Genomic DNA, 54,675 nt, shown 5'->3' on the forward strand with positions numbered 1-54,675 from the left:
CAACGTGCGTCAGCTGGAAAACACCTGCCGCTGGATCACGGTGATGGCGTCCGGGCGCGAGGTGCATATCAGCGACCTGCCGCCGGAACTGTTGAGCCTGCCGCAAGACTCGGCGCCGGTGACCAACTGGGAACAGGCGCTGCGCCAGTGGGCCGATCAGGCCCTGGCTCGCGGTCAGTCGAGCCTGCTCGACAGCGCGGTGCCGGCGTTCGAGCGGATCATGATCGAGACCGCACTCAAGCACACCGCCGGGCGTCGTCGTGACGCTGCGGTGCTGCTGGGCTGGGGCCGCAACACCTTGACCCGCAAGATCAAGGAGCTCGGCATGAAGGTCGATGGCGGGGATGACGATGAGGGTGATGAAGGCTGAGATTGAGCGCCAGTCTGCACCGCCGCAAGGCACCGTGACCCGTAATCGGGCACGGCCAATGGCTCAGGCTTGCACTGAAAACCGCTGAAAATCCCATCCTGTGAAAAGACGAAGGCCCCGTATTACGGGGCCTTCGTCATTGTGTCGGGCTTTTTTGTTTCAAAACGAGAAAACCTGGCACGCCCCCTGCAATAACTCCATCAGGTGATTCGATTCACCCACCCTTTCGGGGGCCTTGGTACAGGCAGGCCGGGGATTCCCCTCTTTACACCGGACTCATCGAGTCCACCCTTTTGGGGCCCTTGATACAGGCAGGTCAGGGGTTCCTTCTTTACACCGGCTCAGAACGCGATGCGATGAGCCCGCCCGTTTCGGGAACCTTGGTACAGGCAGGCCGGGGATTCCCTCTTTTATTGCTCCCGGAGATGGATCTCCAGCCGCCAGCGGTCATCGACCGCCTGGCCGGCCCAGTCGCCCTGCAGCGGCCGCGCCGCCACCAGCGTCAGCAACAATCCCCCGTCACTCAAGCGCGTCCGCCAGTTCACGTCCCTGCCGTTGAACTTGAGCTGTCCTTTCTGCACCCTGCCTTCGGCCTCGAACAGCAACGCAACGCTGCCATCGACGATCTCGCCGTGCAGCTTCGGCTCGTTGTTGAACCAGACCGCCAGCCCCCCATCGATCACCTCGACCTGCTGTAAAACGGTCGGGTCAGGCGTGGTCAAACGGCCGATCATCATCCCGACCATCACACCGACGATCGCCAGCGAAGCCATCACCCGCGGGAATAGTTTCGAACGCGGATCCGCTTGCGGCGTAGAATGCGCGTCATCTTTACCTTCGGAGCCGTGCATGTTTCACGTCATCCTTTTTCAACCGGAAATTCCACCGAACACCGGCAACGTTATCAGGCTGTGCGCCAACAGCGGCTGCCACCTGCATTTGATCGAACCGCTGGGCTTCGAGATGGACGACAAGCGCCTGCGTCGTGCCGGTCTCGACTACCACGAGTACGCCACGCTGCAACGCCACGCCGACCTGGCCAGCTGCCTGGAAAGCCTCGGTCATCCACGGCTGTTCGCCTTCACCACGAAAGGCTCGCGGCCGTTTCACGATGCCGCGTTCGTCCCGGGCGATGCGTTCATCTTCGGACCGGAAAGCCGCGGCCTGCCACCGGAGGTGCTCGACGCCCTGCCGGGCGAACAGCGCCTGCGCCTGCCGATGCGCGAAGGCTGCCGCAGCCTGAACCTGTCCAACACCGTGGCAGTGGCCGTATACGAAGCGTGGCGGCAGAACGACTTCAAGTAACGCGCCAGTCCTGGATCGTTCCCACGCTCCGCGTGGAAATGCAGCCCGTGACGCTCCGCGTCACTGGACGCGGAGCGTCCCCAGAGGCATTCCCACGCAGAGCATGGGAACGATCAACGCGAGAACGATCGCCCAAGAAAAAAGCGCCTGTAACGGCGCTTTTTTCGTTGTTGCATCCACCGCTTACTGAACGGTCGGAGTCTCGCCGGATTCCTGCATGCGCTGCAGCTCTTGCGCGTACAGGGCGTCGAAGTTCACCGGGGCCAGCATCAGGGCCGGGAACGAACCACGGGTCACCAGGCTGTCCAGGGTTTCGCGAGCGTACGGGAACAGGATGTTCGGGCAGAACGCACCCAGAGTGTGGCTCATCGAAGCCGCGTCCAGGTTCTTGATCAGGAAGATACCGGCCTGTTGCACTTCAGCGATGAAGGCGACTTCTTCACCGTTTTTCACGGTGACGGACAGGGTCAGCACGACTTCGTAGAAATCACCTTCCAGGGCTTTCTGGCGGGTGTTCAGATCCAGAGCGACCGCCGGATCCCACTGCTGGCGGAAGATCGCCGGGCTTTTCGGGGCTTCGAAGGACAGGTCGCGTACGTAGATGCGCTGCAAGGAGAATTGCGGTGCGGTTTCTTCTTCGCTGGCTGCAGTGTTCTGTTGGTCAGTCATCTCAGATCCTTTCTGATCTCGGGTCTTTTAGGGTTCTTGGTGTTCGGTAGAGCGTGCAGCAGGTCAGGCCTTGAGCAGCGCGTCGAGCTTGCCGGCGCGCTCCAGGGCGTACAAATCGTCACATCCGCCGACGTGGGTGTCGCCGATCCAGATCTGCGGCACGGACGTGCGTCCGGCCTTCTGGGCCATGGCGGCGCGCACCTGCGGCTTGCCATCGACCTTGATCTCTTCGAAGGCCACGCCTTTGTTCGCGAGCAGGTACTTGGCGCGCGAGCAGTAAGGGCAGTAATCGCTGGAGTAGACGATGACGTTGCTCATGTCACTTCACCAACGGCAGGTTGTCGCCTTTCCAGCTGGAAATCCCGCCGGACAGCTTGGCGGCGGTGAAGCCGGCCTTCATCAGCTCGCGGGCGTGGGTGCCGGCGGTCTGGCCCAGGGCGTCGACCAGGATGATGGTCTTGGCCTTGTGTTTTTCCAGCTCGCCGATACGGGCAGCCAGTTTGTCCTGGGGAATGTTCACCGCGCCAACGATGTGACCGGCGGCGTATTCCTTGCTCGGACGGATGTCCACGACCACGCCGGCTTCCTTGTTGACCAGTGCGGTCAGCTCGCCCGTGCTCAGGCTTTTACCGCCGCCCTGCACCGTATGCGCCAGCAGCAAAGCCAGCAGTACGACGAAGATACCGACAAGAATGTAGTGGTTAGTGGCAAATTCAATCAGGTGAGCAACCATCGAAGGAGGTTCCAGGGCGTTAAAATGTCGGCCAGTATACACAGCCACTATGGTCGGCCAAACCCCGTCCGGCGGTGACGCCGCCGGAACTTCGCTTTAAACTCCAACTCCCTTTTCCATCGCCCTCTTCTTATTAGCCACGAGTGGATTCCATGACTACCACGCCTAAACCTTTGGTCCTGATGATTCTCGACGGCTTCGGTCACAGCGACAGCCACGAATCCAACGCCGTCTATGCGGCCAAAAAGCCTGTGCTGGATCGCCTGTGGGCCACCGTGCCGAACGGCTTGATCTCGGGCAGCGGCATGGACGTCGGTCTGCCGGACGGCCAGATGGGCAACTCCGAAGTCGGCCACATGAACCTCGGCGCCGGTCGCGTGGTGTATCAGGACTTCACGCGCGTGACCAAAGCGATCCGCGATGGCGAGTTCTTCGAGAACCCGACCATCTGCGCCGCCGTGGACAAGGCCGTGGCCGCCGGCAAGGCCGTACATTTCATGGGGCTGCTGTCAGACGGCGGTGTTCACAGCCACCAGGATCACCTGATCGCCATGGCCGAACTGGCCTTCAAGCGCGGCGCCGAGAAAATCTACCTGCACGCCTTCCTTGACGGCCGTGACACGCCGCCGAAAAGCGCCGCGTCGTCGATCGAACTGCTCGACGCGACCTTCCAGGCGCTCGGCAAGGGCCGCATCGCCAGCCTGATCGGCCGCTACTACGCCATGGATCGCGACAACCGTTGGGATCGCGTGTCTCAGGCCTACAACCTGATCGTTGATGGCAAAGCCGAATTCAGCGCCGCCACCGCCCAGGAAGGTCTGGAAGCCGCTTACGCCCGTGGCGAGAGCGACGAGTTCGTCAAAGCCACCAGCATCGGTGAGCCGGTAAAAGTCGAAGACGGCGACGCCGTGGTGTTCATGAACTTCCGTGCCGACCGTGCCCGCGAGCTGAGCCGTGTGTTTGTCGAAGACGACTTCAAGGAGTTCGAGCGCGCACGCCAGCCAAAAGTGCAGTACGTCGGCCTGACCCAATACGCCGCCAGCATCCCGGCCCCCGCCGCCTTTGCCCCGGGCAGCCTGGAAAACGTGCTCGGCGACTACCTGGCGAAAAACGGCAAGACCCAGCTACGCATTGCCGAAACCGAGAAATACGCCCACGTGACCTTCTTCTTCTCCGGCGGTCGTGAAGAGCCGTTCCCGGGCGAAGAGCGCATTCTGATCCCGTCGCCGAAAGTCGCCACCTATGATTTGCAGCCGGAAATGAGCGCGCCCGAAGTCACCGACCGCATCGTCGAGGCCATCGAGAATCAGCGCTACGACGTGATCGTGGTCAACTACGCCAACGGCGACATGGTCGGCCATAGCGGCGTGTTCGAAGCCGCGGTGAAAGCCGTGGAATGCCTGGACACCTGCGTCGGCCGTATCGTCGAAGCCCTGGAAAAAGTCGGCGGCGAAGCGCTGATCACCGCCGACCACGGCAACGTCGAACAGATGGCCGACGAATCCACCGGCCAGGCGCACACCGCGCACACCACCGAGCCGGTGCCGTTCATCTATGTCGGCAAGCGTGATCTGAAAGTCCGCGAAGGCGGCGTGCTGGCGGACGTGGCGCCGACCATGCTGAAACTGCTGGGCCTGGAAAAACCGGCGGAAATGACTGGGACTTCGATTCTGGTGTAATCGCCCGTCAAAACACTGAAAAACCCTGTGGGAGCTGGCTTGCCAGCGATAGCAATCTGACAGCCAACAACTATGTTGAATGTTCAGACGCCATCGCGGGCAAGCCGCTCCCACATTGGTTTGTGGGGTTTTCAAAGAGGATTTCACTCTGTCCGGCACCCCAGTTATCACACAGTCCCAATTGGGCGTTTTTTTTGCCGCGTCGGGCGGGCATACTAGGCCGTCCCTTACCCTGGTGCCGCCCGCCTCTATGCTTCGCGTCCTGATCGCCCTCGCTCTGACATGCCTGCTCCAACCGGCCTTCGCGGATGAGCGCGCGCAAACCCAACAGCAACTGGACGCCACGCGCCAGGACATCGCCGAGCTGAAAAAACTGCTGGGCAAGCTCCAGGAAGAAAAATCCGGCGTGCAAAAGGAGCTCAAGGGCACTGAAACCGAGATGGGCAAGCTCGAGAAACAGGTCGAAGCCCTGCAAAAAGAGCTGAAAAAGAGCGAATCCGAGCTGCAGCGGCTCGATGCGGAGAAAAAAAAACTCCAGAGCGCGCGCACTGAACAGCAGCGACTGATCGCCATCCAGGCCCGCGCCGCCTACCAGAATGGTCGCCAGGAATACCTCAAGCTGCTGCTCAACCAGCAGAACCCCGAGAAATTCGCCCGCACCCTCACCTATTACGACTACCTGAGCCAGGCTCGCCTGGAGCAGCTGAAAAGCTTCAACGAAACCTTGCGCCAACTGGCCAATGTCGAAAAGGACATCGGCTTGCAGCAGGCGCAATTGCTGGCGCAGCAAAGCGATCTCGACACTCAGCGCGAAGCGCTCGACAAGGTCCGCAAGGAGCGCCAGCAGGCCCTCGCCAAACTCAATGAAGACGTGAAAGCCCGGGACCAGAAACTGGCCGCCCGCGAGCAGGATCAGGCAGACCTGTCTAAAGTCCTTAAAACCATCGAGGAAACCCTGGCCCGCCAGGCCCGTGAGGCAGAAGAAGCGCGGCAGAAAGCGCTCATCGCCCAGCAGGAAGCCGAAAAAAAGCGCTTGCGTGAGGCCGAGGCGGAAAACACCGACGCCCCACGCAAACCGGTCAGATCGACTCCCGGCGCCCTGGTGTCCAGCGGCGGCGAGACCTTCGGTGGCCCTTTTGCGTCTAGTCGGGGAAAACTTCCATGGCCCGTTGATGGTCGACTGCTGGCACGCTTCGGCGAAACCCGTGGCGACGATGCCCGCACCAAGTGGGACGGCGTGATGATCAGCGCCTCCGCCGGCAGCCAGGTGCATGCCGTACACGGCGGGCGCGTGGTGTTTGCCGACTGGTTGCGCGGCGCCGGGCTGCTGGTGATCCTCGACCACGGCAACGGTTTTCTGAGTCTTTACGGTCACAACCAGACGCTACTGAAGTCGGCGGGTGACGTGGTTAAGGCCGGCGAGTCCATCTCCACTGTGGGTAACAGTGGCGGCCAGGACACTCCGGCGCTGTATTTCGCAATTCGTCAGCAGGGTCACCCGAGTGATCCGGCGCAATGGTGCCGCGCGCAAGGATAAGCGCGGGCAACCTAAATTAGGAGTTCGTTCGACATGCTGCATTTGTCCCGCCTTACCTCGCTGGCCCTGACGATCGCCCTGGTGATCGGCGCGCCTCTGGCGTTTGCCGCTCAACCGGCCCCGGCTGTCGCTCCGGCAGGCACTGCCGCGACCTCCAAGGCGCCATTGCCGCTGGAAGAGTTGCGCACCTTTGCCGAGGTCATGGACCGGATCAAGGCCGCCTATGTCGAACCGGTGGACGACAAGACCCTGCTTGAAAACGCGATCAAGGGCATGCTCAGCAACCTTGATCCGCACTCCGCCTACCTTGGTCCCGAGGATTTCGCCGAGTTGCAGGAAAGCACCAGCGGTGAATTCGGCGGCCTGGGCATCGAAGTCGGCGCCGAAGACGGCTTCATCAAGGTCGTGTCGCCAATCGACGACACGCCGGCGTCGAAGGCCGGCATCCAGGCCGGCGACTTCATCGTCAAGATCAACGGCGCGCCGACCCGTGGCCAGACCATGACCGAAGCCGTGGACAAGATGCGCGGCAAGATCGGCCAGAAGATCACCCTGACCCTGGTTCGCGACGGCGGCACGCCGTTCGACGTGACCCTTGCTCGCGCCGTGATTCAGGTGAAGAGCGTCAAGGCGCAACTGCTGGAATCGGGTTATGGCCTGATCCGCATCACCCAGTTCCAGGTCAAGACCGGCGAAGAGGTCTCCAAGGCCCTGGCCAAACTGCGCAAGGACAACGGCAAGAAGCTCAACGGCATCATCCTCGACCTGCGCAACAACCCGGGCGGCGTGTTGCAGGCAGCGGTGGAAGTGGTCGACCACTTCATCACCAAAGGCCTGATCGTCTACACCAAGGGTCGGATCGCCAACTCCGAACTGCGCTTCTCCGCCACCGGCAAGGACGAAAGCGAAGCGGTGCCAATGGTTGTGCTGATCAACGGTGGCAGCGCCTCGGCCTCGGAAATCGTCGCCGGCGCCCTGCAGGATCAGAAACGCGCCGTGGTCATGGGCACCACCAGTTTCGGCAAGGGCTCGGTGCAGACCGTGCTGCCGCTGAACAACGACCGCGCGCTGAAGATCACCACTGCGCTGTACTTCACGCCGAACGGTCGCTCGATTCAGGCCCAGGGCATCGTCCCGGACATCGAGGTACGCAAGGCCAAGATCACCAACGAGGCAGACGGCGACTACTTCAAGGAAGCCGACCTGCAAGGTCACCTGGGCAACGGCAACGGCGGCGCGGACCGTCCAACCGGTTCGGGCGGCAAGGCCAAGGCGATGCCGCAGGATGACGATTACCAGTTGGCCCAGGCCCTGAGCCTGCTCAAAGGCCTGAGCATCACGTCCGGCCGTTGAGGATGTCTTTGCGTTTTATCTTCGTCCTGCTGTGCTGTCTGGCGGGTGCTGCTCATGCAGAACCTGCCAGACCAACACCTCAAAAAGCCTACCTGACACTGATCATCGACGACCTGGGGCAGAACCTGCCCCGGGATCGCCGCGTGCTGGCCCTCCCCGGGCCGGTGACCACGGCGATCATGCCCGACACCCCGCACGCCACCGAATTCGCCCGCGAAGCCCATCGCGCCGGCAAGATCGTGATCCTGCACATGCCGATGGACCCGGCCACCGGTCCGTTCGCCTGGCATCCCGAACTGCCGATCGAAGAGCTGGAAAAACGGCTGAACGCCGCGTTCAAAATGGTCCCGTACACCGCGGGTATCAACAACCACATGGGCAGCCGCATGACCGCTCAACCAGTGGCGATGGCGTGGCTGATGGGCGAGTTGCAGCGCCGCCACAAATTCTTCGTCGACAGTCGCACCAGCGCGCAGACCGTCGCAGCGCAACAGGCGCAGAAGATCGATCTGGCGAGCGTTTCGCGGGATGTGTTTCTCGATGATGAGCGCACCGAAGCGGCGATCCTGACCCAATTGCAGACCGCAATCAGCCTGGCGCACAAACAGGGTTCGGCAGTGATGATCGGCCATCCCTATCCGCAGACCCTGGCCGTGCTGGAGCGCGAGCTGCCGAAATTGAAAGCTCAAGGCATCGAGTGGATCGACATCAAGCAGATGATCAGCGTGCGCAGCAATCGGGCCACCGCCGCTCATGGGAAAGACGGCGTTTATCGGTAACAAGCTGTCACGAAGCGATAGATAGATACCGCAGCCAGCCCCCTCGCTACCCGGATATTGAGACCCGTCGCGGCCACACCGAGCCGTTTCTTTATTCGGGATCAATCATGAACACCCAAACCAATCTTCATTTGCCTGTTCGGCAGATGGAACCCATAGCGGTTGAAAACCTGCTGATCAATTTCACCACCGAGTTCCACCGGATCTGGGACAACACCGGCTCGAAGTCAAAACCCGGCAGTTTCTGGCGTCCGACACCGGCTCCCGACCTGCTACCCGGTTATTTTCCGTTGGGTGATCTCGTTGTCGCCGGACGAGACAACATCAACGATAAGAAGGTGATGGCTGTCGTCCGCGAGGGGGATCTGCAAAATACCGAGCCGGGCAAAGGTCCTGCACTGAGCAGGCCGGATGATTACCAACTCGTCTGGAACGATATCGGCTCGAACGCCAACGGCGACTGCTCTGTCTGGCGGCCGATCCCTCCGCAAGGTTACGTGGCTCTCGGGCTGGTGTGCTCCAACGACCGCAGCAAGCCGTCCTTCAATGCCGTTCGTTGTGTGCGCACCGACCTGGTGATCGCCGCCAGTACCGGCGACCTGATCTGGAGCGACAAGGGCAGCGGAGCCGACCGCGATTTCAGCGCCTGGAGCGTCAAGCCTCCCGCAGCGCCCGCAGGGGAAATCTACTTTGCTCCGGGCACGTTCATTGGCGAAAACGGCTACGGCAAGCCTGCGTCGCCAGTCATCGCCTATGCCTTGCGGATGCAGATTCCCCTTCAGGTCGAGTCACCACCAGCCGCCCCCGTACTCACCGGGCACGATGCCTCTGCCGCCCTTACACCAGCGAAGATCACACGAGTGGTGCAGTTGCCGTGGTTCGCGGTAAACGACTCACTCATGGCAAACCTTGAACAACTGCGCACCTCACCGTTTTACAGCCTGGAGAGAACAGATCGCTATTTGCTTGTCGGCCAGGGGCAAAACAGTACAGACATGAACCGAGCGCTCAAATCGAAGGCCGGCCGTACCCAGTCCTGGGAGACGTTGCGCAAGTTCTGCCGTAACACAGGTATTGAAATCGGCGATCAATGGTCACCAAGCAGGTCTTTACCTGAGCCTGTCATCATCTGCTCGGCCAAATTGCACAACAGCTTCTTCAACGCCGAGTCAGAACCTTTCGAATGGGTGAACTCTTCGGACGCAGAGGTCATCGCACTCGTTGCAAAAAACCGGTTCGCGGCGGTTTACGTCTTGCAGAGCGACTATCGACTGTTGCGCGAAGACGGCTCACAAGTGGAAGGTCATTTCAGCTTTACCGACATGGACAGCCTGCATATGACGGATTGCCCGGTCGAGCCTGAACTCGAACGCGTGAAGGAACCGCTCGAAGAACCCGCGGAACCGACCGTCACTGAACCGGCAAAAGAGCCTGAAGAGCCGCCGGTGGCGGAGGTCGCAGTTAAACCGCAACCACCGGCTGAACCCGCAGCGGTTACAGATATCGCCCCATGATCTCGTCGACCACGCCATCCTTGCGCATCTGATCCAGCGCAGCTTGCAACTTGGCAACGGTTGCATCCGGTACGTCCTTGTTCAGCGCCAGATACAGTTCGGCACTGTTGAAGCGAAGCACGGTTTTCAGCCCGATCACGCCATCCTGCCGCGCCAGATAACGGCCGGCAGGATCGCCGGTGGCCCACAGGTCGATCTGGCCGCTGACAAGTTTTTTGGCATTGTCCTGATCGCGCAGCACCACCACCGGCTTCAGACCCTGTTTGGTCAACGTCTCGGCGATGGCATCGCCCTTGTAGGCGCCGATCTTGTATTTGCGCGCGTCATTGAGGGTTTCGAGGGTGATCTTGCTGTCGGCCTTGGCCAGCATGACCCAGTCGTCCGGGCCGATCGGGCCGACCCACTTGAAGAGTTTTTCGCGATCCGGCAGGCGCGCCATGACGAACGCACCGTAACCGGGATTCTCCAGCGCCAGTTTGTAGACCCGCTCCCAAGGGAAGCGCAGGGTCAGGCTGTAAGTGATGCCGGCACGCTTGAACATCTCGCGCACGATGTCCGTGGCGATGCCGTTGATGTTTTCATCCTGGGCGAAATTCTTGCCGTTCTTCGCCATGTTGTACGGCGGGAAGTTTTCGGTAAGAAGCACCAGATCGGTGTCGGGACTTACTTCGGCGTGGCCGGTGTTGATCAACAACACGGAGGCACTGGCGAGAGCGAGAAGCAGGCGTTTGATCATGTCGGGCTACCGAAATCCATGGCGTGCCCAAGAGTGCCTTGGGTACGCCATGCTGTCCACTGGCCTGTATGGATGTTTAACGCATTACGATACCGCGATGAGCCATGTAGGCTTTGGCTTCCTGAACGGTGTATTCGCCGAAGTGGAAAATACTTGCCGCCAGTACCGCGCTGGCGTGGCCTTCAAGAATGCCGTCAGCCAGATGCTGCAGGTTGCCGACGCCGCCGGACGCGATCACCGGAATACCCAGCGCATCGCTGATGGCGCGGGTCACGCCGAGGTCGAAGCCGTTTTTCATGCCGTCCTGATCCATGCTGGTCAGGAGGATTTCACCGGCACCCAGGCCTTCCATTTTCTTCGCCCACTCGACCGCGTCGAGGCCGGTCGGTTTGCGGCCGCCGTGGGTGAAGATCTCCCAGCGCGGGGTTTCGCCCGGGCCCGAAACCTTCTTCGCGTCAATGGCAACGACGATGCATTGCGAGCCGAAATGCTGCGCCGCTTCGCCGACAAATTCCGGGTTGAACACGGCAGCGGTGTTGATCGAGACCTTGTCCGCACCGGCGTTGAGCAGGTTGCGGATGTCCTGCACGGTACGCACGCCACCGCCGACGGTCAGCGGAATGAACACCTGGCTGGCCATACGCTCGACGGTGTGCAGTGTTGTGTCACGGCCATCGACGCTGGCGGTGATGTCGAGAAAGGTAATCTCGTCGGCACCCTGCTCGTCGTAGCGACGGGCGATTTCCACCGGATCGCCGGCGTCACGGATGTTCTCGAATTTCACACCTTTGACGACCCGACCGTTATCCACGTCCAGGCAAGGGATGATGCGTTTGGCCAGCGCCATGGTCAGTCCTCAGCCTTGGTACGAGTCGCAGAAAGCTTGCGCTTGGGCGACGTCGAGAGTGCCTTCGTAGATCGCCCGGCCGGTGATGGCGCCGATGATGCCCGGCGCCCTGGCGTCGAGCAGCGACTTGATGTCACCCAGGTTGTGAATGCCGCCGGAAGCGATCACCGGGATCCTGGTGGCAGCCGCCAGTGCAGCGGTGAACGGAACGTTGCAGCCCTGCATCATGCCGTCTTTGGCGATGTCGGTATAAACGATCGAGGACACGCCGTCGGCTTCGAACTGCTTGGCCAGGTCGATGACCTGCACGGTGCTGATTTCAGCCCAGCCATCGGTGGCGACAAAACCGTCCTTGGCGTCCAGACCAACGATGATCTTGCCCGGGAACGCGCGGCAGGCTTCAGCGACGAACGCCGGATCCTTCACCGCTTTGGTGCCGATGATCACGTAGCTGACGCCCGCCTTGACGTAGTGCTCGATGGTTTCCAGCGAACGGATGCCGCCGCCGATCTGGATCGGCAGGGTCGGGTAGCGCTTGGCGATTGCGGTGACGACTTCGCCGTTGACCGGCTGCCCTTCGAAAGCGCCGTTCAGGTCGACCAGATGCAGACGGCGGCAACCGCCCTCCACCCACTTGGCAGCCATGCTCACCGGGTCATCGGAGAACACTGTGGAATCTTCCATGCGGCCCTGGCGCAGACGTACGCAGGCACCGTCTTTGAGATCGATAGCGGGAATAATCAGCATCTGGCAAACCTTCAAATTTGAATGTTCAGCTTGGCTCGGAAATCAGTTTTTCTCGAGCGCCCACAGGTCGCTTTCAATGCTTTCAAACCGCTCCTTGAGGTGGGTCTGCACATCGAAAATCGCCCTGTTGTAATAGTGCGGAGCAATTTCGCGGGTAAACAGCTCAAGAATTTCCGCCGCCTCGAACGAACCCAGGTCCAGTTCGAAACGATCCTCCATGAACCGCTGAATCTTGCGGTTGGCCTCACTCTCCTGCTCAGGCGTGAGGGTCAGGATCGGCGGCCTGGATTTCTTGACGGCCATTTACCAGCGACCGTCCCACGCGGCGAAGTTCTGCAGCAATTGCAGGCCATGGGTATGGCTCTTCTCCGGGTGGAACTGCACGGCGAAACGCGAACCTTCGGCCAGCGCCGCAGCGAAATCGACACCGTAATGACCGCTGCCGACCACCTGCCGCGGGTTACCGGCGGCGATGTAGTAGCTGTGCACGAAGTAGAAGCGCGCCAGGTTCGGAATGTTGTGCCACAGCGGGTGATCCACCGCCTGCTTCACTTCGTTCCAGCCCATGTGCGGGACTTTCAGGTGTTCGCCGTCTTCATGCAGGTCTTTGCCGAAGAACTTCACCGCGCCCGGGAACAGGCCGATGCAGTCGACGCCGTCGTTCTCTTCGCTGCTGTCGAGCAAGGCTTGCATGCCGACGCAAATGCCGAGGAAGGGACGATCCTGGCTGACTTCACGCACCAGCGAGTCGAAACCGAGGCGACGGATCTCCGCCATGCAATCGCGAATCGCGCCGACGCCGGGGAAAACCACCCGGTCGGCTTCGCGGATAACTGCCGCGTCGCTGGTGATCAGCACCTTGCCGGCACCGACGTGCTCGAGGGCCTTGGCCACCGAGTGCAGGTTGCCCATGCCGTAATCGATAACTGCAACGGTCTGCATTACAGGACGCCTTTGGTCGAAGGCATCTGGCCGGCCATGCGCTCGTCCAGCTCGACGGCCATGCGCAGCGCGCGGCCGAAAGCCTTGAACACGGTTTCGATCTGGTGGTGGGTGTTGGTGCCGCGCAGGTTGTCGATGTGCAGGCTGACCAACGCGTGGTTGACGAAGCCCTGGAAGAATTCCTGGAACAGGTCGACGTCGAAGCCGCCGACGGTGGCGCGGGTGTACGGCACGTGCATCTGCAGGCCCGGGCGGCCAGAGAAGTCGATCACCACGCGCGACAGCGCTTCATCGAGCGGCACGTAGGCGTGGCCGTAGCGACGGATGCCTTTCTTGTCGCCAATGGCTTGCGCGAAGGCCTGGCCGAGGGTGATACCGACGTCTTCCACCGTGTGGTGGTCGTCGATATGCAGATCGCCCTTGCATTGGATATCCAGGTCGATCAACCCGTGACGGGCGATCTGGTCCAGCATGTGCTCAAGAAAAGGAACACCGATATCGAATCGGGCCTTTCCGGTGCCATCAAGGTTGATCGAGGCTTTGATCTGGGTTTCCAGAGTGTCGCGCTCGACAGACGCCTTACGTTCGGCCATCACCAGCTCCGCAAAATCATTGGGCGAAAAAGGCAGCCATTATAGGGGCGCGGGGCCGAAACAGAAACACGAGAGGTGCAATGACTGACGGATAGAACCCCCGGCCGTCGCGGGTAGACATGTCCATACAAGCCATTACAGGCAGCCTGAAAACAAATGTGGGAGCGAGCTTGCTCGCGAAATCGGTGGGTCAGCCGACAACGATGTCGACTGATCTACCCTCTTCGCGAGCAAGCTCGCTCCCACAGGTGTTGGTGCCGGCCTGAGATATCAGGCCGGCAATTTCAGCGTCTTAGTGGAACAGAACCGCCGTCTTCTGCAGGGTCACCCACACACCCCACGCCAACGGAATCCCCACCACCAGCCACGCAGCGATCGCCAGTGGCTTGCTGCCCGGCGCGGCTTTCCACTCCAGCACGGTGCTGGCGTCAGCACCCTTGTCGTGGCCCAGCGCCTGCTCGGCAGCCAGTTCGGCGTCGGTCATGAAGTACTTGTCGGCCACCGGGCGCACCAGCAGGTTGCACAGGAAGCCCAGCACCAGCAGGCCGGCGAGGATGTACAGGGTGATGTCGTAAGCGGCGGCGCGTTCAACGCCGATGCTCAGCTGATACTCACGCAGGTAGTTCACCAGCACCGGACCCAGCACGCCGGCGGCGGCCCAGGCAGTCAGCAGACGACCATGGATCGCACCGACCATTTGCGTACCGAACAGGTCGGCCAGATACGCCGGCACGGTCGCAAAACCACCGCCGTACATCGACAGAATGATGCAGAACGCCGCCACGAACAGCGCAACGTTGCCCAGGTGACCGAGATTCGGGATCAGCGCGTACAGCGCAAAACCCAGTGCGAAGAACACGAAGTAAGTGTTCTTGCGGCCCAGGTAGTCCGAGAACGACGCCCAGAAGAAGCGACCGCCGATGTTGAACAGGCTCAGCAGACCGGTGAAACCGGCTGCAATGGCAGCGATGGAAGCCAGTTGACCGGCGTCCAGTTGACCGAACGGCAGGTCGTTGCCCAGCAGCTTGCCGCCGAACACTTCCTGCAACAGCGGCGAAGCCATGCCGAGGATGCCGATACCGGCGGACACGTTCAGGCACAGCACCAGCCACACCAGACGGAATTGCGGGGTCTTCCAGGCCACGTTCACGTGAACGTGACGGTGGGTGATCATCGCGTTCGATGCTTTTTTCGCCGGCGCGGTCCAGCCTTCAGGCTTCCAGCCGGTTGGCGGAACGCGGTAGGCCAACGCGCCACCGATCATGAACACGAAGTAGATCGCAGCCATGGCCACGAAGCTCTGCCATACGCCCACGCCAGTCGGCGAAGCGAAGTGGCTCATCAATGCGGTTGCCAGTGGAGCACCAACCATCGCGCCGCCACCGAAACCCATGATCGCCATGCCGGTCGCCATGCCGCGCTTGTCCGGGAACCACTTGATCAGGGTCGAGACCGGTGAGATGTAGCCCAGGCCCAGACCGATACCGCCGATCACGCCGGAGCCGATCCACATCAGCCAGATCTGGTGGGTATAGATCCCCAGCGCAGAAATCAGCAGACCGCCGCACCAGCACAGAGCCGATACAACGCCAGCCTTGCGCGGGCCTGCGTGTTCGAGCCAGCCACCCCAGATCGCTGCCGAGCAGCCGAGGAAGATGAAGAACAGGGTGTAGATCCAGCCGAGCATGGAGATCGGCCAGTCGCATTGCGACGAGAAGACTTGTGCAATGAAGCTCATGTCCGGTGCGCAAGCCACCGGAGCGGTCACGCCCAGCGCCTTGGACAGCGGCAACCAGAACACCGAGAAGCCGTAGGCCATGCCGATGCACAGGTGAATGGCCAGAGCGGCCGGCGGAACCAGCCAACGGTTGAAACCGGGCTTGGCGATGATGCGTTCCTTGGACAGGAACCCGGGCTGATCGGCTTTGAAGCCGTCCGCCGTAATGGTCGTGCTCATTATGTATCCCCCAATTATTAGTATGGTTCGCCAGCCACTGCTCACCCCCGGCCTTTATGCACGCAGGCATGACCGTTTTTTTGCGGGTGAAGCTCCTTGAAAGCGCGACGTTAAGTCGCAGATGGGCGGACGAACGGGCGAAGGTTACCATTTGCACGTGACAGAAAAACCAAACTGACATCACCTTTTTTGGGTCATCTGATCTCCTGACGCCGGGGAACCCCGATGCCGATCGTTGTCGAAGCGCTGTACATCACGGTTCAGCGGGCTGACGGGGCACCGCAACAGCGAGGGTTGATGCAGCGCTATACTCCCCGGCTAAATCACGAATTCGACTACTTACAAGGACTCGCCCATGAAAGCGTTCGGCAAAATCCTGGGTCTGGTACTTCTCGGGCTGTTGCTGATCATTGTGGCGGCGGGCTTCGCCCTGACCCACCTGTTTGATCCCAACGACTACAAAGACGAGATCCGCCAGATTGCCCGCGACAAGGCCCACATCGAGCTGACGCTCAATGGCGACATCGGCTGGAGCCTGTTCCCGTGGCTCGGCCTGGAACTGCACGAGGCCAGCGTCGCTACTCTGGCCAAGCCTGCCGAACCGTTTGCCGACCTACAGATGCTCGGCCTGTCCGTGCGCGTGTTGCCGCTGCTGCGCCGCGAAGTCCAGATGAGCGATGTGCGCGTCGAAGGCCTGAACCTGCGCCTGAATCGTGACAAGAATGGTCATGGCAACTGGGAAGACATCGGCAAGGTGCCGCCCAAGGCCGGCAGCACACCGGCACCGACCACCACCGCCGAAACCGCACCCGAGACCACCCCGCAACCGGAAAAACCGGCCCAGCCGATCCGCCTCGACATCGACAGCCTGACCGTCAACAACGCCCGCGTGGAATACAACGACGAGCTGACCGGCAAGCAATTCAGCGCCGAAAGCATTCAGCTGAGCACCGGCGCGGTCCACGATTCGACCAACATCCCGGTCAAGGCCACCGCATTTCTCGGCACCAATCAGCCAGTGCTGCGGGTGCGCACCGAGCTTAACGGCGAGCTGCGCTTCGAGCGCGCCCTGCAACGCTACAAGTTCGAAGACCTTAAGCTTTCCGGCGAAGTCGCCGGCGATCCGCTGCAAGGCAAAACCGTGACCTTCGCCGCCCAAGGCCAGTTGTTGCTGGACAAGGCCGCCAACGTCGCCGAATGGACCGGCATCAAGCTGTCGGTCAATCAGCTGCGTGCCTTGGGCGAGCTGAAAGCCAACGACCTGGACAAGACGCCACAGATCACCGGCGGGATTTCCATTGCCCAGTTCGACCTGGCGAAATTCGTCGACAGCATCGGTCAGACCTTGCCAGCCATGGCAGAAGGCAGCCTGAGCAAGGTTGAACTGGTCAGCCGTGTCGCCGCGACGCCGACCAGCGTTTCGCTGGACAACATCAACCTGAAACTCGACGACAGCAGCTTCAGCGGCCGCATCGCCGTCGAAGACTTTGCCAAACAATCATTGCGGGCGATCCTCAAGGCCGACACCTTCAATGTCGACCGCTACCTGCCGCCGAAATCGGAGAAAGCCAACAACGCCACCCAGGTCCGCCAGGCCGAAGTTGCCAACACCGAGGCCGATGCGATGGCCGGTGCCGGCAGCACACCGCTGCCGGAAAAACCGAGCAAAAGCGCCTGGAGCACCGAGCGCCTGTTCCCGGTTGAGCGCCTGAGCAAACTCGACGTAAACGCCGACCTGACCTTCGGCCAGTTGACCCTCGACAAGCTGCCGATCCAGAACGCCGCACTGAAAGCCACCGGCCAGGGCGGCCTGCTGACCCTGGAAAATCTGCGCGGCGAGCTGTACAACGGCGACTTCGAAGCCAAGGGCACGCTGGATGTGCGCCAGACAGCGCCGGTGCTGAACCTGCAAACCCGGATCAACCGGGTGCCGGTGGAGAAAATCCTCGAAAGCCAGGGCAAGAATCCGCCGGTCAAAGGTCTGGTCAATCTCACCAGTACCGTCACCGGCAGCGGCAACAGCCAGCAGGCGCTGATCGACACCCTCAACGGCAACGCCAGTTTTGTGATCAACAATGGCGTATTGCTCAACGCCAACCTTGAGCAGCAACTGTGCAAGGGCATCGCCACGCTCAACCGCAAATCCCTGAGCGGTGAGCCGCGCGGCAAGGACACGCCGTTCCAGGAACTCAAGGGCAACCTCACCTTCCGCAACGGCGTGGCCAGCAACCCGGACTTGAAAGTGCGCATCCCCGGCATGAGCGTCAACGGTGACGGCGATATCGACCTCAAGGTGCTGGGCATGGATTACCGCGTCGGCATCATCGTCGAAGGCGATACCAGTGCCATGCCGGATCCGGCCTGCCAGGTCGGCGAGAAGTTCGTCGGCATCGAATGGCCGCTGCGCTGCCGTGGCCCGCTGGAACTGGGCGCCAAGGCCTGCCGCGTGGACAACGAGCGCCTGGGCCAGGTCGCGACCAAAATGGCCGGCGACAAGCTCAGCGAAAAAATCGACGAGAAACTGGGCGACAAAGTCAGCCCGGAACTGAAAAACGCATTGAAGGGGCTGTTCAAGCGATGAGAGCGGAGCAGTTTTCCACGGCGGTGCTGGAATGGTTCGACCGCCACGGCCGCCATGATTTGCCCTGGCAACAGAACATCAACCCGTACCGGGTGTGGGTGTCCGAGATCATGTTGCAGCAGACCCAGGTCAGCACCGTGCTCAATTACTTCGACCGCTTCATGGCCGCGCTGCCGACGGTCGAAGCCCTGGCCGAAGCGCCGGAGGATGAAGTGCTGCACTTGTGGACGGGCCTGGGTTACTACACCCGCGCGCGCAATCTGCAGAAGACCGCGAAGATCGTCGTCAGCCAGTACGGCGGCGAGTTTCCCCGGGATGTCGAGAAGCTCACCGAACTGCCGGGCATTGGCCTGTCCACGGCCGGCGCGATCGCCAGCATCAGCATGGGCCTGCGTGCGCCGATTCTCGACGGCAACGTCAAACGGGTGCTGGCGCGCTTTACCGCGCAAGAAGGCTACCCCGGCGAGCCTAAGGTCGCGAAACAGCTGTGGGCCAACGCCGAGCGCTTCACGCCGCAGGATCGGGTCAACGCCTACACCCAGGCGATGATGGACCTGGGCGCCACGCTGTGCACCCGTAGTAAACCGAGCTGCCTGCTGTGTCCGCTGAAAAAGGGCTGTGAAGCGCACCTGCTCGGCCTGGAGACGCGTTACCCGATCCCCAAGCCGCGCAAGGCCATCCCGCAGAAACGCACGCTGATGCCGCTGTTGGCCAACGAGAACGGCGCAATTCTGCTTTATCGTCGACCGTCCAGCGGATTGTGGGGCGGTTTGTGGAGCCTGCCGGAGCTCGATGACCTCGACGACCTGCAACACCTCGCCGCGCAGCACTCGCTGGAACTGGGCGAGCAGCAGGCGCTGCCGAGCCTTGTCCACACATTCAGCCACTTCCAGCTGTCCATCGAACCCTGGCTGGTTCAGGTGCAGGAGGTCGGCGGTCACGTGGCCGAGGCCGACTGGCTCTGGTATAACCTCGCCACCCCGCCGCGCCTGGGCCTCGCCGCCCCGGTCAAGACCTTGCTCGAACGCGCGGCCGCCGTCTTGAATGCAGGAGAGTCGACATGACCCGCACCGTAATGTGCCGCAAATACAAAGAACAACTCGAAGGTCTGGAGCGCCCACCGTACCCGGGCGCCAAGGGCCAGGACATTTTCGAACACGTCTCGGCCAAGGCCTGGGCCGACTGGCAGAAACACCAGACCCTGCTGATCAACGAAAAACGCCTGAACATGATGAACGCCGAAGACCGCAAATTTCTTCAGGGCGAAATGGACAAGTACTTCTCCGGCGAGGAATACGCTCAGGCCGAAGGCTACGTTCCGCCAGCCGAATAACCCCCGGATTTCGTAAGCGACGGAATTAATTTAAGAAATTTTAAAAAAGTCGTTGACGCAAATCCGAAAAACCCTTTTAATGCGCCCCGTTGCCCAGATAGCTCAGTCGGTAGAGCAGGGGATTGAAAATCCCCGTGTCGGCGGTTCGATTCCGTCTCTGGGCACCAAATACCGAAAACCCTGAATCGCAAGATTCAGGGTTTTTTTATGCCTGCGATTTGACGGTGACCCGATTCCGCCCTTCTTGCAGACCGGAAATCGCGATACGTTGCTCAACCCTTACGCAAGAGGGTCATCCGCGCGATGAACCAGAAAAGAACCCGCGTTCCCCTCCCCCATCCCGCTCCACCGATAAAACGCACCGACTGGCTGATGATCGCTCTCGGCCTGATGTTCATGCTGTGTACCGGCCTGATCGCCTATGAAACCGTGGACGGTTTGATTCAGGGACGCATCGGCAACCTGGCTCGCGGCAAACACTTCGCCGTGTATTCGTTGACCACACAACCCGCCAACTTCTGGTTTGCCATCGCCACGCATTGCCTCCTCGCCCTCTTCCTGTCGGGCGCAGCATGGGTATTGATCTGGCTGGGCCGCACGGCAACGGTCACGCCATCCCGGCGCGACCGGTAACGCTACTAGCTGTTGTCATTCCAGTGAAAAACCAGATTGCGCGCAGCACCGCCGCCTATTTCGGCCGCATCCCGGCGTGTTTCACCGTTGCGGGTCGCCACGACCGTGTATTTGCCGGGCGGCAACTGCACGTAGACCAATGGCCCGGTCTGATTCAGCGTCAGCACGGTCTGACCCGGAGCTTTCTGGATCATCACGTCGACATCGGCGGTGTATTGGTTTTGCATGCCGACGGCGAACGTCATGTGCAGGTTGTAGCCCGCGGATTGCTGAATGGCTTTCGACTCATCTTCGCCAATCCCGCCAGCCAGATAGCGAACGCCGTTTTGTTCTTGCTGCTGAGCCTGCACAGCGGAGCTGTCGATCGGCTCCAGACTCGCAGCCTGCGCCATGGCCGGAAACAGCAGCACCGCAGCAGCGGCAACGGGCAGCACGAATGAAAGAACACGTTTCATGAGGACGACTCCCGGGCTCTCGCGGAACCCAATCGTTACCTCTTTTTAGATTTTGTCTTGCGGGGTGGGTTTTAGAACGATTGGGAGTTGCGGTTGATACGAAAAGGACTACACGCCGTACTCCTCGTTCGCGGACTCCGTCAGCCTGATCTCGCAAAACCCGCCCACTCTTCCTTCAGTGGCATCAGACACGGCCGGCATCCCCAGGCCCTGAACAATTGGCATGCTCTTGCTTCTGTTCACCCCGAGCCGGAAGACCTGATGAGCCAACTGGAAACGGCTGAACCACAAGATTCAAAACTTGAGTCGCTGCTGGGCGATCTGGGCGACCTGATACGCGAGGCCAGGCAGAAAGTGCTGCGAACGGTCGACACAATTCAAGTCCAGACCTGCTGGCAGATCGGGCGACACATTGTCGAGTTCGAGCAACAGGGAGCCCGGCGTGCGGGGTACGGAAAACAGCTTCTGGCTACGCTGGCGAAGGAGCTGACTGCAGACTTTGGGAAAGGCTTCGACGTTACCAATCTTCGAAAAATGCGGCAGTTTTATCAGCTCTTTCCAATTCGAGACGCACTGCGTCTCGAATTGAGCTGGACCCATTACCGCAGGATATTGCAGGTCGAAAGCGAACCCGCCCGGCAGTGGTACATGAACGAAGCCGCTGCGCAAAACTGGTCAAGCCGTGCCCTCGATCGCCAGATCAACACCCTCTACTACGAACGTCTGTTGATGAGTCGGGACAAAACCGACGTCTATGCAGAGGCCGCAACCAACATTGCCGCGATGAAAAGCAATCCCCGGGAATTCATCCGCGACCCGGTCCTGCTGGAATTTCTCGGCCTGCCATCACCGGGCAAGCTTCAGGAATCCGAACTGGAGCAAGCCTTGATCGACCAGCTCCAGGGATTTCTCCTTGAGCTGGGCAAAGGCTTCGCTTTTGTCGGTCGCCAGCAACGCATCAGCGCTGGCGACGATGATTTTTACATTGACCTGGTGTTCTACAACTACCTGCTCAAATGCTTCGTCATCCTCGATCTGAAGCGCGGCAAACTCAGTGCTCGGGACGTAGGCCAGATGGACATGTACATCCGCATGTACGACGACCTCAAACGTAGCGAGGGCGACGGGCCAACGGTGGGGATCATTCTCTGTGCCCAACAAAATGAATCGGTGGCGCGCTACACGATCCTCAAGGGTAATGAACAACTGTTCGCCAGCAGCTACAAACTGGTGCTGCCGAGCGAAGAGGAGTTAAGAGCGGAGTTGAATCGGGAACACACGCTGCTGGAAGAGCGCTTGAGCGATCAGACGGCTGATTGATCGCCGACGGATTGTTCACCGAGCCAGCTGGGACTATCGTTGGCAGCTACTCCGCGAAGGTCGAGAGCCATGGGTTTTCAAGACACGCACGCACTGGAAGCTGCCCGGAACAGAACCACACTCGCAAGCGATGTTCAGGACGCCCCCTTTCGGGAACCTGCCGCCGACGGTTATCTGCTCGGCGGTTTCACCTGGCGTCACGCCTCACCAGACCCACAACGCCCAGTGGTAATCATCAACGCCGCCACGTCCGTGCGCTGCCGTCACTATTCGCGCTTCGCGGCGTACCTTTTCGCCAACGGCTTCGACGTGATCATTTACGACTACCGGGGCATTGGTGAATCACGACCGAAATCGATGAGGCATTTGCAGGCTTCATGGACGGATTGGGGCGCGCTGGATTTCGAGGCGATGCTCAAACGCGCGCAGCGGGAGTTCCCCGGGCAGCCGATCGATGTGGTCGGGCACAGCTTCGGTGGCTGCGCAGCAGGCCTGGGGGCGTCCGGGAAGATAATCCGGCGACTGGTGACGGTCGGCGCGCAATTCGCTTACTGGCGCGATTACGCGCCCGAGCACCGCTGGCGGATGTTCGGCAAATGGCATCTGCTGATGCCACTGGTCACGCTGTTTTGTGGCTACTTTCCGGGCAAACGACTTGGCTGGCTGGAAGACACCCCCGCCGGCGTGGTGCGCGACTGGAGCACGCCGGACGCACGTTATGAGCGGCGCCCGAGCGGCAGAACGATGACCGACTTGCCCTTCGCCAACGTCCGGGCCAAAGCCCTGGCAATCAGCATCAGCGACGATCCCTACGGCACGATTGCCGCCATCGAACGTCTGCTCGCTTACTTTCACAACGCGCAAAGGACCCACCTGCGAATCGAGCCGCAGGACATCGGTGAACAGCAAGTCGGACATTTCGCCTTTTTTCGCAGCGCATACCAAGCCACACTATGGCCCATCGCTCTGACCTGGCTGCAGACCGGCGAACTGGCCTCCGACACCCCGGGGCGCAAAATCCCACGCAGCCAAGCCCTTTAACGCACCACGGAACACACACCATGGCTTCCGCCAACAAGCAGCAAAAACGCGCCGCCCGAGCCAAGACCAAAGCCAGGCAGAACCGCACCAAGCGTGCCGAAGCACCGGTCGAGCTGGACCCGAACGACGACCGCATCGATTTCGAATCGGTGGACCTGACCGAACTGTTCAAGAAAATGATCGACGCCGAGAAGATCAGCCAGCAGGCCATGTGCACCGCATTCCTCGAAGACCCGTTGCTGGAGCTGGTGTACGAGCAGGAAGGCGAAGAAGGCGCGATGGATTTCATCCTCGCCGCCCTGATCGAGTACCGCCAGTGGTCCACCGAAACCGACGAAGTCGGCGCCCTGGCCTGGATCGAGTCGCCTGAATTCCAGAAAGACTATGTGGCCGCGTCCGACGCGATCGCCGCACAAACCCAACAGAAAAACTGAGTTCCCATGGCATCCCTGAACAAGCAGCAGAAACGCGCCAAACGCGCCAAGGCCAAAGCCAAGCAGATCCGCATGGTCGGCCGCAAACCTCTGGCCCTGGACGATGACCACGGTCACCTGGCGGAGCCGATCCCGGAATACACCCTGGCGATGTTCAGCAAAATGCGCGACGCCGAAGCCGTCAGCCGCGACGAAATGCTGCTGACCCTGCTGCGGGAGCTGGCGTTCATCATCGTCGACCATCCTGAACTGCTGGACATGGAAAATGCTGACGACGAAGGCATGGCCGCCACTCACCTGGCCGCCGACATGCTGATCGACTACCGCATGTGGGCCGACGGAATGGATCGCGAGACCGCCCAGGCCTGGCTGAGCGAGCCGCAGTTCATCACCGATTTCGGGAAGGCACTGGACACCTACGGCCAGTCGCTCGAAGCGCAGGAAGAAAAGAGCGAATAAACCTCGCCCGCAAACAAAAACGGCCGCTTGTCATCGCTGACAGCGGCCGTTTTGCATGACGCGATACGGATCAGTTCAACACCACCGCACCACGGTTTTCTGCCTTGCGACGGCGTGCCACGAGCAGGCCGGTCGCGACAACCACCAGGCTCAGCAGGCCGGTCGCGAGGATTTCCACGCGGTGGGCTTCCTGGAACAGCATGATGGTCAGGGCCGCCACGATGAATACGATCACCGCGTAGGTCAGGCCCGGGAACAGCCACATGCTGAAGACGATTTTCTCGCCGCGAGCCACGCGTTGTTTACGCATGCGCAGTTGCGAAATCGCGATCACCAGGTACACCAGCAGTGCGATGGCGCCGGAGCTGGCCAGCAGGAACTCGAACACCGCAGCCGGGGCCACGTAGTTGGCGAAGGTGCACAGGAACGCCGCGCCGGTGGACAGCATCACCGCCCAGTAGGGGGTGCCGCTCTTGTTGGTGCGGGTCGACATGGCTGGAGCATCGCCCCGTTTGCCGAGGGAGAACAGCATGCGCGAAGAGGTGTACAGCGCCGAGTTCAGGCAGCTGGTCACAGCGACCAGTACCACGATGTCGACGATCATCTTGGCATTCGGGATGCCCATGCGCTCAAGCACGGTCTGGTAGGAACCGAGGCTGGCCAGTGCAGGATCGTTCCATGGCACCAGCGCCACGACGATGAAGATCGATACGAGGTAGAACAGACCGATCCGCCAGATCACCGAGTTGGTGGCCTTGGAAATCTGTTTGCCAGGGTTCTTCGATTCCGCGGCCGCGATGGTCACGATCTCGGTACCCATGAAGGAGAACATGGTGGTCAGGATCGCGCCCAGCACCGCGCCCATGCCGTTCGGCAGGAAGCCCTGGGTGTCGAAGATGTGCGAAACGCCGCTGACCTGGCTGTTCGGCAGGAAGCCGAAAATGGCCGCGACGCCGAGAATGATGAAACCAATGATCGCCACGACTTTGAGCAGGGCGAACCAGAATTCGAACTCACCGTAGTTTTTCACGCTGAACAGGTTGGTCACGGTCAGCAGCATGGTGATGATCAGCGCGAATGCCCAGATTTCCACACTCGGAAACCAGGCGTGCAGGATGGTTGCGGCGGCGTTGGCCTCCAGCGGAATCACCAGAACCCAGAACCACCAGTACAGCCAGCCGATGGTGAAACCGGCCCAATGACCGATGGCACGGTCGGCGTAAGTCGAGAACGAGCCAGTGTCAGGCGAGGCGACAGCCATCTCGCCAAGCATGCGCATGACCAGCACAACCAGCGCGCCAGCAGCGGCGTAAGCCAGCAGAACAGCGGGACCGGCGGCGGCGATGGCATGGCCGGAGCCTACGAACAGACCTGCACCGATCACCCCGGCGATCGACAGCATGGTCACATGACGCGGTTTGAGCCCCTGTTCGAGGCCATTGGAGCTTTGGGTACTGCTCATTGAAACTACCTTTGCGAGGAAAGCGATGGCGTCCGGCCCGTCTGGCGTTCCTTCTCGTAAAAAGAATCCAACGGGGCGTTCCGAATTCTGCACGCAATAATTGCGCCAAAATGTTTCAAAGTCTTCTGGCCCGCGGTTTTCAGCGCGACCGGACAGTCATCGCAAGTCATTGAGAATAATGGCCTTTCGCCAAAGCGTTACCCTGCGACCCACTTTTCAAACGAATCAGCGCACCAGAAACACACTGAAAAAGTACGGGATGCACAATAAAAGGGCGAATGAGGAACGTTCGGCCGGTTAGCGCTTCCAACACCCCGCCAAAGGTGGCAACATCGCGCCTTTTTTTACGCGACACCCACGGGAATCCACGTTCAAACACCCGTTCGGTTGTTGATGGGGCGACAGTCTGCTGCGCCGATGCGACAACCTGTCACACGCCATCCGTTTACCGCTCGTAGCGCTGTTGGCTGCCATTGAAACGCTATGCTAGCTTGGCCGCCTCGCCAGGAAGGCCAACCAACAGCAGGAGCGCAACATATATGAGGAACGCACATGGCTGAGGCCACGCCCGCGCTTGAAATCCGCAACTTGCACAAACGCTACGGACAGCTTGAGGTGCTCAAAGGCATCTCGCTGACCGCCCGCGACGGCGATGTGATCTCGATCCTCGGTTCCTCCGGTTCCGGCAAGTCCACGTTCCTGCGTTGCATCAACCTGTTGGAAAACCCGCACCAGGGCCAGATCCTGGTCGCCGGCGAAGAACTCAAGCTCAAGGCCGCCAAGAATGGCGAACTGGTTGCCGCCGACGGCAAACAGATCAATCGCCTGCGCTCCGAGATTGGTTTTGTATTTCAAAACTTTAATCTATGGCCGCACATGAGCGTGCTCGACAACATCATCGAAGCCCCGCGCCGCGTGCTCGGCCAGAGCAAGGCCGAAGCCATCGAAGTCGCCGAAGCGCTGCTGGCCAAGGTCGGCATCGCCGACAAGCGCCACGCCTACCCGGCGCAACTGTCCGGCGGCCAGCAACAGCGCGCGGCGATTGCCCGCACACTGGCGATGCAGCCCAAGGTGATCCTGTTCGACGAACCCACCTCCGCCCTTGACCCGGAAATGGTCCAGGAAGTACTTAATGTCATCCGCGCACTGGCCGAAGAAGGCCGCACCATGCTGCTCGTGACCCATGAAATGGGATTCGCCCGTCAGGTCTCCAGCGAAGTGGTGTTCCTCCACCAGGGCCTGGTCGAAGAGCAAGGATCGCCACAGCAGGTGTTCGAGAACCCGCTTTCGGCGCGCTGCAAACAATTCATGTCCAGCAACCGCTAACGGAGCTACCCGCATGCAGAACTACAAAAAGGTCTTCCTGGCCGCCGCCGTCACTCTCGCGTTCAGCGCCGGTGCCATGGCCGAGACCCTTAAGATGGGCATCGAAGCGGCTTACCCGCCGTTCAACAACAAAGACGCCAGCGGCAACGTCGTCGGCTTCGATAAAGACATCGGCGACGCCCTGTGCGCCAAGATGAAAGTTGAATGCTCCGTAGTCACCTCGGACTGGGACGGCATCATCCCGGCCCTGAACGCCAAGAAGTTCGACTTCCTGATTTCCTCGATGTCGATCACCGACGAGCGCAAGCAAGCGGTGGATTTCACCGACCCGTACTACTCCAACAAGCTGCAATTCATCGCGCCGAAGGATAAAGAGTTCAAGACCGACAAGGACTCCCTGAAAGGCAAAGTGATCGGTGCCCAACGCGCGACCCTCGCCGGTACGTACATGGAAGACAACATGCCGGGCGTCGAAGTGAAACTCTACGACACCCAGGAAAACGCCTACCTCGACCTGACTTCCGGTCGTCTGGACGGCATCCTCGCCGACAAATACGTCAACTACGAATGGCTGAAAAGCGACGCTGGCAAAGCCTACGAATTCAAAGGCGACCCGGTGGAAGAAAGCGACAAGATCGGTATCGCTGTACGCAAAGGCGACCCGATCCGCGAGAAGCTGAACGCTGCACTGAAGGAAATCGTCGCCGACGGTACCTACAAGAAGATCAACGACAAGTACTTCCCGTTCAGCATCTACTGATCCTGACCTGCCGGATCGGCACCGTCACATGGCGGCGCCGATCCCCGGCCTTGCCTGCCGCGATTTGAAAAGAAATCCATGATTATCGACCTCCACGGATTCGGCCCGGCGCTCTTCGCCGGCGCGCTGATGACCGTCAAACTGGCACTCTCGGCCCTGTGCCTGGGGCTGGTGCTCGGTCTGCTCGGCGCCTTGGCCAAGACTTCCCCGTACAAGCCGTTGCAGTGGCTTGGCGGAACCTATTCGACCCTGGTGCGCGGTGTCCCGGAATTGCTCTGGGTGCTGTTGATCTACTTCGGTACGGTCAACGCGATGCGCGCGCTCGGTGAGTTCCTCGGCAATCCCGAACTGGAACTCAGCGCCTTTGCCGCCGGCGTCATTGCGCTGGGCCTGTGCTTCGGCGCCTACGCCACAGAGGTGTTTCGTGGCGCGATCCTCGCCATTCCCAAAGGCCACCGTGAGGCCGGCGTGGCCCTGGGCCTGTCGAAATGGCGGATCTTCACCAAATTGATCATGCCGCAGATGTGGCGCATCGCCCTGCCCGGCCTGGGTAACCTTTTCATGATCCTGATGAAGGACACCGCGCTGGTGTCGGTCATTGGCCTGGAAGAAATCATGCGTCACGCGCAGATCGGCGTGACCGTGTCCAAGCAGCCATTCACCTTTTATATGGTGGCGGCGCTCATGTACCTGTGCCTGACCGTGCTGGCGATGATCGGCATGCATCTGCTGGAAAAACGCGCCGCACGCGGCTTCGCGAGGAGCGCTCAATGAATTGGGAAGTCATCATCAAATGGCTGCCGAAACTGGCCCAGGGCGCGACGCTGACCCTGGAACTGGTGGCCATCGCCGTGATCGCCGGTTTGCTGCTGGCAATTCCGCTGGGTATCGCCCGTTCTTCGAAGCTGTGGTACGTGCGCGCTTTGCCCTACGCCTACATCTTCTTTTTCCGTGGCACGCCGTTGCTGGTTCAACTGTTCCTGGTCTACTACGGCCTGGCGCAGTTCGATGCGGTGCGTAACAGCTCGATGTGGCCATACCTGCGCGACCCGTTCTGGTGCGCCACTGCGACCATGACCCTGCACACCGCAGCGTACATCGCCGAGATCCTGCGCGGCGCGATCCAGGCGATTCCGCCGGGCGAGATCGAAGCGGCACGGGCACTGGGCATGTCACGGCCGAAAGCACTGTTCTACATCATCCTGCCGCGTGCCGCGCGCATCGGTCTGCCGGCCTACAGCAACGAAGTAATCCTGATGCTCAAGGCCAGCGCCCTGGCCAGCACCGTGACTCTGCTGGAACTGACCGGCATGGCGCGCACGATCATTGCCCGCACTTACTTGCCGGTGGAGATCTTCTTCGCTGCCGGTGTGTTCTACCTGGTGATGGCCTACGTGCTGGTTCGCGGCTTCAAGCTGCTTGAACGCTGGCTGCGCGTCGATGCGTGCCAGGGGCGCTGATTCTTCTGACGTGCTGATGGGCGAGGATCTGCTCGCCCGTTTCACGGCACTGGATACATTTCTCACAGCGCATCAGGCGCTGTGGAAACCCCGCCCGTTCACTCATCTGCAACTGCCTTGGGAAGCGTCCTACCCGGAACTGGCCTCGTGGCTACGCAGGCGATCGCTGGAAGATGCGGAAAACGCCCACAACCAACCTGCCGAACTTATAGATTCGCCGGAGCCGTTTGCTTCATTGGCAACGTTGTCGCTTGAGCTGGGTTCGGTGGGTGATTTGCCTGCGCATACGCTGGAAGCCGCCGGACATCGCCTGAATATCGATGTGCCGGGGCGCAAATGGCAGCAGATCGAGGCGTTCGCCAGTCGCTTGTCGTTTGCCGCGCAACCGAAGCACTGGCTGGATTGGTGTTCGGGCAAAGGCCACTTGGGCCGGCGTCTGCTCGGTGCTGACCAGCAACTTACCTGTCTGGAATATGACCCGGCGCTGGTCGCCAGCGGTCAGGCATTGAGTCAGCGTCATCATTTGCATGCGCTGCATGTCGAGCAGGATGTGCTTGCGGCGAACACCGCATTGTTGCTGAGCGCCGAGCACACGCCCGTCGCTCTGCACGCATGCGGTGACTTGCACGTGCGGTTGATGCAACTGGGTTCGGCGGCTGGTTGCCGACAATTGGCCATCGCCCCGTGTTGCTACAACCGGATCAGTCACACGGAGTATCAGGCGCTATCTTGCGCCGGTTCGCGATCAGCCCTGCAGCTCTCGCTGGAAGATCTGTCCCTGCCAATGAGCGAAACCGTCACGGCTGGTGCCCGCGTCCGACGTCAGCGTGACGCCTCCATGGCCCGCCGACTGGCCTTTGATCTATTGCAACGGCAAGTGCGTGGCGTCGACGAATACTTGCCGACGCCGTCCCTGCCGAGCGCCTGGCTGGACAAACCGTTCGCCGATTACTGCCGCGATCTGGCAGCGTTGAAAGAGTTATCCACAGTTGGCGCGCCAGATTGGGTAGCACTGGAAGCCGCTGGTTGGCAGCGATTGGCCGAAGTTCGCAACCTGGAATTGCTGCGCGGACTGTTCCGACGGCCGCTGGAGCTTTGGCTGAATCTGGATCGGGCACTTTTCCTCACCGAACAAGGATATGTCGTACGTCTCGGCACCTTCTGCGAGGCGCCGCTCACACCGCGCAATTTCCTGTTGCTGGCAGAACGCGATTAATCCTTCACAGCCTGTGGATAACTCTGTTGATGGAATTGTCGTGGATCCAATATCTACGGTTGTTTCAGGCCATTAACAGCCTTGGTCATTTTTTGTTCATGAAAAGAAAAAACCGGCAAAACAGGGATTTGCAACTCAGATGAGAACCCGTTCACAAAAACCTGCCTAAGCGCGTTCTCTACAAAGCCTGTTGTGCATAAGCCTTCGAATAAAAGGACATAACCGCCGAATCGCGGACGCCGGCAACCGGCAATTGCGCCTGCCCACCGCCCTTGTTATACAGACCTACGCCGTGCAGGTAGCGCACGCCCGAACAAGAAAAAATCTGACCGACAGGAAGCGACCGTGACGTTCATTTCTTACGCACAGAATTTCGAGGACGTTCGCCTCTGGCGCGCCCTGCAGTATTTTGAAAACGGTTTTTATATCGACGTCGGCGCCAATGACCCGATCCACGACTCGGTCACCAAGGCCTTTTACGATCGTGGCTGGCAGGGCATCAATGTCGAACCGATGCAGAACTACCACGACGCACTCCGCCAGCATCGCCCCCGCGACACCACGCTGCAATGCGTGGCCAGCGACCAGCCGGGCGAACTGACCTTTTACGGTATTCCCGACACTGGCCTGTCCACCGCTGACCCGGTCATTGCACAAGAGCGCAAAAACCTCGGCATGAACGTGCAAAGCCTCACCGTCAATGCACGCACACTGACTTCAATCTGCGAAGAACACGCCGCCGAGCGGCCGATCCACTTCCTGAAAATCGACGTTGAAGGCCATGAGGAAACCGTCCTGCGCGGCATGGACTTCAACCGTTTCCGCCCATGGATCATTCTCATCGAAACCCCATGGGAGCGCGACCACACCTGGGAACACCTGGTGACCGACGCCGGCTACACCAACGTCCTGTTCGACGGCCTCAACAGCTTCTTCCTCGCCAACGAACACATCAACCTCAAACCCGCGTTCGACCTGCCACCGTGCAATCTCGACAACTTCCAGCTGTGCAAAGGCCACAACCTCGCCCACCCGGTGAACCCGGCACTGGAAACCGCCCTGCAACGCGCCGAACAAGCCGAAGCCGAACTGCGAGCCATGCAAAACAGCCGCGCCTGGCGCGCTGTACAAAAACTGCGCAACGTCCTGCGCCGGGCGTGATTCGAAGAGGGCGCAAAAATAGTCTGAATTCAGGGGTTTACAGAAGCACCCGAGTCGCTATAATCGTCGCCCACACGCCGGTATAGCTCAGATGGTAGAGCAACTGACTTGTAATCAGTAGGTCCCGGGTTCGATTCCTGGTGCCGGCACCATACAAAACAAAGCCCCTGCAGAAATGCAGGGGCTTTGTTGTTTCTGGGGTTTGGGTTTTCCGCGCCAAATGAAAAGCCCCCAACAGCAATCGCTGTCGGGGGCTTTTCTCCAATCCTACGCAGCCTCAACCGAGAGCAAAATCCGGCGCCCAAGCTGCTGCAATGCACGCTCGACATTCTCGATCTTGGAGTGATGCAGGAAATCGACTAATCGATCTACCTGGGGTCGTTGTACACCCAAGCGTCGTGCCAGTTCAGCTTTGCTGACCCCAGACTCCAGAAGCGTATTCCAGAGCCCAACCTTTGCCGCAGTCAGTGCAGGCAGACGCAATACCGCGTCACTTTCCTGCTCTCCCGCATCACCTGTCGGAATCAATCGGCGATCATCAACGTAGATCGACAAGGCTGTTTCCATTGCATCTATGGCGCCGTCGAGTGCTTCCTCGAGGGTGTCGCCAGCGGCGTGCATCTCTGGAATTTCTGCGCAGGACAACCAGACACTGCTCGGCTCCTCGTGGACTTCCAACGCATATTCGAACATCACGTTTCCTCTCATGGGGTACAAACTCAGTCTCACCCTTGTGGCCTAGCTGCATCGCTGAAACTCGATGTCGCTTATGCGCATCACGCGCTATTTCGGCAGAGCGACCGTGCAACATATTTGTTACCCATGCAACATAAGTGTTGCATGTGAGTATGTCGTCCTCCTCGCCACCACCTGGCCACGATTGCGCTCAACCCTCCCCCACGCTACCGTCAATCCCGTCGCTGCCAATTCAGCGACCGGGCCTGATAACCCGCGTAAGATACAGGCGCACCAGCGCCCCAACCCACGTTTGTCGGCGCTTTTTCATGCCTGCAATTCCGTGTAATGGCGGCTGTGCGTGGGAGACCTTTGGGTCTGCCGGGTTCCTGTATCTCCGGTTTATCAGCCTGCGCATAGCTGCCACCCCATTCGCCTGATAACGAATTGGCAGCCCTCATTTGATACAGGGAGTTTCACAAATGATTAGCATCGATCCGTCCAGAGTCTGCCCTTTCCACCAACCAGCCAACGGTAGGTGAAGCCATGACCAACCCCAACGATCTGAAAACCCTCGGCCTCACCCATTTCTCCTTCCAGTCCAACCACGCACTCTTCCGCACCAACCCCGGCGTCCCGGTCGTCACCGCCCTCTCCCACGCCTCCCACCTGCTTCATATTTCCAAATTGCTCACCTCGGATACTTCTGCAGCCAACGACCCGGAACTCCACGCCTGCGCCTCGCAATATTTGCAGGAGTTGAGCAAGGCGCTGGTCGATGATGCGGTCAAAGTGTTGAGTCCGGATCCGTAATCCGCCGCCCATAAAAAAAGCCCTCGCATCGCTGCGAGGGCTTTGTGTTACCGGATCAATCAGTGCCCAGCGCTCTGCCCGCCATCCACATGCAGAATCTCACCGGTCACAAAGTTGGCGTTATCGAGATACACCACCGCCTGCGCAATGTCGTCGATCTCGCCCATGTGCCCAACCGGATGCAGCGCACCCAGTGCCGCGTGGGTTTCCTCGCCGTGCATCGGCGTTTTGATGATGCCCGGCGATACCGCGTTCACCCGGATTCCGCGTTTGGCGTATTCGATGGCCAGGGATTTGGTGGCGGCGTTGAGGCCGCCCTTGGTCAGGGAAGCGAGGACCGAAGGCACGCCGTCGATGGCATGGTCGACCAGGCTGGTGGTGATGTTGACCACGTGGCCCTTGCCCTGTTTTTCCATCTCGGCGATGGCCAGTTGGGTGATGTAGAAGAAGCCGTTGAGGTTGACCGACAGCACCGCCGCGTAGTCTTCCGGGGTGTAGGCGGTGAACGGTTTGGCGACGAAGATACCGGCGTTGTTGACCAGGGTGTCGATGCGGCCGAAGCGTGCCACGCCTTCGCTGATCACGCGTTGAGCAGTGGCCGGGTCGCCGATGTCGCCGGCGATGGTGAGGATCTGCGGGTCGTTCGACGGTTTGATCGAGCGCGAGGTGGCGACGATGTTGTAGCCCAGTTCACGGAAGGCCTTGACCATGCCTTCGCCCAGACCTTGGGAAGCACCGGTGATAACAACGGTTTTTTTCGAGTTGCTCATGATGAAATCCTCAATCAATAAGTGGGTGTTGAATCAGGCGATAGCCAGTTGTTTCAGCATTTGTTCGTAGTACTCGACCGATTGCGAACCGGACACCAGGTGCTTGCCGTTCAGGATCAGCGCGGGCACCGAGTTGATCCCGTGCTGCCGGTAGAACGCCTGCAGTTGGCGCACTTCGCTGGCGAATTCGTCGTTGGCCAGCACCTTGCGAGCCCTCGCCGCATCCAGCCCCGCTTCGGTCGCCAGACGGATCAGCGTCGGGTGATCGTTGGGGTTGTCACCATCGCGGAAGTAAGCGCGCAGCAGGATCTTTTTCAGCGCAACCTGCCGCCCTTCCTGCGCCGCCCACATCAGCAAGCGATGGGCGTCGAAGGTGTTGTGAAAGTGCGTGCGTTTCTCCAGGTCGAACTCGAAACCGATGGCCTTGCCGCGTTCGATCTGCATCTTCTTGCCGGCAGCGACGTCTTCGGCGGTGCGGCCGTATTTGCGCATCAGATGCTGCACGGCCGGTTCACCTTCGGCGGGCATGTCCGGGTTGAGTTCGAAGGGCTTGTAGGTCAGCTCCACCGAAATCTCGCCGGCCAGATTGCCGATCGCCTGCTCCAGCGCTGTCGCCCCGAGTGCGCACCAGGGGCACACCACGTCGGAAACGAAATCGATGGTCACGGTCGGGGTCATGACTGACCCCGTTCCGCCAGTTGTCGGCGGTATTCGGTGGTGGTGATGCCGGCGTAGCCCCAGTTATCGGTGTCGACTTCTTCGATCACGATGTGGGTCAGGTCCGGGCGTTTGTTGAGGACGCGTTCCAGGGTTTCAGTGATTTCGGCGATCACCTGAGCTTTCTGCTCACGGGTAACGCCGTCGCGGGTGATGCGTACGCTGACAAATGGCATGACGACTACTCCAGTGACCTGCCCTCGGGATGATGGTCAGGTGTTGGAGCTCAATTTAGGCGCGTGCCGGGAGGGGAAAAAGTAGGGGCGGGGTACTTCATTTGTGAGGTGGTGTAATGAATTGAAACACCTACGTCGCTCCCAGTTACCCCCTGAAGTCTCGGGTTGACACATCGAATTCAGTGGCCGAGAATCGGCCCCAAGAGCGCGAAACCGACTGCCATCAGGTGGCTATAGTCGGCGTTAGGAACCCCGTTGATGACCTGAAAATCAGCGTTCGGGTGAGACCTCTTCTCCCCTGCTTGAGGGAGCACAATATCAAGCAACTTTTTCGTGAAGGGCAGCCTATCAAGGCTGCCCTTTTTGTTTGGACCATCGGTAACGTTGAAACAGTAGCTCTCCATGCCGATGCTTGTTCAGACCCTTTTTTTCACAGTTCATGAAGTTCCAGAGTACGTTGCCATGATCGATATGGATCACGACCAGCATCTGGTATTTCGTGTTGTAGGCACCGATATATGAGAGCCGGAAAGAGTCGTCATCGTAGGAAATCTTCCAGATCTCTAACGGTTTTTTCAGGGTGTCTTGCGCGAAGTCTGTGAAGCGCTCCCGAGCATTCGGACGTTTTTCCACAATGTGCAACAAGTGCTCGCGCCTCACCAGAACTGGGCAAATGGGTGTCTCAATCACAGTCGAATTGAGGCCGTCATGAAGTCCGAAGCCTTTGGCAACTTGCTCCCATGCAGCCTCCAGACTCTCGGCGCCCGGACGTTCTCTGATCGCAGAAGTCAGCAACTCGGGATCAATGTCCCGAATGTCCGGTAAACCATGATCCTTCCAGTTCTTTTGTTCAGGTAACGCCATGCTCCAAGGCAAATTCATTGGCACCTTCTCGCTAGCTTCGCGGATGCCGGCATTGCCTGGATATCCAATGGCCTCGGACTGAAAAAGTCCCGAAAGTAACTGCCTGATATTTCAGCCACTTGCACTGCGCTAATAAATCAGCCCGTTCTTGTCTTTCAATAGGAGGCTTCCGACATCAACGCAGAACAGCGCGAGATGGCTTTACGAAATTGTCCCAGCCGCTGTAACCCAACCGCACAAAAAAGTGCCCGACTCCTTCGCGTCGTGCACTTTTTTTGACCCCAATCACCCCCGCGTCGCCAAAAACCCCGATCCTGTGTCAGCCTCCAGCCATCGGCGCGGACATCAATTCGCTACTAATTGCGCGACAACTATGCTCAGGTACAGGAATATAGCCGGCAAATGGAGCCGTTCAGGCCGTCACGTACACAACAATACCCAGCCCACTTCAGAGGGCATTACCCATGGATAGCAGAACCTTACGCAACCTCATGCGCATCGTGCAGACCGGCTCGTTGTCGGCCGCAGCCGAGCATTCGTGCCTGACCGTGCAGGCCCTGGCCGCACAGTTGAACAAGGTCGAAGAGCAGTTCGGTTTCCGCTTGTTTAGACGATCCAACAAGGGGCTGACGCTGACGCCGCAAGGCACGGAGCTGACGCCCTATATGGACAGAGTGCTGATTGCCACGCGGCAGATGGAAGAGAAAGTCGAAGCGTTGAAGGTGCCGGGACAGCGCACGCTGAAAGTGGCGTTGAACACTACACTGGACCCGGATTTCAACCGGCGACTGATCGGACGCCTGATCGAGGTGTTTCCCGACTATCAGATGGAATTCAGCTACGCCGAATCGATGGAAAACCTCAGCAAGCTGAAGAACGAGGACTTCGATCTGGCGGTGCTGATCGGGCCACAGCGTCCGGGCTTGCCGAGCATTGTCCTGCCGGAAGTGCAGGTGCAGGTGGTCGGCGCGCACTGTGGTCAGGAGAACGATCCGCTGACGTTGCTCGGCAACAAGTTTCAAGTGCGTCCGGCAGAAGATTGTCCGTATTCCCACAGCTTTTTGCGTTTTCTCGACGCCGGGCTGGGCAATTACGAGAACAGTCAGCGGACGATCTACTCCTGCAGCGAAACGCTGACCTTGTCGCTCATCACGCAGATGGACGCCATCGGCATGGTCTCTCGCGAGGCCGCTCAGAAAAACGGCCTGACGATCTTCCCCGGGTTCGAGGATTTCCTCGAAGTGCGCCTGGCGGTGAACAACCCGGACCTGTCCGGCCAGGCGTTGAACGACGTGGTCGATCTTCCGCTACATGAACGAGCCGAGCGCAATGTACGCAGCCGTCCCAACCGCCACACTGAGAAAGAGGTTTTTGCTGAAGTACGCACATAACAGCGTCGGAATCGCTGCATAAAATTCCGGGCGATCGAGCTGTATGTGCTGATCCTTGATCAACAAGGGTGTCAGGCTGATCGCAGCGACGATCGCCACCGGCAGGTATTCCAGCGCCCGGGCGACGAAGGGCGGCCAGTGCTCGGTGTTGACCTGCAGCGGCAGAGCCCGAGGCAGAAAGGTCACGGCCATCATGAGCGCGACCACCAGAATCAGGAACGTTTGGTCAGGCATACACCCACTCCGCAGCCCACAAACGTGGCGATGAAAACGTTGAACGGCGAGCTGCCCACCAGGCTCAGAGCGCCCATGCAGACGACGGCGGCCATGGCGGCGATGAGCTTGTTGCGGGTGTTGCACAGCGAGACCAGCACGTAGAGCATCATCGCGGTCAGCGCGTAATCGAGCTGGTACTTGATCAGGTGCGACGCGTACTGCGCACACAGGGCGCCGAGCAATCCGCCGATCACCCACGAGGTGTGGCAGAACAGGTTGAAGCCGATCAGATAGCGGATGTTCACCGGCGCACCGGTGCCGAGTTTGACGCTGTGGAAGGCAAACGATTCATCGGTCAGGCCGCCGGCGTAGCACCAGCGCTCCATGCGGCTCAGACCCAGCGCCCGCAGGGCTTTTGCCATGTAGACCGACATCAGCATGTGCCGCGCATTGATCAGAAACGTGGTCAGCACGATGGTGGTCAGCGACGCCCCGCTGCTGATCAGCGCCAGCGCCGCGAATTGCGAAGCCCCGGCATACACGAACAGACACATGGCCACCGGCAGCCACAGCGGCAGCCCCGCGTTGACCGCCATCAGCCCGAACACGAACGACACGGTGAAGTAACCGGCCACCACCGGGCTGGCTTCGGCAAAGGTGCGCGACGGCTGACGGTCGACCATCAGCGGCGCACTGCCGGATGTTTCATTCATAGATCCCTCTCAAATGTCCGCTCGCCATGAGGTTCGCAAAAACCCTGGGCCGTCCAGAAACGCTTGCCCGCGAGGTTAGCATCATCGACGAACAGGAACATCCGCAGCACACCGACCCGTTTCATGTCGGCCGACGCCGCTTCCACCAGCCGCTGGCCGACGCCCTGGCTGCGATAGCGCAGACTGACCGCCAGATGGTTGATCGTGCCGCGACTGCCGAGCATGCCACCCAGCACCGCGCCGACGATCTCGCCTTCGACATCGAAGGCCAGATAGGCCGTGGTAGTTTTCTGGATCAGCACGCCGCGCAGGCATTTGGCGTCCTGCCATTCGCAGAACGACACCTCGTCGAACTGGCGGAAGAAACGCTCCATGCGCTGCGCGTCCTTGGCCGTCGCGCGCCGCAGCACCACCGGCGTCGAGCATTCGACGCCGTCGATTGGGGTGATCTGATTAGCGAACAATGTCGAAAGCGGTCCCGGGCCGCGAGAAGGAAATCGCCAGGATCTGCCGGTACGCCATGGCGTGGGAGTGAGTGTTGCGTGCCGGTGTCACGTAGTGGCGCATGTCGCGGTCGAGGAAGTACGTGGTGTCGAGGATTTCCTGGTAGGTGGTCGACGCCAGTTGCTGCTCGTGAATGTCGTACAGGCGGCTTTCGGCGCCCTCGACATTGTTGCGCCCCCAGAAGTGCACGCCGCTGAACGGATAGCCGTCGCAGTGAATCCCCTCCGGAGTGATTTCCAGTTGTTTGCCGGGTTTGATCTCAATGCGGATCTGATGGATCTGGCACTGCCAGATTTCATCGTGCAGCTCTTCCGGCAACACGCTTTTGTACACTTCAAAATCGGTGTCGATCAGGCTGCGCATCACCGGCGAGCTGATGACTTCGTCCGAGAAGTCCTGGAAGTGCCGCACCACACCGCCCACATAGCTGTTGTTGGCCTTGGACTGCACGTACGCGCGATGTTCCAGCTGCTTCAGTTCGCGCGTCTTGGGGTTGTATTCAAAGTCGCTGTAACGACGGTAACGCATGCCGGCTTCGGCCTGACCGTAGTAACTGTCAGGCTCCATGTTTTCCCAACTTTTGGTCAGTCTGACGAAGTCGGCGAAATGACCGTAGAGATTGAAGTCAGCACCCTGCACATTGGCGTACTTGTCGCGCCGTAGCGATTCGCCCACTTCTCTGGTTAAAACGATCATTACCCAATTCTCCGCTGCGTTGAGCGGCCTAATCTATTAGGTGGAGAATTTGCGTCCATGAGAAAGAATTTCAGGCACTTAAAGCGCTGTTTGAAACGCGATTTGAAGCCGCCTGAAAGTGCATTTCAAATGACAAAAACACGGGTTTTTATGCTGTTTTTTCAAAAAGCGTCAAAAAAAAACCCCGAACGAGTCGGGGTTTTTCTGTCGCGTCTTGCGGGTCAATCGATCATCAGAAGACGTTGATCGGGTAATCCACAAACACACGCAGTTCGTTGCCGCTGACGTTGTATTCGCTGGATTTCTGCGACACACGCAGGATCGAGCTACGCAGCTTGATGCTCAGGTCTTTGGCCGGGCCACTTTGCACGACGTACTTGAACTGGTTGAAATATTCGCGCTCGGTACCGCCAGTGCTGGTGGAGGTAGTGATGTTGTCGCCACGCACGTACGCGAAGTTGTAGCTCAGACCCGGTACGCCGAACGCCGTGAAGTCCAGACCGTAACCCAACTGCCAGCTGCGCTCGTCTTCAGCATTGAAGTCGGACCAGTAGGAGTTGGCCAGGTAGATGGTATTGCCGCCATCACCCACGCGCCCTTGTTCTTTCTGATAGCCGCCATAGGCATAGCCCAGGTTGCTGTCACCAGTGGAGCGCTGATGCGCCACGGTGAACGAGTGCGGGCCGGTGGCGAAAGTTGCTGCCAGGCTCCAGATCTTGTTGTCGTCGCCGGTCACACCATTTTCGCGGACATAGGAGTTGTCCAGCTTGGTGCGGTAGCCGTTGAAGTCCAGGGTCAGGGACTGGTCCTTGTCGAACGGGAACACGTAGTTGGCGTTCACGTATTGCTTCTTCAGCACGTCTTCGACGTCGGAAGCGTACAGCGCAGCCTTGAACTGTTCGGTGAACTGGTAGCTACCGCCCAACACGTTGATCGACTTCAGACCACCGCTGTCACGACCTTCAGCGCTTTTACGCGATTCGGCAGTGAAGCGACCGGCATTCAGCTCCAGGCCTTTGATCTCTTTGGAAGTGATCAAGGTACCGGTGTAGCTTTCCGGCAACAGACGCACGTTGTCATAGCTCAGCACCGGCAGGGCCGGCATCTGGTCGCCGTAAGTCAATACGGTGTTGGAAATACGGAATTTGACGGCCGCGCCGCCCTTGGACAGGTCATGAGCGGCTTTATCGCTTGAGCCTGGCGGGTGATCGCCCTGCTTGAAAAAGTCGATACCCTGCGCGCCGGTATGGCCTTCGCCACCATCCAGACGCAGTGCATACAGACCGAAAGCGTCCACACCCACACCTACGGTGCCTTGAGTGAAACCGGACGAGAACGTACCGATGGCCGCCTGGCCCCACTCGGCTTTGTCTTTACGACCGTCTTTGTAGTCACGATTGATGTAGGCATTGCGCAGCAGCACTTTGAGGCTGCTGTCTTCCACAAAACCCTTGGACTCGGCCTGGTCGTTAGCCATTGCCTGAGTGGCGCTCAACATCCCCAGTGCGATCAAACTGATTCGCTTGTTCAACATTTTGTTTTCCTTATTACGGGTTGAAACGCGCTGTGTCGAACGGCTGAAACGGCGCTTGGTGCACTCTTTTATTCACCCCGAAACAAAAAGACCCGCTCAAGACAATGTCATGGCGGGCCTGCTCCTGATTTTGAATCATGGCGGTTAGCCACAGGCGTTGGGCCGAATCGTAGCCGCGCCCTCAACAATGTGTCAATTTCAAGAATCGTCTTTAAATAGGCGAAAAACGTCTAAAAAAAGTAAATTTTGCGATGGCCGATTGCACGGAAATGCCAGCAATCAGGGATTTTAATGCGGGATCATGCGCAACCCTCGAGGCCACAGACCGGCAGGCTTTCAGTCCCTCGCGCCGGTGTAAACGACTCCCTCAACCATTGGGCAAAAGCCTCTGGCTTGCCAAGCCACGGCCCGATATCAACCAATGCGAATTGACCGTCCTGTTCCAGTGCGAAAGTTGGAAAACCCTGCCCACCCAGTTTTGCCAACAGGGCGCGGCTGTTCTTTATGTGTTGTTCGGTGTCGACGGACTGCAAGGCATACAAGAACCTCTCGGCGTTGTAACCCTGCGTCACCGCGTATTCCACAAGCACACTTTGGTCGGCAATTCGCCGCCCTTCGACATAGTGCGCAGTCTGCAAACGCCCAAGCATTTCCAGACCACGGCCGTCGATTTTTTCGGCTGCCATCACAGCGGCAATGGGTGGTGTCGAATCAAATACCGCCGAGTGATCGCGCAACAGACCTTCGAAGTACGCTTCGCCAAACGGCTGACCGGTGTATTCGGCGATGCGCCGGTCGTGAGGCATCACGTAATTGCGAAGTTGCGGCGAAACGCTCTGGCGGTTGGCACCGGTCATCATGCCGCCGGCGTGGGCGATCACCGGCAGCACCTGCTGCGCGGCTTGCACCAGCGGTTTGGCGCCATAGCACCAGCCACACAGCGGGTCGTAGATGTAATGAAGAGCCATCGGAGAACTCCGGCAAAGGATGGGAAAGATGCCGGCACATTAGTCCCTCGGTCGCTGCGGAAAAACGCCGGAATGACTTTCAGTCTGTTGCGGCAATCGGTCGAATCAAAACCGCCAGCCGTCATCGCCAGAAAGGCAGTCAACCTGGTGGTCAACGACCCCAACAGCTTCTGATATCGCGTCCATAAAAAAAGCGCTGCCATCCCGGCAGCGCTTTTTACAATCCTTGTTTGTTCTTCTTATCCTTCCATCACATCCCAGAGTGCTTCCAGTTCGGCCTCGCTGAACAGGCCAGCGGGGTAACGCTCGATCATCATCCGGCGCGGATCAGGTTCCCTGATCTGACGCGTTCCATTGGACTTCAACCAGTGCGCGACAATCTGGAGCGACTCACTATTTACAGCCATGGGATGCAACGTCCGCTCGCTGATTACGTTCACTTCGGCGTTCATTTCAGCGCTCTCTCCCCGTTCATGAGCGGCTAAGTTATCCAAGGTTTATGACAGAACCGTTGAAGTTCTCCCCCCTCCCTAGTGCGCCATAAGCGATACAAGAGCTATGCCAACGTAATCAAATTGTCGACCAGCGGACATAAAGAAACCCGCAGTCCTGACGGGCTGCGGGTTTCTCTTCAAGCATGGGCAACAAATGACTGCCCGGTCGTTTTTCCAATCAACTCAAGCTGTTACATCCGCACTCACTCTTTGTGCGGCGCGGGTTGCTGTTGGGTAAGGCAGTGAATGTTACCGCCCCCCAGTAACAGTTCACGGCCCGGCACCATGACCACTTCGTGTTGCGGGAACAGGTTCTGCAGGATCTCCCGGGCCGGAGCATCCATCGGGTCGTCAAAGCTCGGTGCGATGATGCCGCCATTGACGATCAGGAAGTTCACGTAGGAACCGGCCAGGCGCACGCTCGGATTGCGCTCCTGGGTGCCGTCCACCGGATCCACGCCCGCGCATTCTTCTTCAGTGGCAAACAGCGGCCCCGGAATCGGCATCTTGTGCACCGTGAACGGGCGCCCCTTGGCGTCGGTGCTGCTTTCCAGCACTTTCATCGCAGCCTGGCAGCGCGGGTAGTTCGGATCCTGCGGATCGTCAGTCCACGCCAGCAGCACTTCGCCCGGACGCACGTAGCAGCAGAAGTTATCCACATGGCCGTCGGTTTCGTCGTTGAACAGGCCATCCGGCAGCCAGATGATCTTGTCTACCGACAGGTTTTCGCTGAGCACCGCTTCGATTTCTTCGCGGCCCAGGTGCGGGTTGCGATTGCGGTTGAGCAGGCATTCTTCGGTGGTGATCAGAGTGCCTTCGCCGTCGACGTGAATCGAGCCGCCTTCGAGCACGAAGCCTTCGGTGCGGTAACGCGGGCTGCGCTCGATTTCAAGAATCTTGCCGCCAACCTGGGAATCACGGTTCCACGGCGAATACAGGCCGCCGTCAAAGCCGCCCCAAGCGTTGAAGTCCCAGTTCACACCGCGCACTTCACCGCTGTTGTTGATTACGAAAGTCGGGCCGCTGTCGCGAACCCAGGCATCATCGCTGGACATCTCGACCACACGGATATTCGGCACGTCGAGACGAGCACGAGCGTTTTCGTACTGGCTGGCGGAGACCGCCACGGTCACCGGTTCAAAACGCGCGATGGCCTTGGCCACTGCCGCATGAGCAGCCTGAGCCGGCTTGCCGCCCAGACGCCAGTTGTCCGGACGCTCGGGCCAGATCATCCAGGTCTGGGTTTGCGGCGCCCACTCGGCCGGCATGTAGAAGCCATCGGCGCGTGGGGTACTTTTCAAGGTGGTCATGTCGATCAGACTCCAGGGAACCGTCGAGGTTTTTTCAACACGCCGTACAGGTTTGGACGACGGACTATGGCGACTTTATAAACGATAAATATCGGCTTTAGAAGCCATAAACAAAAAACAATCCCAATTTAACCCGTTAAATATCGATACAAATCGGCATTTAACGGGTTCGAAACGCCTTAGAGTCCTTCTTCCAGCACCTTCACCAGCATGTCGACGAAGAAATCCACACTCTGACGCGAGGTGACCATCGGCGGCTTGATCTTCAGCACGTTCAGATAATCACCGGTCGGCTGCATGAAAATTCCCAACTCGCGCAGGCGATCACACAACCGCGTGGTTTCCTCGGTCGCCGGTTCCAGGGTTTCCCGATTGCGGATCAACTCGACCCCCAGGTAGAACCCGGAACCGTGCACCGCACCGACCAGCGGATATTGATCGATCAACGCCTCCAGCCGCGCCTTGAAGTGCTCGCCGACCACCTGGGCGTTTTCCCAGAGTTTTTCTTCTTCCATGACATCCAGCACCGCCATGCCGATCTGGCAGCTCACCGGACTGCCACCGGCGGACGAGAAAAAATAGCCCTCGGCTTCCAGCGCCTCGGCGATTTCCCGGCGGGTGATCACGGCGCCCAACGGCTGGCCGTTGCCCATGCCTTTGGCCATGGTGATGATGTCCGGCACCACGCCTTGCTCCTCGAAACCCCAGAAGAAGTGGCCCATGCGCCCGTAACCGACCTGCACCTCATCGGCGATACACACGCCGCCACGGGCGCGCACCATTTCATAGACCCTTTTCAGGTAACCCGGCGGTAGCGAGATCCCGCCCGCGTTGCCATAGACCGGCTCGCAGATGAACCCTGCCAGTTGACGCTTCTGCTCATCGATCTTCGCCAAATGCTGTTCGACGCTGCGCACATAATCCGGTGCCGAATCCGGGCCGCGAAATTCGCCGCGATAGGTGTTTGGAGCGGTCACCGCATGTACCCAGTCCGGGCGACTGCTCAGGGCCTGCGGGTTATCGGCAATCGAGGTCGACACCGCATCCGCCCCTACCGTCCAGCCGTGATAGGCCTCCAGCACACTGATCATGTCGCGTCCACCGCTGGCGGCCCACGCCAGACGAATCGCCAGGTCATTGGCCTCGCTGCCGCTGTTGACCAGGAACACCCGATCCATGCCCTCCGGCGCCAGTTTCAGCAAGCGCTCGGAAAACTCGGCGACCGCCGCATAGTTGAATCGCGAGTTGGTATTGAGCAGCGACCACTGCCGGCTCGCCACCGCCGCCATGCGCGGATGACCATGACCGAGCACCGCGACGTTGTTGAGCATGTCGAGATAGGAGCGGCCCTGCATGTCGATCAGGTGATTGCGCCAGCCACGTTCGATGCGCGGCGGGTCGACGTAATAGTGTTTCTGGGTGCGGGCGAAACTGGCGTCGCGGCGCGCCAGCAAGGTCTTGGCGTCCAGTTCCGGCTCGGCGTCGCAGGCCAGGCCCAGCAGCGCTGCCGGCGACGGGGACAACGCCTGCCACGCCGGCGCACGGCTCGGTGTACAGAACAGCGGCGCCTGCAGATGCGCATCGCGGACCCACTGCACAATCAACGGACCGTCCACCGAACCCAGCACCTGGCCTTTGACCAGCGCTGCGCCGCTGTGCAACGAAGGCTTCACACCGAGCAAACGCAAGCTCAGTTGCGGGCCGTCGAGTCGCAGCGCGCCGTCAGCCGACAGGTGAAATACGCCAGCAAACGGTGCTTCCACCGTAGACCCCTGGGGCACATGCAATTCAACGTGCAGCGGGAATGTCTCTGGCTCTTCGGCACTGTCGGGCCGGGTGCGCGACAACCGGTATTGCCCGTATCGACTGGACGCCAGGCCATGGATAGCAGCAGCTTCACTCAACAGACGCTGATCGATGCCAGGCTGCTCCCAGTTGCCCGCCTCGAAGTGCGCACTCAACACCCCCAGATCGATCAACGCGAACTCGCGCCCGACCAGACCGGGCAACAACGGCGCAAAGCCTTCACTGTCAATGGCCGGTAACGTCTGCCCCACTGCCGTGAGAATCGCCGCCTCCATCAATGCCAGCGGCACCGAAGTGGCGACCCGGAAGATTTCCCATTCGTGGGTCAGGTTGTCGCGGCTGTAGGTGTTGCCCGGATCGATGCTGACCTGTTGCTCGCCACTGAGCACCAGCACCGCCGCCCGCGCCACGATCAGCGGCCACAGCGCCAGAAGCTCTTCGCGTTGCAGCGGATTGACCGCGTGATAGGCCTGCACCGCCGGCAGAATCACGAACGGATCGCCGGCGGCGTGGTGCAGCAGCGCGGCGCAGGTGACCGACAGATCGGTGATGCGCCAGGTGCGCACCAGATCACCGAAATCGATGACGCCCTGCAACTGCCAGTGGCGCCGTGCGTCACGCTGCCAGACCACGTTGTCATCGGTGATGTCCATGTGGATCGCCTGCACCGGCAGCTTTTCCACCAGCGGTTGCAAACGAAGCCTGGCCTGCTCGCCAGCCTCGGCGATCAGCGCGCGCTGGCGTTCGTCTTCGATCACCGGCAGCAGGTGCTCGATCAGGGCGCTGGCGTGGCGCGCATCCCATTGCAACGTGCGTTCGAGCCCCGGATGGTCGAAACCGGCGAGGGCCAGATCCATTTCGCCGCAAAGTCGACCGAAGCCGGCGACAACCTCATGGCCAAGATGATCAAGGGCCGTCAGCGGCTGCCCCTCGATGTAATCGAGCAGCCGCACATGCACCGACTCGCCCTCGACGTCCAGCGTCAGCAGGTCAGCGCCGTTGCTGGCCGCAATCACCCGAGGCACCTTCACCGCGCCCTGCTCGGCCAGGTACTTGAGGCCCGCATGCTGGGCTTGCAACTCCACCAGCGAATAGTCGCCCCGGCAGATCTTCAGCACGAACCGCCCACGCTCGCTGTCGACCCGGTAATTGAGGTCCTGTTGGCTGCCCAGAGCCAGTAACGTGCCGTTCAAGCCGTAATGCTGCGCCAGCAGATGCCGGGCCTGCTCCAGCGAAACCTGAGGACTGGGCAAACTGGCGCGATGAATCAACGTGGCGAACGACATGGAACGACCCCTGAAATTTTATTAGGCGCCTATATCGCCATTGCTTCGGGCGATAAGCAACCCCCGACCATCCGTCCCCCGACACGCAGCGAAGCAGATGGATTTGCATGCCTCCCCTCGCACCCAACGGCACTTTGCGCAAGAATGTCGGCCATTCAAACCTGCCACTGGAATATCCCGATGAATGTAATCCCCACTGACCTGCCTGGTGTCCTGATCATCGAACCCAAGGTGTTCGGTGACGAGCGCGGGTTCTTTTACGAAAGCTTCAATGCCCAGGCCTTTCAGGACGCGACCGGCCTCGACACGCAGTTCGTGCAGGACAACCATTCGCGCTCGCAGAAAGGCGTTCTGCGCGGGCTGCATTACCAGTTGGAAAACACCCAGGGCAAACTGGTCCGCGTCACCGTCGGCGAAGTCCTCGATGTCGCCGTGGATATCCGCCGCAGCTCGCCGCATTTCGGCAAGTGGGTGGCGGTGCGTCTGTCTGCCGACAACCATCGTCAATTGTGGGTACCGGAAGGTTTCGCCCATGGTTTCGTGGTGCTGAGCGAATTCGCCGAATTCCTCTACAAGACCACCGACTACTACAACCCGTCGTCCGAGCGCAGCATTCGCTGGGACGACCCGGACCTGGGCATCGACTGGCAACTGGATGAAGCGCCAAAACTGTCGGCCAAGGATCAGGCTGCCGCCCTCCTCAAGGACGCCGACGTCTTTTCCTGAAGTCCTGTGTGAATCTTCAGCGCCGCTGCACACCGGGCCACGGGTGCGCAGACTGCGCCTGCAAGCCTAGGCATAATGCGCCTGTACCCACAGGCGCTCGATGCTCATGACTCCGACCCTTCCCCGCCGCCCTCGCTGGCGCAGCCTCGCCCTGCTGGCCCTGTGCCTGGCACCGCTGCTGTGGCCGCTGGAACATCTGGCCGAGCGCTATTACCGCAGCGAACTGGCCGGCCAGAACCGCCAGACCCTCGACCTCTACGTCGCCAACCTGCTGGGCACGCTGCATCGCTATGAGGTGCTGCCACAAATCCTCGGCGACCTGCCAGCGCTGCGCGCAGTGCTCGGCGCGCCGGACGACGGCGTCACCCAGGGCAATGCCAATCGCCTGTTGAAAAACATCGCCGCGCAGACCGGCGCCGAAGTCATGTACCTGATGGACACCAACGGCCGGACACTGGCGGCGTCGAACTGGGACAAGCACGACAGTTTCGTCGGGCGCAATTTCTCTTTCCGGCCCTACTTCAGCGAGGCCATGGCCGGCCGCCTCGGGCGCTTCTTCGGGTTGGGCACCACCTCCGCCAAGCGCGGCTACTTCTTCGCCGCCGCCGTGCGCAGCGGCGAAAAAATCATCGGCGTGCTGGTGATCAAGGTTGACCTCGATCACACCGAAAGCCTGTGGGGCAAAACCCCGGAACAACTGCTGGTGACCGACCACAACGGCGTGGTCATCCTGACCTCGCGCCCGGAATGGCGCTTTCGCGCGACCCGCCCCCTGAGTGATACCGAACGTGCGGCGATTACCGCGATCCAGCCCTATCCGACCCGCGAGCCACGCCCCTTGAACCTGAGCCAGACCGCCTGGCTGCCGCAGACCCAGGACATCGCGGAAACCGGCTGGAGCGTCAGCATCCTCGCCCCGCGCACATTGATCGACCGGCCGGTGCGCACCGTGGTGGCGATCGGCGGCGCTACCTTGCTGGTGGTGATGCTGTTGCTGGGCCTGATGATGCAGCGTCGTCGTCATTACCTGGAACGCATCGCCTTCGAAGCCAAGGCCCGACGGGAACTTGAGGGCCGGGTTGCCGAGCGCACCAGCGATCTCGAAGGCCTCAACCGGCGCTTGAAGCAGGAAGTGCTTGAGCGTGAACAGGCGCAGCAGGAACTGGTCCGCGCCCAGGACGATCTGGTGCAGGCCGGCAAACTGTCGGCGCTGGGGACGATGTCGGCGAGCATCAGCCACGAACTCAACCAGCCGCTGGCGGCGATCCGCAGCTACGCCGAGAACGCAGAAGTGCTGCTCGACCATGAGCGGACCGAAGACGCTCGCGGCAACCTCAAACTGATCAGCGAACTGACCGGGCGCATGGCCTCGATCATCGCTCACCTGCGCGCCTTCGCCCGCCGCGACCGCCACGCCCCGGAAAGCGTCGCCCTGCAACCGGCGCTGGATGATGCACTCGCCTTGCTGGCCAAACGTCGCCGCAGCATGGACGTCGAACTGATCCGCGACCTGCCCGCCGCGACCTTGTGGGTCGAGGCCGGGGAAACCCGGCTGCGTCAGGTGCTGGGCAACCTGCTGGCCAACGCCCTCGACGCCCTGACCGAGAAAGGCCCGCCGCGCAAATTGTGGCTGAGTGCCGAATCCACCGACGAAGGCGTCAACCTGTACATTCGCGACAATGGCCCGGGTTTCTGCATGGAAGCCCTGGGCCGAGCCAGCGAACCGTTTTACACGACCAAGACCCGCACGCAGGGTCTCGGTCTGGGGCTGGCCATTTGCGAAACCCTGATGCGCGCCTTCGGCGGCGAACTGTCGTTCGCCAACCACAAGCAAGGTGGCGCCTTGATTACCCTGCGACTGCGCGCCGGCGCACCCGGGGTCAGCCTGCAACCGTCCGAGGATCGAAGCGCATGACCATCGACAACCGCATTCAGGTGGTGCTGATCGACGACGATCCGCACCTGCGTCAGGCCCTCGGCCAGACTCTGGATCTGGCCGGCCTGAAAATTCTGCCGCTGTCCGAAGCCAAGGGCCTGGCCGCGCAACTGGAGCGCGACTGGCCGGGCGTCGTGGTCAGCGACATCCGCATGCCCGGCATGGATGGCCTGGAATTGCTGAGCGAACTGCACGCTCAGGATCCGGAGCTGCCGGTGCTGCTGATCACCGGCCACGGCGACGTGCCCCTGGCCGTGCAGGCCATGCGCGCCGGTGCCTATGATTTTCTGGAAAAACCCTTCGCCAGTGACGCCCTGCTCGACAGCGTGCGTCGCGCCCTGGCTCTGCGGCGTCTGGTGCTGGACAACCGCAGCCTGCGCATGGCCCTGAGTGATCGCAACGAATTGAGCGCGCGGCTGGTCGGTCAGTCCGCGCCGATGTCGCGCCTGCGCGAGCAGATCGGCGCACTGGCGGCGACCAAGGCCGACGTGCTGATCCTCGGCGAAACCGGTGCGGGTAAAGAAGTCGTCGCCCGCGCCCTGCATGATCTGTCGAGTCGGCGTAACGGCCCGTTCGTGGCGATCAACGCCGGAGCGCTGGCCGAGTCGGTGGTCGAAAGCGAATTGTTCGGCCATGAGCCCGGCGCCTTCACCGGCGCGCAAAAGCGCCGGATCGGCAAGTTCGAATTTGCCAACGGCGGCACACTGTTCCTCGATGAAATCGAGAGCATGAGCATGGACGTGCAGGTCAAACTGCTGCGCATGCTGCAGGAGCGCGTGGTCGAGCGTCTGGGCGGCAATCAGTTGATCCCGCTGGACATTCGCGTCATCGCCGCCACCAAGGAAGACCTGCGCCAGGCCGCCGATCAGGGGCGTTTCCGGGCGGACCTGTATTACCGACTCAACGTGGCGCCGCTGCGCATTCCGCCACTGCGTGAACGGGGTGAAGACGCGCTGATGCTGTTCCAGCATTACGCCGACGAAGCCAGCGCCCGCCATGGCCTGCCACCGCATGAATTGCAGCCGGCGCAACGGGCGTTGCTGCTGCGGCATTCATGGCCGGGCAACGTGCGGGAATTGCAGAACGCGGCGGAGCGTTTTGCCCTCGGCCTGGAACTGGCACTGGACAACACGCAGCCCGATGGCAGCCCCGGCACCAGCGTCGAAATCACGGCGGGAGGGCTCAGCGAGCAAGTGGAAAACTTCGAAAAATCGCTGATCGCCGCCGAACTGGCCCGCTCTCACAGTTCCGTGCGCAGTCTCGCCGAAGCCCTGGGCATTCCGCGCAAGACCTTGCATGACAAACTGCGCAAGCACGGGTTGAATTTCGCTGGCAGCGGCGGCCATTCCGACGAGTCCGAATGAAGCACGCTCAATTCACTTTTCTGCCGCAAGAGGTCCGGGCATGAAGCACGACAGTCGTTATCTGGAATCGGTCCTTCACCACGACATTCCGCTGACCCGGGACATGGGCCTCAAAGTCCTCGACTGGCACGAGCAGCAACTGCGCCTGCACCTGCCGCTGGACGCCAACGTCAATCACAAGAGCACCATGTTCGGCGGCAGCCTATATTGCGGCGCCGTACTGGCGGGTTGGGGCTGGCTGCATTTGCGCTTGAAAGAGGAAGGCATCGAGGAGGGACACATCGTGATCCAGGAAGGACAGATCAGTTATCCACTGCCGGTGACCGGTGATGCCATTGCGATCTGCCCGTCACCGAGCGCTGCGGTGTGGAAGAAATTTCTGACGATGTATCAGCGCTATGGACGGGCGCGACTGACGCTGCACACGCGGGTCGTCAATACGGGCAGCGATGAAGATGCGGTGACGTTCAGCGGGCAGTACGTCCTGCACCGCTGAAGATTGAGCGAGCTTACGTGCGGGCGAGTTCCAGCAGCTTCGTCCGCCAGGCGGCTTTCGCCGGCAATGCCAGGAAGAAACCGTTCAATAACGACTCCCGTGGCGGGTAACAGAATGCTTCGCCGCTCAGGTCGAGCACCTCGCCGCCGGCCCCTTCCAGCACACCCTGCGCCGCCGCCGTGTCCCACTGCGAAGTCGGCGCCAGACGCGGGTAACAATCGGCAGCACCTTCAGCCACCAGACAGAACTTCAGCGAACTGCCGATATTGGCCAGTTGCAACTCGCCAAGACTGGCGCTCAAACCGGCCAGCAGGCGTTCCTGTTCCGGACTCGAATGACGACGGCTGGCAACCACGGTGAAGGCTTCACCAGGCCCCGGCACGTCACGCACCTGAATCGCCGCCGGTGTACCGCCCGTGTCGCCGCGCCAGGCACCCAGATCCGCGCCGCCGACGTAGAAGCGCCCGTTGGTCGGCATCGACACCACACCGAACACCACCCGGCCGTTTTCGATCAGCGCGATATTGACGGTGAACTCTTCGCTGCCGCTGATGAACTCCTTGGTGCCGTCCAGCGGGTCCACCAGCCACCAGCGCTGCCAGCCCTCGCGCACGCTTTGCGGGATGTTGGCATCCTCTTCGGACAGCACCGGAATGCTCGGATCCAGCGCCGTCAGACCAGCGACGATCACATGGTGAGCAGCCATGTCCGCCGCCGTCACCGGCGAATCATCGGACTTGGCGGTGACCGCCACACCGGCGCGCCAGAACGGCAGGATCGCCTCACCGGCCCGCAGGGCCAGCTCGACCACCGGCGCCATCAACGGATGGGGAAAATTCATAGACATCTCACTCATGACTGAAAAAATCCGCGCTGGGTCAGCAGATCGCGGGTCAGGTACAACGCCGCCAGGGCGCGTCCCTCACTGAAATTCGGATTCTGCGCCAGCGCCGACAACTCCCGCAGGTTGACCTTGTCCACGCGCATCGGCTCAGGTTCGTCGCCTTCAAGACGCTCTTCGTACAGGTCGGTGGCCAGCACCACCTGGATCTTCTGGCTCATGTAACCGGGCGACAATGACAACTCGGTCAGATGCTCCAGCTGACGCGCGCCGTAACCGGCTTCTTCCTTGAGCTCACGCTCGGCGGCGGCCAGCACGTCTTCGCCGGGTTCGATCAGGCCTTTGGGCAGCGACAGCTCGTACTCGTCGGTCCCGCCGCAATATTCCTCGACCAGCACCGCATGCTCGGCATCAAGCATCGCCACGATCATCACCGCGCCATAACCGGCGCCCTTGCCGACCAGCCGCTCGTAGGTACGTTCCACGCCGTTGGAGAAACGCAACTTCAGCTCTTCGACGCAGAACAGTCGGCTGGTGGCGACGATCTCGCGGGCAAGTACGGTGGGTTTCTGGCGCATGCAAAGCTCCTTGGCGTGAACGCGCTACTATAACGCGGCTTTTCCGATTGTTTGCGTCGGATATCTTTCTACCGTTCGAGACGTTGCCATGCCTTCATTACCGTGGTCCGACATCGATACCGTTCTGCTGGACATGGACGGTACGTTGCTCGACCTGCACTTCGACAACCACTTCTGGCTGGAGCACCTGCCGCAGCGCTACGCCGAACTGCATGGCGTGAGCCGGGCCATGGCGGAAATGGAATTGCAGCCGCTGTTCGAGCGCCATGCCGGTCAATTGCAGTGGTATTGCCTGGATTTCTGGAGCGCGGAACTGAAGCTGTCGGTGCGTGAACTGAAACTGGAAACCGCCCACCTGATCGCCCTGCGCCCGGACGCCGACACGTTTCTGGAGGCGATCAAACGAGCCGGCAAACGTGTGGTGATGATCACCAACGCGCACCGCGATTCGCTGTCGCTGAAACTGGAACGAATCGAACTGGCGCCGTACTTCGAGCGGCTGATCAGCTCCCACGATTACGGTTTTCCCAAGGAAAACCCGCAATTCTGGGACGCCTTGCAGGCCGATATCGACTTCGACCCGGCACGCAGCCTGTTCATCGACGACACCTTGCCGATCCTGCGCAGTGCGCGGAATTTCGGCGTGGCGCATCTGTTGGCCGTGAAGGAACCGGACAGCCGCAAAGGGCCGAAGGACACCGGGGAGTTTGCGGCGGTCGAGGATTATCGGGATTTGATTGCCGGGCTCTGATTGCCGAGCGCTGATTGCCGAGCGCTGAAGACTGCGGGAGCTGCTCAAGGCCGCTCCCGCAGGCGTGCGGTTACTCGGGAATACGCAGCGTCTGCCCCGGATAAATCTTGTCCGGGTGTGACAGCATTGGTTTGTTGGCCTCGAAGATCTTGTTGTACTGATTGGCGTTGCCATACACCGCCAGGGAAATCGCGCTGAGAGTGTCGCCCTTCTTCACGACCACAAAACGCGCCGCCGCCACCACCGGCCCGGTCACGGTGATCTGGTCATCGACGCTGCCGACACCGGCAATGTTGCCCACTGCCAGCAGAATTTTCTCTTTCTCTTCCTGGCTCGCCACTTCACCGGTGACCGTTACCTTGTCACCGTCCACGGTCGCCTGGACATTCGGGTTACCCAACCCGACCTTGCTGATGTGTTCCTTCAGTTGGTCGCTGGCATTGGCGTTGCCGGGGGTCAGCAGGTCGAGCAACTTCTCACCGGCCTCTTTCACAAAGCTCAAAAGACTCATAGCACACACTCCTTGATTTAAGTTCCAGACGCCCAAGCCTAGACCACGCCGGACAAACCCGGTTGCGGCCCGACCAATGACCCTGCCCCCGCGCAAGCGGTAGAATCGCCCACCCTTGCCAGCGCCCCGGAGCGAAGATGGACATCAAGCAGCTGAAATTCCTCATCGCCCTCGACGAAACCCGCCATTTCGGCCAGGCCGCCGCCCGCTGCCACATTACCCAACCGACCTTGTCGATGCGTCTGCGCAGCCTCGAAGAAGAACTCGACCTGCCACTGGTCAACCGTGGCCAGCGCTTCGAAGGTTTCACCGCGCCGGGGGAACGGGTGCTGGCCTGGGCGCGCACGGTGCTGGCGGCCTATGACGGTTTACAGGCGGAAGCGGCGGCCTGTCGCGGCAACCTGATCGGCACCCTGCGGCTGGGCGTGGTGCCGTTGTCGAGTTTCGATGCCTTGCCCTTGATGCAACGCCTGCATGCGCAACACCCGAACCTGCGCTTTGAACTGTCCTCGCTGAGCTCCGAACAGGTTCTGGAGCAACTGGCGAACAACCGCATCGACATTGGCGTGTCTTACCTGGATCGCCTCGACGGCGAGCGTTTTGAATCCCTGGCGTTCAGTGAAACGCAGATGGGCCTGCTCTACGACCAGCGGTTCTTCAGCTTTGGCGAAGCACCGCTGAGTTGGGAATCGCTGATCGAACTGCCCCTGGGCATGCTCACCAGCGGCATGCACTTTCGCCAGTCCATCGACCACAACTTCCACAGCCGAGGTCTGACGCCGCAACCGTTGCTGCAAACCGATGCCGTTCACCAATTGTTGCAAGCGGTGCATGGCGGCCTCTGCTGCGCGGTGATGCCACTGGATGGCGGTCTGGAAAACCTTACGGATAACCTGCGCCTGCAACCTATCGAAAACGCCCAGACCCTCGCCCGACTCGGCCTGATCATGCGTCGCGGAGCACCACGGTCGGCGCTGGCCGAAGCCTGTTTCGCGCTTTATCAAAAATCACCAACGGACGCTTGATCGACGGCATCTATCGAAGCATCGACACTAGCGATTAGACGCGACAACTTGCCGCGCCTAGTCTTAACGTTGATCAATCCGTCGGTGATGCCATGAACGCCAAGCGCCCGGC

Annotated in this window: 60 protein-coding genes and 2 tRNA genes (2 of these 62 running past the window's edge); 32 read left to right on the forward strand and 30 right to left on the reverse strand. The window is 60.3% G+C overall.

The features are described from left to right. Positions 1–370, forward strand: partial view of a nitrogen regulation protein NR(I) gene (ntrC, locus tag CAF73_RS11115; RefSeq protein WP_007952518.1) — the end only. The gene continues 1,067 nt to the left of window position 1, outside the view; the window shows 370 of its 1,437 coding nt (coding positions 1,068–1,437); its start codon lies beyond the left edge, outside the window; the stop codon is at positions 368–370. Between the two features lie 410 nt (positions 371–780). Here the strand turns inward: ntrC and CAF73_RS11120 are convergent, their stop codons facing one another. After that, positions 781–1,221: a hypothetical protein gene (locus CAF73_RS11120; protein WP_085702704.1), complete on the reverse strand. Its 441-nt coding sequence runs from the start codon at positions 1,219–1,221 to the stop codon at positions 781–783. On the opposite strand from CAF73_RS11120, the gene CAF73_RS11125 reads away from it, so the two are divergent. Next, positions 1,220–1,675 carry a tRNA (cytidine(34)-2'-O)-methyltransferase gene (locus tag CAF73_RS11125; RefSeq protein ID WP_007952520.1) on the forward strand — a complete coding sequence of 152 codons (456 nt, stop codon included), beginning with the start codon at positions 1,220–1,222 and terminating at the stop codon, positions 1,673–1,675. The two genes, CAF73_RS11120 and CAF73_RS11125, sit on opposite strands and share 2 nt — an antisense overlap. A 183-nt stretch (positions 1,676–1,858) precedes the next feature. Here CAF73_RS11125 and secB read toward each other — a convergent pair whose 3' ends face one another. From secB to CAF73_RS11140, 3 genes are all read right to left on the reverse strand, one after another. Next, positions 1,859–2,344, reverse strand: coding sequence for a protein-export chaperone SecB (secB, locus tag CAF73_RS11130; RefSeq protein ID WP_007909233.1), 486 nt, complete (start codon positions 2,342–2,344; stop codon positions 1,859–1,861). A gap of 63 nt (positions 2,345–2,407) precedes the next feature. After that, a complete protein-coding gene (gene grxC / locus CAF73_RS11135) occupies positions 2,408–2,662 on the reverse strand; it encodes a glutaredoxin 3 (RefSeq protein WP_039764687.1) in 255 nt (84 codons plus the stop codon). Position 2,663: 1 nt separating this feature from the next. Continuing rightward, positions 2,664–3,077: a rhodanese-like domain-containing protein gene (locus tag CAF73_RS11140; protein ID WP_085702705.1), complete on the reverse strand. Its 414-nt coding sequence runs from the start codon at positions 3,075–3,077 to the stop codon at positions 2,664–2,666. 152 nt (positions 3,078–3,229) lie between these two features. Between CAF73_RS11140 and gpmI the strand changes: the two genes are divergently transcribed. The 5 genes from gpmI (at position 3,230) to CAF73_RS11165 (ending at position 9,939) form a co-directional block, all read left to right on the forward strand. Then, complete coding sequence (gene gpmI / locus CAF73_RS11145) at positions 3,230–4,756, forward strand: 2,3-bisphosphoglycerate-independent phosphoglycerate mutase (RefSeq protein ID WP_085702706.1); 1,527 nt, start codon at positions 3,230–3,232, stop codon at positions 4,754–4,756. A 250-nt stretch (positions 4,757–5,006) separates the two neighbouring features. Then, positions 5,007–6,293, forward strand: a complete 1,287-nt coding sequence (locus CAF73_RS11150) for a murein hydrolase activator EnvC (RefSeq protein ID WP_085698061.1) — start codon at positions 5,007–5,009, stop codon at positions 6,291–6,293. Positions 6,294–6,326: 33 nt separating this feature from the next. Then, entirely contained in the window at positions 6,327–7,646 is a 1,320-nt protein-coding gene (locus tag CAF73_RS11155) for a S41 family peptidase (RefSeq protein WP_085698060.1), read from the forward strand. Between the two features lie 2 nt (positions 7,647–7,648). After that, a complete protein-coding gene (locus CAF73_RS11160; RefSeq protein ID WP_085702707.1) occupies positions 7,649–8,425 on the forward strand; it encodes a divergent polysaccharide deacetylase family protein in 777 nt (258 codons plus the stop codon). Between the two features lie 107 nt (positions 8,426–8,532). Further along, positions 8,533–9,939, forward strand: a complete 1,407-nt coding sequence (locus CAF73_RS11165) for a Vps62-related protein (RefSeq protein ID WP_085702708.1) — start codon at positions 8,533–8,535, stop codon at positions 9,937–9,939. On the opposite strand, the gene CAF73_RS11170 is transcribed toward CAF73_RS11165, so the two are convergent. The 7 genes from CAF73_RS11170 to CAF73_RS11200 all read right to left on the reverse strand — a co-directional run bounded on the left by CAF73_RS11170 (position 9,920) and on the right by CAF73_RS11200 (position 15,761). After that, positions 9,920–10,675, reverse strand: a complete 756-nt coding sequence (locus CAF73_RS11170; RefSeq protein ID WP_085702709.1) for an ABC transporter substrate-binding protein — start codon at positions 10,673–10,675, stop codon at positions 9,920–9,922. The two genes, CAF73_RS11165 and CAF73_RS11170, sit on opposite strands and share 20 nt — an antisense overlap. 76 nt (positions 10,676–10,751) lie before the next feature. Next, positions 10,752–11,522 (reverse strand): imidazole glycerol phosphate synthase subunit HisF, encoded by a 771-nt coding sequence (gene hisF, locus CAF73_RS11175; RefSeq protein ID WP_007897430.1) that lies wholly within the window; start codon positions 11,520–11,522, stop codon positions 10,752–10,754. 9 nt (positions 11,523–11,531) lie between these two features. Further along, positions 11,532–12,269, reverse strand: a complete 738-nt coding sequence (gene hisA, locus CAF73_RS11180; RefSeq protein WP_085698056.1) for a 1-(5-phosphoribosyl)-5-[(5-phosphoribosylamino)methylideneamino]imidazole-4-carboxamide isomerase — start codon at positions 12,267–12,269, stop codon at positions 11,532–11,534. A gap of 42 nt (positions 12,270–12,311) precedes the next feature. Next, on the reverse strand, positions 12,312–12,572 hold the full coding sequence (locus CAF73_RS11185; RefSeq protein WP_056787227.1) for a DUF2164 domain-containing protein: 261 nt from the start codon (positions 12,570–12,572) through the stop codon (positions 12,312–12,314). Further along, positions 12,573–13,211, reverse strand: coding sequence for an imidazole glycerol phosphate synthase subunit HisH (gene hisH / locus CAF73_RS11190; RefSeq protein WP_085698054.1), 639 nt, complete (start codon positions 13,209–13,211; stop codon positions 12,573–12,575). Then, the gene (hisB, locus tag CAF73_RS11195) at positions 13,211–13,804 is read right to left on the reverse strand and encodes an imidazoleglycerol-phosphate dehydratase HisB (protein ID WP_039764670.1); all 594 of its coding nucleotides are present in this window, start codon (positions 13,802–13,804) and stop codon (positions 13,211–13,213) included. The genes hisH and hisB overlap by 1 nt, the downstream gene beginning before the upstream one ends. A gap of 292 nt (positions 13,805–14,096) precedes the next feature. After that, complete coding sequence (locus CAF73_RS11200) at positions 14,097–15,761, reverse strand: OFA family MFS transporter (RefSeq protein WP_085611172.1); 1,665 nt, start codon at positions 15,759–15,761, stop codon at positions 14,097–14,099. Between the two features lie 355 nt (positions 15,762–16,116). Here CAF73_RS11200 and CAF73_RS11205 point away from each other — a divergent pair, with 355 nt between their 5' ends. The 5 genes from CAF73_RS11205 (at position 16,117) to CAF73_RS11225 (ending at position 20,308) form a co-directional block, all read left to right on the forward strand. Next, positions 16,117–18,342, forward strand: coding sequence for an AsmA family protein (locus CAF73_RS11205; protein ID WP_085698053.1), 2,226 nt, complete (start codon positions 16,117–16,119; stop codon positions 18,340–18,342). Beyond that, positions 18,339–19,406, forward strand: coding sequence for an A/G-specific adenine glycosylase (gene mutY, locus CAF73_RS11210; RefSeq protein WP_085702710.1), 1,068 nt, complete (start codon positions 18,339–18,341; stop codon positions 19,404–19,406). Before CAF73_RS11205 ends, mutY begins: the two co-directional genes overlap by 4 nt. Next, on the forward strand, positions 19,403–19,675 hold the full coding sequence (locus tag CAF73_RS11215; protein WP_007952551.1) for an oxidative damage protection protein: 273 nt from the start codon (positions 19,403–19,405) through the stop codon (positions 19,673–19,675). Before mutY ends, CAF73_RS11215 begins: the two co-directional genes overlap by 4 nt. Before the next feature lie 91 nt (positions 19,676–19,766). Continuing rightward, positions 19,767–19,842, forward strand: a tRNA-Phe gene (locus tag CAF73_RS11220). A gap of 205 nt (positions 19,843–20,047) precedes the next feature. Beyond that, positions 20,048–20,308, forward strand: coding sequence for a hypothetical protein (locus CAF73_RS11225; RefSeq protein WP_227234145.1), 261 nt, complete (start codon positions 20,048–20,050; stop codon positions 20,306–20,308). Between the two features lie 5 nt (positions 20,309–20,313). On the opposite strand, the gene CAF73_RS11230 is transcribed toward CAF73_RS11225, so the two are convergent. After that, positions 20,314–20,763 carry a hypothetical protein gene (locus tag CAF73_RS11230; protein ID WP_085702712.1) on the reverse strand — a complete coding sequence of 150 codons (450 nt, stop codon included), beginning with the start codon at positions 20,761–20,763 and terminating at the stop codon, positions 20,314–20,316. 261 nt (positions 20,764–21,024) lie between these two features. On the opposite strand from CAF73_RS11230, the gene CAF73_RS11235 reads away from it, so the two are divergent. The 4 genes from CAF73_RS11235 to CAF73_RS11250 all read left to right on the forward strand — a co-directional run bounded on the left by CAF73_RS11235 (position 21,025) and on the right by CAF73_RS11250 (position 24,017). Further along, the gene (locus CAF73_RS11235) at positions 21,025–22,083 is read left to right on the forward strand and encodes a YhcG family protein (RefSeq protein ID WP_085702713.1); all 1,059 of its coding nucleotides are present in this window, start codon (positions 21,025–21,027) and stop codon (positions 22,081–22,083) included. 69 nt (positions 22,084–22,152) lie between these two features. After that, on the forward strand, positions 22,153–23,124 hold the full coding sequence (locus CAF73_RS11240; protein WP_085702714.1) for an alpha/beta fold hydrolase: 972 nt from the start codon (positions 22,153–22,155) through the stop codon (positions 23,122–23,124). A gap of 20 nt (positions 23,125–23,144) precedes the next feature. Further along, the gene (locus CAF73_RS11245; protein WP_085702715.1) at positions 23,145–23,558 is read left to right on the forward strand and encodes a hypothetical protein; all 414 of its coding nucleotides are present in this window, start codon (positions 23,145–23,147) and stop codon (positions 23,556–23,558) included. Positions 23,559–23,564: 6 nt separating this feature from the next. Then, positions 23,565–24,017 (forward strand): hypothetical protein, encoded by a 453-nt coding sequence (locus CAF73_RS11250; protein ID WP_085698044.1) that lies wholly within the window; start codon positions 23,565–23,567, stop codon positions 24,015–24,017. A 70-nt stretch (positions 24,018–24,087) separates the two neighbouring features. On the opposite strand, the gene gabP is transcribed toward CAF73_RS11250, so the two are convergent. Beyond that, positions 24,088–25,479 carry a GABA permease gene (gene gabP / locus CAF73_RS11255; RefSeq protein ID WP_085698043.1) on the reverse strand — a complete coding sequence of 464 codons (1,392 nt, stop codon included), beginning with the start codon at positions 25,477–25,479 and terminating at the stop codon, positions 24,088–24,090. A 552-nt stretch (positions 25,480–26,031) separates the two neighbouring features. Between gabP and CAF73_RS11260 the strand changes: the two genes are divergently transcribed. The 7 genes from CAF73_RS11260 to CAF73_RS11290 all read left to right on the forward strand — a co-directional run bounded on the left by CAF73_RS11260 (position 26,032) and on the right by CAF73_RS11290 (position 31,554). Further along, positions 26,032–26,805: an ABC transporter ATP-binding protein gene (locus tag CAF73_RS11260; RefSeq protein ID WP_007897462.1), complete on the forward strand. Its 774-nt coding sequence runs from the start codon at positions 26,032–26,034 to the stop codon at positions 26,803–26,805. A 13-nt stretch (positions 26,806–26,818) separates the two neighbouring features. Further along, positions 26,819–27,565, forward strand: coding sequence for an ABC transporter substrate-binding protein (locus CAF73_RS11265; protein WP_085684088.1), 747 nt, complete (start codon positions 26,819–26,821; stop codon positions 27,563–27,565). Positions 27,566–27,643: 78 nt separating this feature from the next. After that, positions 27,644–28,339 (forward strand): ABC transporter permease, encoded by a 696-nt coding sequence (locus CAF73_RS11270; protein ID WP_085698042.1) that lies wholly within the window; start codon positions 27,644–27,646, stop codon positions 28,337–28,339. Beyond that, positions 28,336–29,025, forward strand: coding sequence for an ABC transporter permease (locus CAF73_RS11275; protein WP_007952568.1), 690 nt, complete (start codon positions 28,336–28,338; stop codon positions 29,023–29,025). Before CAF73_RS11270 ends, CAF73_RS11275 begins: the two co-directional genes overlap by 4 nt. Then, on the forward strand, positions 29,006–30,241 hold the full coding sequence (locus tag CAF73_RS11280; RefSeq protein ID WP_085702716.1) for a methyltransferase: 1,236 nt from the start codon (positions 29,006–29,008) through the stop codon (positions 30,239–30,241). Before CAF73_RS11275 ends, CAF73_RS11280 begins: the two co-directional genes overlap by 20 nt. Before the next feature lie 345 nt (positions 30,242–30,586). Further along, positions 30,587–31,402: an FkbM family methyltransferase gene (locus tag CAF73_RS11285; RefSeq protein ID WP_085702717.1), complete on the forward strand. Its 816-nt coding sequence runs from the start codon at positions 30,587–30,589 to the stop codon at positions 31,400–31,402. Positions 31,403–31,478: 76 nt separating this feature from the next. Beyond that, a tRNA-Thr gene (locus CAF73_RS11290) sits at positions 31,479–31,554 on the forward strand. Between the two features lie 115 nt (positions 31,555–31,669). Here CAF73_RS11290 and CAF73_RS11295 read toward each other — a convergent pair. Beyond that, the gene (locus CAF73_RS11295) at positions 31,670–32,095 is read right to left on the reverse strand and encodes a type II toxin-antitoxin system HicB family antitoxin (protein ID WP_074689493.1); all 426 of its coding nucleotides are present in this window, start codon (positions 32,093–32,095) and stop codon (positions 31,670–31,672) included. A 528-nt stretch (positions 32,096–32,623) separates the two neighbouring features. Here CAF73_RS11295 and CAF73_RS11300 point away from each other — a divergent pair. Then, complete coding sequence (locus CAF73_RS11300; protein WP_085702718.1) at positions 32,624–32,890, forward strand: DUF3077 domain-containing protein; 267 nt, start codon at positions 32,624–32,626, stop codon at positions 32,888–32,890. A 59-nt stretch (positions 32,891–32,949) separates the two neighbouring features. Here CAF73_RS11300 and CAF73_RS11305 read toward each other — a convergent pair whose 3' ends face one another. The 4 genes from CAF73_RS11305 to CAF73_RS30165 all read right to left on the reverse strand — a co-directional run bounded on the left by CAF73_RS11305 (position 32,950) and on the right by CAF73_RS30165 (position 35,435). Beyond that, a complete protein-coding gene (locus CAF73_RS11305) occupies positions 32,950–33,660 on the reverse strand; it encodes an SDR family NAD(P)-dependent oxidoreductase (RefSeq protein ID WP_085608639.1) in 711 nt (236 codons plus the stop codon). 33 nt (positions 33,661–33,693) lie between these two features. Continuing rightward, positions 33,694–34,338 carry a DsbA family oxidoreductase gene (locus CAF73_RS11310; protein ID WP_085702719.1) on the reverse strand — a complete coding sequence of 215 codons (645 nt, stop codon included), beginning with the start codon at positions 34,336–34,338 and terminating at the stop codon, positions 33,694–33,696. Then, on the reverse strand, positions 34,335–34,553 hold the full coding sequence (locus CAF73_RS11315) for a 4-oxalocrotonate tautomerase family protein (protein WP_007952610.1): 219 nt from the start codon (positions 34,551–34,553) through the stop codon (positions 34,335–34,337). Before CAF73_RS11315 ends, CAF73_RS11310 begins: the two co-directional genes overlap by 4 nt. 348 nt (positions 34,554–34,901) lie before the next feature. Then, complete coding sequence (locus CAF73_RS30165; RefSeq protein ID WP_227234136.1) at positions 34,902–35,435, reverse strand: PBECR2 nuclease fold domain-containing protein; 534 nt, start codon at positions 35,433–35,435, stop codon at positions 34,902–34,904. Between the two features lie 446 nt (positions 35,436–35,881). Here CAF73_RS30165 and CAF73_RS11325 point away from each other — a divergent pair, with 446 nt between their 5' ends. Next, positions 35,882–36,808 (forward strand): LysR family transcriptional regulator, encoded by a 927-nt coding sequence (locus CAF73_RS11325; RefSeq protein ID WP_085698035.1) that lies wholly within the window; start codon positions 35,882–35,884, stop codon positions 36,806–36,808. Here CAF73_RS11325 and CAF73_RS11330 read toward each other — a convergent pair. The 9 genes from CAF73_RS11330 to CAF73_RS11370 form a co-directional block, all read right to left on the reverse strand. Then, the gene (locus CAF73_RS11330; RefSeq protein WP_007952614.1) at positions 36,725–37,042 is read right to left on the reverse strand and encodes an AzlD domain-containing protein; all 318 of its coding nucleotides are present in this window, start codon (positions 37,040–37,042) and stop codon (positions 36,725–36,727) included. The two genes, CAF73_RS11325 and CAF73_RS11330, sit on opposite strands and share 84 nt — an antisense overlap. After that, positions 37,021–37,737, reverse strand: coding sequence for an AzlC family ABC transporter permease (locus CAF73_RS11335; protein ID WP_085702720.1), 717 nt, complete (start codon positions 37,735–37,737; stop codon positions 37,021–37,023). The genes CAF73_RS11330 and CAF73_RS11335 overlap by 22 nt, the downstream gene beginning before the upstream one ends. Then, complete coding sequence (locus tag CAF73_RS11340) at positions 37,734–38,111, reverse strand: GNAT family N-acetyltransferase (RefSeq protein WP_007952618.1); 378 nt, start codon at positions 38,109–38,111, stop codon at positions 37,734–37,736. Before CAF73_RS11340 ends, CAF73_RS11335 begins: the two co-directional genes overlap by 4 nt. 79 nt (positions 38,112–38,190) lie before the next feature. Then, a complete protein-coding gene (locus tag CAF73_RS11345; protein WP_011331995.1) occupies positions 38,191–38,937 on the reverse strand; it encodes a 2OG-Fe dioxygenase family protein in 747 nt (248 codons plus the stop codon). A gap of 232 nt (positions 38,938–39,169) precedes the next feature. Then, a complete protein-coding gene (locus CAF73_RS11350) occupies positions 39,170–40,471 on the reverse strand; it encodes an OprD family porin (protein ID WP_085702721.1) in 1,302 nt (433 codons plus the stop codon). 299 nt (positions 40,472–40,770) lie between these two features. Next, entirely contained in the window at positions 40,771–41,439 is a 669-nt protein-coding gene (locus CAF73_RS11355; RefSeq protein WP_085702722.1) for a DsbA family protein, read from the reverse strand. A 239-nt stretch (positions 41,440–41,678) separates the two neighbouring features. Then, positions 41,679–41,891 (reverse strand): hypothetical protein, encoded by a 213-nt coding sequence (locus CAF73_RS11360; protein WP_007952633.1) that lies wholly within the window; start codon positions 41,889–41,891, stop codon positions 41,679–41,681. A gap of 245 nt (positions 41,892–42,136) precedes the next feature. Next, positions 42,137–43,243, reverse strand: coding sequence for an agmatine deiminase (gene aguA / locus CAF73_RS11365; RefSeq protein ID WP_085702723.1), 1,107 nt, complete (start codon positions 43,241–43,243; stop codon positions 42,137–42,139). A gap of 179 nt (positions 43,244–43,422) precedes the next feature. Then, complete coding sequence (locus CAF73_RS11370; RefSeq protein WP_085702724.1) at positions 43,423–46,335, reverse strand: aminotransferase; 2,913 nt, start codon at positions 46,333–46,335, stop codon at positions 43,423–43,425. Positions 46,336–46,515: 180 nt separating this feature from the next. Between CAF73_RS11370 and rfbC the strand changes: the two genes are divergently transcribed. From rfbC to CAF73_RS11390, 4 genes are all read left to right on the forward strand, one after another. Further along, complete coding sequence (rfbC, locus tag CAF73_RS11375; RefSeq protein ID WP_085698029.1) at positions 46,516–47,061, forward strand: dTDP-4-dehydrorhamnose 3,5-epimerase; 546 nt, start codon at positions 46,516–46,518, stop codon at positions 47,059–47,061. A gap of 106 nt (positions 47,062–47,167) precedes the next feature. Further along, positions 47,168–48,976: an ATP-binding protein gene (locus CAF73_RS11380; RefSeq protein WP_085702725.1), complete on the forward strand. Its 1,809-nt coding sequence runs from the start codon at positions 47,168–47,170 to the stop codon at positions 48,974–48,976. Beyond that, on the forward strand, positions 48,973–50,361 hold the full coding sequence (locus CAF73_RS11385) for a sigma-54 dependent transcriptional regulator (RefSeq protein ID WP_085698028.1): 1,389 nt from the start codon (positions 48,973–48,975) through the stop codon (positions 50,359–50,361). The genes CAF73_RS11380 and CAF73_RS11385 overlap by 4 nt, the downstream gene beginning before the upstream one ends. Positions 50,362–50,401: 40 nt before the next feature. Then, positions 50,402–50,857, forward strand: a complete 456-nt coding sequence (locus tag CAF73_RS11390) for a YiiD C-terminal domain-containing protein (RefSeq protein WP_085698027.1) — start codon at positions 50,402–50,404, stop codon at positions 50,855–50,857. Between the two features lie 13 nt (positions 50,858–50,870). Here CAF73_RS11390 and cysQ read toward each other — a convergent pair whose 3' ends face one another. Beyond that, positions 50,871–51,704, reverse strand: a complete 834-nt coding sequence (cysQ, locus tag CAF73_RS11395; RefSeq protein WP_085702726.1) for a 3'(2'),5'-bisphosphate nucleotidase CysQ — start codon at positions 51,702–51,704, stop codon at positions 50,871–50,873. 5 nt (positions 51,705–51,709) lie between these two features. After that, positions 51,710–52,276, reverse strand: coding sequence for an ADP compounds hydrolase NudE (gene nudE, locus CAF73_RS11400; RefSeq protein WP_064382762.1), 567 nt, complete (start codon positions 52,274–52,276; stop codon positions 51,710–51,712). Positions 52,277–52,364: 88 nt separating this feature from the next. On the opposite strand from nudE, the gene yrfG reads away from it, so the two are divergent. Continuing rightward, the gene (gene yrfG, locus CAF73_RS11405) at positions 52,365–53,027 is read left to right on the forward strand and encodes a GMP/IMP nucleotidase (RefSeq protein WP_085698025.1); all 663 of its coding nucleotides are present in this window, start codon (positions 52,365–52,367) and stop codon (positions 53,025–53,027) included. A gap of 70 nt (positions 53,028–53,097) precedes the next feature. On the opposite strand, the gene lysM is transcribed toward yrfG, so the two are convergent. Beyond that, a complete protein-coding gene (gene lysM / locus CAF73_RS11410; RefSeq protein ID WP_085698024.1) occupies positions 53,098–53,538 on the reverse strand; it encodes a peptidoglycan-binding protein LysM in 441 nt (146 codons plus the stop codon). Positions 53,539–53,675: 137 nt separating this feature from the next. Here lysM and CAF73_RS11415 point away from each other — a divergent pair, with 137 nt between their 5' ends. Both CAF73_RS11415 and fdhD read left to right on the forward strand, forming a co-directional pair. Continuing rightward, on the forward strand, positions 53,676–54,563 hold the full coding sequence (locus CAF73_RS11415; protein WP_064382760.1) for a LysR family transcriptional regulator: 888 nt from the start codon (positions 53,676–53,678) through the stop codon (positions 54,561–54,563). Between the two features lie 92 nt (positions 54,564–54,655). Beyond that, positions 54,656–54,675 carry the 5' portion of a formate dehydrogenase accessory sulfurtransferase FdhD gene (fdhD, locus tag CAF73_RS11420; RefSeq protein ID WP_085702727.1) on the forward strand. Its footprint extends 820 nt past the window's final position, so 20 of the gene's 840 nt are visible here — the first part of the coding sequence; it begins with the start codon at positions 54,656–54,658; its stop codon lies off the right edge, out of view.

This window comes from Pseudomonas sp. B15(2017), assembly GCF_002113215.1.
In the GTDB taxonomy this organism is placed as follows: Bacteria; Pseudomonadota; Gammaproteobacteria; order Pseudomonadales; family Pseudomonadaceae; genus Aquipseudomonas.

Bases quoted from the DNA above. Each gene is read 5' to 3' on its own strand.
- CAF73_RS11125 (WP_007952520.1), top strand. From the start codon at position 1,220: ATGTTTCACGTCATCCTTTTTCAACCGGAAATTCCACCGAACACCGGC.
- CAF73_RS11120 (WP_085702704.1), bottom strand. From the start codon at position 1,221: ATGCACGGCTCCGAAGGTAAAGATGACGCGCATTCTACGCCGCAAGCG.
- secB (WP_007909233.1), bottom strand. From the start codon at position 2,344: ATGACTGACCAACAGAACACTGCAGCCAGCGAAGAAGAAACCGCACCG.
- grxC (WP_039764687.1), bottom strand. From the start codon at position 2,662: ATGAGCAACGTCATCGTCTACTCCAGCGATTACTGCCCTTACTGCTCG.
- CAF73_RS11140 (WP_085702705.1), bottom strand. From the start codon at position 3,077: ATGGTTGCTCACCTGATTGAATTTGCCACTAACCACTACATTCTTGTC.
- gpmI (WP_085702706.1), top strand. From the start codon at position 3,230: ATGACTACCACGCCTAAACCTTTGGTCCTGATGATTCTCGACGGCTTC.
- CAF73_RS11150 (WP_085698061.1), top strand. From the start codon at position 5,007: ATGCTTCGCGTCCTGATCGCCCTCGCTCTGACATGCCTGCTCCAACCG.
- CAF73_RS11155 (WP_085698060.1), top strand. From the start codon at position 6,327: ATGCTGCATTTGTCCCGCCTTACCTCGCTGGCCCTGACGATCGCCCTG.
- CAF73_RS11160 (WP_085702707.1), top strand. From the start codon at position 7,649: ATGTCTTTGCGTTTTATCTTCGTCCTGCTGTGCTGTCTGGCGGGTGCT.
- CAF73_RS11165 (WP_085702708.1), top strand. From the start codon at position 8,533: ATGAACACCCAAACCAATCTTCATTTGCCTGTTCGGCAGATGGAACCC.
- CAF73_RS11170 (WP_085702709.1), bottom strand. From the start codon at position 10,675: ATGATCAAACGCCTGCTTCTCGCTCTCGCCAGTGCCTCCGTGTTGTTG.
- hisF (WP_007897430.1), bottom strand. From the start codon at position 11,522: ATGGCGCTGGCCAAACGCATCATCCCTTGCCTGGACGTGGATAACGGT.
- hisA (WP_085698056.1), bottom strand. From the start codon at position 12,269: ATGCTGATTATTCCCGCTATCGATCTCAAAGACGGTGCCTGCGTACGT.
- CAF73_RS11185 (WP_056787227.1), bottom strand. From the start codon at position 12,572: ATGGCCGTCAAGAAATCCAGGCCGCCGATCCTGACCCTCACGCCTGAG.
- hisH (WP_085698054.1), bottom strand. From the start codon at position 13,211: ATGCAGACCGTTGCAGTTATCGATTACGGCATGGGCAACCTGCACTCG.
- hisB (WP_039764670.1), bottom strand. From the start codon at position 13,804: ATGGCCGAACGTAAGGCGTCTGTCGAGCGCGACACTCTGGAAACCCAG.
- CAF73_RS11200 (WP_085611172.1), bottom strand. From the start codon at position 15,761: ATGAGCACGACCATTACGGCGGACGGCTTCAAAGCCGATCAGCCCGGG.
- CAF73_RS11205 (WP_085698053.1), top strand. From the start codon at position 16,117: ATGAAAGCGTTCGGCAAAATCCTGGGTCTGGTACTTCTCGGGCTGTTG.
- mutY (WP_085702710.1), top strand. From the start codon at position 18,339: ATGAGAGCGGAGCAGTTTTCCACGGCGGTGCTGGAATGGTTCGACCGC.
- CAF73_RS11215 (WP_007952551.1), top strand. From the start codon at position 19,403: ATGACCCGCACCGTAATGTGCCGCAAATACAAAGAACAACTCGAAGGT.
- CAF73_RS11225 (WP_227234145.1), top strand. From the start codon at position 20,048: ATGATCGCTCTCGGCCTGATGTTCATGCTGTGTACCGGCCTGATCGCC.
- CAF73_RS11230 (WP_085702712.1), bottom strand. From the start codon at position 20,763: ATGAAACGTGTTCTTTCATTCGTGCTGCCCGTTGCCGCTGCTGCGGTG.
- CAF73_RS11235 (WP_085702713.1), top strand. From the start codon at position 21,025: ATGAGCCAACTGGAAACGGCTGAACCACAAGATTCAAAACTTGAGTCG.
- CAF73_RS11240 (WP_085702714.1), top strand. From the start codon at position 22,153: ATGGGTTTTCAAGACACGCACGCACTGGAAGCTGCCCGGAACAGAACC.
- CAF73_RS11245 (WP_085702715.1), top strand. From the start codon at position 23,145: ATGGCTTCCGCCAACAAGCAGCAAAAACGCGCCGCCCGAGCCAAGACC.
- CAF73_RS11250 (WP_085698044.1), top strand. From the start codon at position 23,565: ATGGCATCCCTGAACAAGCAGCAGAAACGCGCCAAACGCGCCAAGGCC.
- gabP (WP_085698043.1), bottom strand. From the start codon at position 25,479: ATGAGCAGTACCCAAAGCTCCAATGGCCTCGAACAGGGGCTCAAACCG.
- CAF73_RS11260 (WP_007897462.1), top strand. From the start codon at position 26,032: ATGGCTGAGGCCACGCCCGCGCTTGAAATCCGCAACTTGCACAAACGC.
- CAF73_RS11265 (WP_085684088.1), top strand. From the start codon at position 26,819: ATGCAGAACTACAAAAAGGTCTTCCTGGCCGCCGCCGTCACTCTCGCG.
- CAF73_RS11270 (WP_085698042.1), top strand. From the start codon at position 27,644: ATGATTATCGACCTCCACGGATTCGGCCCGGCGCTCTTCGCCGGCGCG.
- CAF73_RS11275 (WP_007952568.1), top strand. From the start codon at position 28,336: ATGAATTGGGAAGTCATCATCAAATGGCTGCCGAAACTGGCCCAGGGC.
- CAF73_RS11280 (WP_085702716.1), top strand. From the start codon at position 29,006: ATGCGTGCCAGGGGCGCTGATTCTTCTGACGTGCTGATGGGCGAGGAT.
- CAF73_RS11295 (WP_074689493.1), bottom strand. From the start codon at position 32,095: ATGTTCGAATATGCGTTGGAAGTCCACGAGGAGCCGAGCAGTGTCTGG.
- CAF73_RS11300 (WP_085702718.1), top strand. From the start codon at position 32,624: ATGACCAACCCCAACGATCTGAAAACCCTCGGCCTCACCCATTTCTCC.
- CAF73_RS11305 (WP_085608639.1), bottom strand. From the start codon at position 33,660: ATGAGCAACTCGAAAAAAACCGTTGTTATCACCGGTGCTTCCCAAGGT.
- CAF73_RS11310 (WP_085702719.1), bottom strand. From the start codon at position 34,338: ATGACCCCGACCGTGACCATCGATTTCGTTTCCGACGTGGTGTGCCCC.
- CAF73_RS11315 (WP_007952610.1), bottom strand. From the start codon at position 34,553: ATGCCATTTGTCAGCGTACGCATCACCCGCGACGGCGTTACCCGTGAG.
- CAF73_RS30165 (WP_227234136.1), bottom strand. From the start codon at position 35,435: ATGAATTTGCCTTGGAGCATGGCGTTACCTGAACAAAAGAACTGGAAG.
- CAF73_RS11325 (WP_085698035.1), top strand. From the start codon at position 35,882: ATGGATAGCAGAACCTTACGCAACCTCATGCGCATCGTGCAGACCGGC.
- CAF73_RS11330 (WP_007952614.1), bottom strand. From the start codon at position 37,042: ATGCCTGACCAAACGTTCCTGATTCTGGTGGTCGCGCTCATGATGGCC.
- CAF73_RS11335 (WP_085702720.1), bottom strand. From the start codon at position 37,737: ATGAATGAAACATCCGGCAGTGCGCCGCTGATGGTCGACCGTCAGCCG.
- CAF73_RS11340 (WP_007952618.1), bottom strand. From the start codon at position 38,111: ATGGAGCGTTTCTTCCGCCAGTTCGACGAGGTGTCGTTCTGCGAATGG.
- CAF73_RS11345 (WP_011331995.1), bottom strand. From the start codon at position 38,937: ATGATCGTTTTAACCAGAGAAGTGGGCGAATCGCTACGGCGCGACAAG.
- CAF73_RS11350 (WP_085702721.1), bottom strand. From the start codon at position 40,471: ATGTTGAACAAGCGAATCAGTTTGATCGCACTGGGGATGTTGAGCGCC.
- CAF73_RS11355 (WP_085702722.1), bottom strand. From the start codon at position 41,439: ATGGCTCTTCATTACATCTACGACCCGCTGTGTGGCTGGTGCTATGGC.
- CAF73_RS11360 (WP_007952633.1), bottom strand. From the start codon at position 41,891: ATGAACGCCGAAGTGAACGTAATCAGCGAGCGGACGTTGCATCCCATG.
- aguA (WP_085702723.1), bottom strand. From the start codon at position 43,243: ATGACCACCTTGAAAAGTACCCCACGCGCCGATGGCTTCTACATGCCG.
- CAF73_RS11370 (WP_085702724.1), bottom strand. From the start codon at position 46,335: ATGTCGTTCGCCACGTTGATTCATCGCGCCAGTTTGCCCAGTCCTCAG.
- rfbC (WP_085698029.1), top strand. From the start codon at position 46,516: ATGAATGTAATCCCCACTGACCTGCCTGGTGTCCTGATCATCGAACCC.
- CAF73_RS11380 (WP_085702725.1), top strand. From the start codon at position 47,168: ATGACTCCGACCCTTCCCCGCCGCCCTCGCTGGCGCAGCCTCGCCCTG.
- CAF73_RS11385 (WP_085698028.1), top strand. From the start codon at position 48,973: ATGACCATCGACAACCGCATTCAGGTGGTGCTGATCGACGACGATCCG.
- CAF73_RS11390 (WP_085698027.1), top strand. From the start codon at position 50,402: ATGAAGCACGACAGTCGTTATCTGGAATCGGTCCTTCACCACGACATT.
- cysQ (WP_085702726.1), bottom strand. From the start codon at position 51,704: ATGTCTATGAATTTTCCCCATCCGTTGATGGCGCCGGTGGTCGAGCTG.
- nudE (WP_064382762.1), bottom strand. From the start codon at position 52,276: ATGCGCCAGAAACCCACCGTACTTGCCCGCGAGATCGTCGCCACCAGC.
- yrfG (WP_085698025.1), top strand. From the start codon at position 52,365: ATGCCTTCATTACCGTGGTCCGACATCGATACCGTTCTGCTGGACATG.
- lysM (WP_085698024.1), bottom strand. From the start codon at position 53,538: ATGAGTCTTTTGAGCTTTGTGAAAGAGGCCGGTGAGAAGTTGCTCGAC.
- CAF73_RS11415 (WP_064382760.1), top strand. From the start codon at position 53,676: ATGGACATCAAGCAGCTGAAATTCCTCATCGCCCTCGACGAAACCCGC.